The sequence below is a fragment of the Cyanobacterium sp. T60_A2020_053 genome (genome assembly GCA_015272165.1).
Taxonomy (GTDB): domain Bacteria; phylum Cyanobacteriota; class Cyanobacteriia; order Cyanobacteriales; family Cyanobacteriaceae; genus Cyanobacterium.
This window is the reverse complement of record JACYMF010000058.1, coordinates 57,672-115,342: the sequence shown is the minus strand read 5'-3', so window position 1 is coordinate 115,342 and position 57,671 is coordinate 57,672. Positions and strand designations below refer to the sequence as shown.

The 57,671-nt window shown below is 37.1% G+C and carries 42 protein-coding genes, 4 pseudogenes and 1 other annotated feature (1 of these 47 only partly in view); of the genes and pseudogenes, 33 read left to right on the top strand and 13 right to left on the bottom strand.

Translation table 11 applies throughout. The annotated features are described in order from the left end of the window. The 5 genes from IGQ45_08600 to IGQ45_08580 form a co-directional block, all read left to right on the top strand. Window positions 1–896: the 3' portion of a PBP1A family penicillin-binding protein gene (locus tag IGQ45_08600; GenBank protein MBF2057269.1), read on the top strand. The gene continues 1,324 nt to the left of window position 1, outside the view; the window shows 896 of its 2,220 coding nt (coding positions 1,325–2,220); its start codon lies beyond the left edge, outside the window; it ends in the stop codon at window positions 894–896. Between the two features lie 283 nt (window positions 897–1,179). Further along, window positions 1,180–2,787, top strand: coding sequence for an NAD(P)H-quinone oxidoreductase subunit 4 (locus tag IGQ45_08595; GenBank protein MBF2057268.1), 1,608 nt, complete (start codon window positions 1,180–1,182; stop codon window positions 2,785–2,787). Between the two features lie 295 nt (window positions 2,788–3,082). Further along, the gene (locus tag IGQ45_08590; GenBank protein MBF2057267.1) at window positions 3,083–3,880 is read left to right on the top strand and encodes an ATP-binding cassette domain-containing protein; all 798 of its coding nucleotides are present in this window, start codon (window positions 3,083–3,085) and stop codon (window positions 3,878–3,880) included. A gap of 11 nt (window positions 3,881–3,891) precedes the next feature. Further along, window positions 3,892–5,175, top strand: coding sequence for an MCE family protein (locus IGQ45_08585; protein MBF2057266.1), 1,284 nt, complete (start codon window positions 3,892–3,894; stop codon window positions 5,173–5,175). 349 nt (window positions 5,176–5,524) lie between these two features. Continuing rightward, entirely contained in the window at window positions 5,525–8,020 is a 2,496-nt protein-coding gene (locus IGQ45_08580; protein MBF2057265.1) for a glycogen/starch/alpha-glucan phosphorylase, read from the top strand. Between the two features lie 147 nt (window positions 8,021–8,167). On the opposite strand, the gene IGQ45_08575 is transcribed toward IGQ45_08580, so the two are convergent. Next, window positions 8,168–9,706, bottom strand: a complete 1,539-nt coding sequence (locus IGQ45_08575; GenBank protein ID MBF2057264.1) for an insulinase family protein — start codon at window positions 9,704–9,706, stop codon at window positions 8,168–8,170. Window positions 9,707–10,273: 567 nt separating this feature from the next. On the opposite strand from IGQ45_08575, the gene ftsH2 reads away from it, so the two are divergent. Next, on the top strand, window positions 10,274–12,160 hold the full coding sequence (gene ftsH2 / locus IGQ45_08570) for an ATP-dependent zinc metalloprotease FtsH2 (protein MBF2057263.1): 1,887 nt from the start codon (window positions 10,274–10,276) through the stop codon (window positions 12,158–12,160). A gap of 492 nt (window positions 12,161–12,652) precedes the next feature. On the opposite strand, the gene IGQ45_08565 is transcribed toward ftsH2, so the two are convergent. Both IGQ45_08565 and lpxB read right to left on the bottom strand, forming a co-directional pair. Beyond that, window positions 12,653–13,093 carry a hypothetical protein gene (locus IGQ45_08565; protein MBF2057262.1) on the bottom strand — a complete coding sequence of 147 codons (441 nt, stop codon included), beginning with the start codon at window positions 13,091–13,093 and terminating at the stop codon, window positions 12,653–12,655. Window positions 13,094–13,308: 215 nt separating this feature from the next. After that, window positions 13,309–14,484 carry a lipid-A-disaccharide synthase gene (gene lpxB, locus IGQ45_08560; protein ID MBF2057261.1) on the bottom strand — a complete coding sequence of 392 codons (1,176 nt, stop codon included), beginning with the start codon at window positions 14,482–14,484 and terminating at the stop codon, window positions 13,309–13,311. Between the two features lie 102 nt (window positions 14,485–14,586). Here lpxB and IGQ45_08555 point away from each other — a divergent pair, with 102 nt between their 5' ends. The 4 genes from IGQ45_08555 (at window position 14,587) to rfbB (ending at window position 19,387) form a co-directional block, all read left to right on the top strand. Next, the gene (locus IGQ45_08555; GenBank protein MBF2057260.1) at window positions 14,587–17,235 is read left to right on the top strand and encodes a chloride channel protein; all 2,649 of its coding nucleotides are present in this window, start codon (window positions 14,587–14,589) and stop codon (window positions 17,233–17,235) included. A gap of 319 nt (window positions 17,236–17,554) precedes the next feature. Further along, entirely contained in the window at window positions 17,555–17,944 is a 390-nt protein-coding gene (locus tag IGQ45_08550) for a DUF3110 domain-containing protein (protein MBF2057259.1), read from the top strand. Window positions 17,945–18,153: 209 nt separating this feature from the next. After that, window positions 18,154–18,366 (top strand): DUF2839 domain-containing protein, encoded by a 213-nt coding sequence (locus IGQ45_08545; protein MBF2057258.1) that lies wholly within the window; start codon window positions 18,154–18,156, stop codon window positions 18,364–18,366. Between the two features lies 1 nt (window position 18,367). Then, window positions 18,368–19,387 carry a dTDP-glucose 4,6-dehydratase gene (gene rfbB, locus IGQ45_08540; protein ID MBF2057257.1) on the top strand — a complete coding sequence of 340 codons (1,020 nt, stop codon included), beginning with the start codon at window positions 18,368–18,370 and terminating at the stop codon, window positions 19,385–19,387. 689 nt (window positions 19,388–20,076) lie between these two features. Here rfbB and IGQ45_08535 read toward each other — a convergent pair. After that, on the bottom strand, window positions 20,077–21,006 hold the full coding sequence (locus IGQ45_08535; GenBank protein MBF2057256.1) for a phytoene synthase: 930 nt from the start codon (window positions 21,004–21,006) through the stop codon (window positions 20,077–20,079). A 318-nt stretch (window positions 21,007–21,324) separates the two neighbouring features. Beyond that, window positions 21,325–22,737, bottom strand: coding sequence for a 15-cis-phytoene desaturase (pds, locus tag IGQ45_08530; protein ID MBF2057255.1), 1,413 nt, complete (start codon window positions 22,735–22,737; stop codon window positions 21,325–21,327). A gap of 382 nt (window positions 22,738–23,119) precedes the next feature. Beyond that, window positions 23,120–23,314: a sequence feature (ribosomal protein L10 leader region), on the top strand. A gap of 60 nt (window positions 23,315–23,374) precedes the next feature. Between pds and IGQ45_08525 the strand changes: the two genes are divergently transcribed. The 13 genes from IGQ45_08525 to IGQ45_08465 all read left to right on the top strand — a co-directional run bounded on the left by IGQ45_08525 (window position 23,375) and on the right by IGQ45_08465 (window position 39,399). Then, on the top strand, window positions 23,375–23,911 hold the full coding sequence (locus IGQ45_08525) for a 50S ribosomal protein L10 (protein ID MBF2057254.1): 537 nt from the start codon (window positions 23,375–23,377) through the stop codon (window positions 23,909–23,911). A gap of 53 nt (window positions 23,912–23,964) precedes the next feature. Beyond that, window positions 23,965–24,348: a 50S ribosomal protein L7/L12 gene (gene rplL / locus IGQ45_08520; protein ID MBF2057253.1), complete on the top strand. Its 384-nt coding sequence runs from the start codon at window positions 23,965–23,967 to the stop codon at window positions 24,346–24,348. A gap of 146 nt (window positions 24,349–24,494) precedes the next feature. After that, window positions 24,495–24,803 (top strand): hypothetical protein, encoded by a 309-nt coding sequence (locus IGQ45_08515; GenBank protein MBF2057252.1) that lies wholly within the window; start codon window positions 24,495–24,497, stop codon window positions 24,801–24,803. 2 nt (window positions 24,804–24,805) lie between these two features. Next, entirely contained in the window at window positions 24,806–25,201 is a 396-nt protein-coding gene (locus tag IGQ45_08510) for a hypothetical protein (GenBank protein MBF2057251.1), read from the top strand. Window positions 25,202–25,246: 45 nt separating this feature from the next. After that, on the top strand, window positions 25,247–26,704 hold the full coding sequence (locus IGQ45_08505) for an ATP-dependent DNA helicase RecQ (protein ID MBF2057250.1): 1,458 nt from the start codon (window positions 25,247–25,249) through the stop codon (window positions 26,702–26,704). A 10-nt stretch (window positions 26,705–26,714) separates the two neighbouring features. After that, window positions 26,715–30,113, top strand: coding sequence for an NgoFVII family restriction endonuclease (locus IGQ45_08500; GenBank protein ID MBF2057249.1), 3,399 nt, complete (start codon window positions 26,715–26,717; stop codon window positions 30,111–30,113). A gap of 164 nt (window positions 30,114–30,277) precedes the next feature. Beyond that, window positions 30,278–34,240, top strand: a complete 3,963-nt coding sequence (locus IGQ45_08495; protein MBF2057248.1) for an Eco57I restriction-modification methylase domain-containing protein — start codon at window positions 30,278–30,280, stop codon at window positions 34,238–34,240. A 150-nt stretch (window positions 34,241–34,390) separates the two neighbouring features. After that, a complete protein-coding gene (locus IGQ45_08490; protein ID MBF2057247.1) occupies window positions 34,391–34,609 on the top strand; it encodes a hypothetical protein in 219 nt (72 codons plus the stop codon). Between the two features lie 340 nt (window positions 34,610–34,949). Further along, window positions 34,950–35,300 (top strand): endonuclease domain-containing protein, encoded by a 351-nt coding sequence (locus IGQ45_08485; protein MBF2057246.1) that lies wholly within the window; start codon window positions 34,950–34,952, stop codon window positions 35,298–35,300. 404 nt (window positions 35,301–35,704) lie between these two features. Further along, window positions 35,705–37,492: a proline--tRNA ligase gene (proS, locus tag IGQ45_08480; protein ID MBF2057245.1), complete on the top strand. Its 1,788-nt coding sequence runs from the start codon at window positions 35,705–35,707 to the stop codon at window positions 37,490–37,492. Between the two features lie 117 nt (window positions 37,493–37,609). After that, window positions 37,610–37,798: a hypothetical protein gene (locus tag IGQ45_08475; GenBank protein MBF2057244.1), complete on the top strand. Its 189-nt coding sequence runs from the start codon at window positions 37,610–37,612 to the stop codon at window positions 37,796–37,798. After that, on the top strand, window positions 37,783–38,076 hold the full coding sequence (locus tag IGQ45_08470; protein ID MBF2057243.1) for a type II toxin-antitoxin system RelE/ParE family toxin: 294 nt from the start codon (window positions 37,783–37,785) through the stop codon (window positions 38,074–38,076). The genes IGQ45_08475 and IGQ45_08470 overlap by 16 nt, the downstream gene beginning before the upstream one ends. Before the next feature lie 126 nt (window positions 38,077–38,202). Then, window positions 38,203–39,399, top strand: a complete 1,197-nt coding sequence (locus IGQ45_08465) for a DNA double-strand break repair nuclease NurA (protein MBF2057242.1) — start codon at window positions 38,203–38,205, stop codon at window positions 39,397–39,399. Window positions 39,400–39,589: 190 nt separating this feature from the next. On the opposite strand, the gene IGQ45_08460 is transcribed toward IGQ45_08465, so the two are convergent. After that, complete coding sequence (locus IGQ45_08460) at window positions 39,590–40,327, bottom strand: phycocyanobilin:ferredoxin oxidoreductase (GenBank protein ID MBF2057241.1); 738 nt, start codon at window positions 40,325–40,327, stop codon at window positions 39,590–39,592. Window positions 40,328–40,399: 72 nt separating this feature from the next. Between IGQ45_08460 and tatA the strand changes: the two genes are divergently transcribed. The 4 genes from tatA to IGQ45_08440 all read left to right on the top strand — a co-directional run bounded on the left by tatA (window position 40,400) and on the right by IGQ45_08440 (window position 42,115). Continuing rightward, the gene (gene tatA / locus IGQ45_08455) at window positions 40,400–40,567 is read left to right on the top strand and encodes a twin-arginine translocase TatA/TatE family subunit (protein ID MBF2057240.1); all 168 of its coding nucleotides are present in this window, start codon (window positions 40,400–40,402) and stop codon (window positions 40,565–40,567) included. A gap of 2 nt (window positions 40,568–40,569) precedes the next feature. Further along, complete coding sequence (locus IGQ45_08450; protein ID MBF2057239.1) at window positions 40,570–40,791, top strand: hypothetical protein; 222 nt, start codon at window positions 40,570–40,572, stop codon at window positions 40,789–40,791. Window positions 40,792–40,800: 9 nt separating this feature from the next. Further along, window positions 40,801–41,343: a GIY-YIG nuclease family protein gene (locus IGQ45_08445; GenBank protein MBF2057238.1), complete on the top strand. Its 543-nt coding sequence runs from the start codon at window positions 40,801–40,803 to the stop codon at window positions 41,341–41,343. Window positions 41,344–41,581: 238 nt separating this feature from the next. Then, window positions 41,582–42,115 (top strand): late competence development ComFB family protein, encoded by a 534-nt coding sequence (locus IGQ45_08440; GenBank protein ID MBF2057237.1) that lies wholly within the window; start codon window positions 41,582–41,584, stop codon window positions 42,113–42,115. 237 nt (window positions 42,116–42,352) lie between these two features. Here IGQ45_08440 and IGQ45_08435 read toward each other — a convergent pair whose 3' ends face one another. After that, entirely contained in the window at window positions 42,353–43,186 is an 834-nt protein-coding gene (locus IGQ45_08435; protein ID MBF2057236.1) for a carbon dioxide-concentrating mechanism protein, read from the bottom strand. 270 nt (window positions 43,187–43,456) lie between these two features. Here IGQ45_08435 and IGQ45_08430 point away from each other — a divergent pair, with 270 nt between their 5' ends. Next, complete coding sequence (locus IGQ45_08430; GenBank protein MBF2057235.1) at window positions 43,457–44,473, top strand: permease; 1,017 nt, start codon at window positions 43,457–43,459, stop codon at window positions 44,471–44,473. 198 nt (window positions 44,474–44,671) lie between these two features. Here IGQ45_08430 and dnaJ read toward each other — a convergent pair whose 3' ends face one another. Further along, window positions 44,672–45,808 (bottom strand): molecular chaperone DnaJ, encoded by a 1,137-nt coding sequence (gene dnaJ, locus IGQ45_08425; GenBank protein MBF2057234.1) that lies wholly within the window; start codon window positions 45,806–45,808, stop codon window positions 44,672–44,674. Window positions 45,809–46,707: 899 nt separating this feature from the next. Here dnaJ and IGQ45_08420 point away from each other — a divergent pair. Further along, window positions 46,708–48,351: an AarF/ABC1/UbiB kinase family protein gene (locus IGQ45_08420; GenBank protein ID MBF2057233.1), complete on the top strand. Its 1,644-nt coding sequence runs from the start codon at window positions 46,708–46,710 to the stop codon at window positions 48,349–48,351. Between the two features lie 120 nt (window positions 48,352–48,471). Here the strand turns inward: IGQ45_08420 and IGQ45_08415 are convergent. After that, a pseudogene (locus IGQ45_08415) lies at window positions 48,472–48,933 on the bottom strand (IS982 family transposase). A gap of 240 nt (window positions 48,934–49,173) precedes the next feature. Between IGQ45_08415 and kdpA the strand changes: the two are divergent. Then, window positions 49,174–50,415 (top strand): annotated as a pseudogene (gene kdpA, locus IGQ45_08410) (potassium-transporting ATPase subunit A). Between the two features lie 9 nt (window positions 50,416–50,424). Here the strand turns inward: kdpA and IGQ45_08405 are convergent. After that, window positions 50,425–50,628, bottom strand: a pseudogene (locus IGQ45_08405) (type II toxin-antitoxin system HicA family toxin). Next, the gene (locus IGQ45_08400; protein MBF2057232.1) at window positions 50,625–50,822 is read right to left on the bottom strand and encodes a type II toxin-antitoxin system HicB family antitoxin; all 198 of its coding nucleotides are present in this window, start codon (window positions 50,820–50,822) and stop codon (window positions 50,625–50,627) included. Before IGQ45_08400 ends, IGQ45_08405 begins: the two are co-directional and overlap by 4 nt. A 134-nt stretch (window positions 50,823–50,956) precedes the next feature. Here IGQ45_08400 and IGQ45_08395 point away from each other — a divergent pair. Beyond that, window positions 50,957–51,845: pseudogene (locus IGQ45_08395) on the top strand (transposase). A gap of 141 nt (window positions 51,846–51,986) precedes the next feature. Here the strand turns inward: IGQ45_08395 and IGQ45_08390 are convergent. Then, a complete protein-coding gene (locus tag IGQ45_08390; protein MBF2057231.1) occupies window positions 51,987–53,378 on the bottom strand; it encodes an LCP family protein in 1,392 nt (463 codons plus the stop codon). Window positions 53,379–53,571: 193 nt separating this feature from the next. After that, window positions 53,572–54,345, bottom strand: a complete 774-nt coding sequence (gene gloB / locus IGQ45_08385; protein MBF2057230.1) for a hydroxyacylglutathione hydrolase — start codon at window positions 54,343–54,345, stop codon at window positions 53,572–53,574. Between the two features lie 100 nt (window positions 54,346–54,445). On the opposite strand from gloB, the gene IGQ45_08380 reads away from it, so the two are divergent. Both IGQ45_08380 and IGQ45_08375 read left to right on the top strand, forming a co-directional pair. Then, window positions 54,446–55,645, top strand: coding sequence for a glycosyltransferase family 4 protein (locus IGQ45_08380; GenBank protein ID MBF2057229.1), 1,200 nt, complete (start codon window positions 54,446–54,448; stop codon window positions 55,643–55,645). 90 nt (window positions 55,646–55,735) lie between these two features. Beyond that, the gene (locus IGQ45_08375; protein MBF2057228.1) at window positions 55,736–57,550 is read left to right on the top strand and encodes an ABC transporter ATP-binding protein; all 1,815 of its coding nucleotides are present in this window, start codon (window positions 55,736–55,738) and stop codon (window positions 57,548–57,550) included. The last annotated feature ends 121 nt before the right edge of the window (window positions 57,551–57,671 follow it).

The following is a 57,671-nucleotide window of genomic DNA, read 5'->3' as shown; positions in this document are numbered from 1 at the left end:
AAGCTCTCGCACAGTATATAACTAATAATGGCACAAACTATGGTTTTAGTCAAGGGGCGCTTTTGACCATGAAAAGTGACACGGGAGAAATTACTGCCATGGTAGGGGGAAAAGATTATCAAGAAAGCCAATTTAATCGCGCTACCCAAGCTCAAAGGCAACCAGCTTCTACTTTTAAGCTCTTTGTTTATAGTGCTGCTGTGGCGCAGGGTATTTCCCCTAACAAATCTTATCCTTGCGGTGGAGTGCGCTGGCAAGGGGTACAATTTTCCCCCTGTCGTCATTTTTCGAGTAATGTCAATATGTATCAAGGTATGGCATGGTCTGAAAACCCAGTCGCTGTAAGGGTTGCCCAAGATGTGGGTTTAAATCAGGTGGTGGACATGGCAAAAAAAATGGGCATTAAATCCCCTCTTAATGCTGTGCCGGGATTGGCTTTAGGGCAAAGTGAAAGTAATTTGCTAGAGATGACGGGCGCTTATGCTACCATTGCCAACGGTGGAAAATGGCAACGCCCCCACGCCATTAAGGTTATACGGGATGGGCGTGACTGCACGGATTTTCAAGATAATGCTACCTGTCGAGAGGTTTATCGTTTCAATCAAGATAATTCGGAAACTCGTCAAGTGCTTAATACCGCTCAAGCTCAAGTTATCCAAAAAATGTTACAAGATGTAGTAACAATGGGTACAGGGAAAAATGCTTATCTAGGCAAGGGAGAAGCGGGGAAAACTGGCACGAATACCGCCAATAAAGATTTATGGTTTATCGGTTATTTGCCTTCTCCTAGTCTGACGACGGGCATCTGGTTAGGTAACGATGATAATTCACCTACTAAGGGAGGGAGTGCGCTGAGTGCTTCTTTATGGGCGCAATATATGAAAGATGAATTATGAATTATGAATTATGAATTATGAATTATGAATTATTATCTCCTCTGCTTCCCTTTCACCCTCAAAACCTTTGCCCTTTAAACTTTGCCCTTTTTAAACCTTTGCCCTTTCAACTTTGCCCTTTTTAAACCTTTGCCCATTGCCCTTTTCCCTTCATTAGGCTGTGCTGAAAACAAAAATTAACATTATAAAATGTGAGATTAAAAAAAAATACTGTTAGATTGTTGATAGAAGTTATTTATACTAACGATAACCTTACAAAAATTAAGTATTTCTCAAGCTAAAAATGGATTTAACTAATTTTCCTTGGCTGACAACAATCATTCTTTTCCCCATTGTTGCTTCTCTTTTTGTTTTCATTATTCCCGATAAAGATGGTAAAACCGTGCGCTGGTATGCGTTAACGGTGGGTTTGATTGACTTTGTTCTTATCGTTTATACTTTCTATCAAGGCTATGATTTCAGTAATCCTAATCTACAATTAGTGGAAAGCTATACATGGATACCTGATATTGATCTTAAATGGTCGGTGGGCGCTGATGGCATCTCCATGCCGTTAATTTTACTAACTGGATTTATTACTACCCTTGCTATTATGGCGGCTTGGCCTGTTAGTTTTAAACCTAAGTTATTCTATTTTCTCATGTTGGCAATGTATGGCGGACAAATTGCTGTATTTGCGGTGCAGGATATGTTACTTTTCTTTCTCGTTTGGGAGTTAGAACTTGTGCCAGTGTATCTCATCCTGTCTATTTGGGGCGGTAAACGGCGTTTGTATGCGGCCACCAAATTTATCCTTTATACGGCTGGAGGCTCGTTATTCATCCTTGTAGGGGCTTTAACCATGGCTTTTTACGGGGATACGGTGACATTTGATATGACTGCCATTGCTCAAAAGGATTATGGTTTAAATTTACAATTACTGCTTTATGGCGGTTTTCTCATTGCCTACGGGGTGAAGTTACCGATTTTCCCTCTCCATACTTGGCTACCTGATGCCCATGGGGAAGCGACAGCGCCCGCCCATATGTTATTAGCTGGAATCCTTTTAAAAATGGGGGGATACGCGCTGATTAGGATGAATGCCGGGATGTTACCTGACGCCCACGCTTATTTTGCTCCTGTTTTGATTATTTTAGGGGTAGTTAATATCATTTATGCTGCCTTTACTTCTTTTGCACAACGTAATTTAAAACGCAAAATTGCTTATTCGTCTATTTCTCACATGGGTTTTGTGTTGATTGGTATTGCTTCTTTTACTGATACTGGTATGAGTGGCGCTATGTTACAAATGATTTCCCATGGTTTAATCGGGGCGAGTCTGTTTTTTATGGTGGGCGCTACTTACGATCGCACCCATACTCTTTTATTGGATGAAATGGGCGGAGTTGGTAAGCAGATGAAGAAAATTTTTGCCATGTGGACAACTTGTTCTATGGCTTCTTTGGCTTTACCCGGTATGAGTGGTTTTGTGGCAGAATTAATGATATTTATTGGTTTTGCCACCAGTGACGCTTATAGCACTACTTTTAAGGTGATTATGGTGTCTTTGGCTGCGGTAGGGGTGATTTTAACTCCTATTTATTTATTATCTATGCTAAGGGAGTTAATGTATGGACCTGAAAATAAGGAATTAGTATCTCATAGTAAACTGATTGATGCTGAACCAAGAGAGGTATTTATTATTGCTTGTTTGTTGATTCCTATTATCGGTATTGGTTTATATCCGAAAATTGTTACGCAGATTTATGATAGTACCACTAACCAGTTAACGGCTTTATTGCGTCAATCTGTTCCTAATTTAACTACGGAAATTGTTGAGGAGAAAAACATGGAAGTGATTGCTCTTCAAGCGCCCTCCATCCCTAGCCCTGCTTCATTATCAAATTTTTAGTTTGGGCAAAGTAATAAGTAATGAGTAATAAGTAATAAGTTTTGATTGTTTTTGATGAAAAAAGATTTTCTCAGATTTTTTAGATAACAGCTAAAATTTCAAGAAGTAAAAATTTTTTGATACTTATAGGCTGAGGATCATAGCTAATTACATTCTCTTACTTTGAAACAGCCCTGTTGTCATTAATGGAGTAAGGGGGGAAGGGAAAATGGGGAAATTACGAATTATGAAATAATAATTTCCTTTGCCCCTTGCCCTTTGCCCTTTGCCCTTTTAAATAATTATCCTAAATAAAATGGAAAATCAAACCAGCGCCCTCACCCCCATCATCGAGTTAAAAGGAATCAAAAAAGCCTTTGGTAATGACGTCATTTTAGATGGACTTGACCTAAATATTTATCGGGGAGATGCCATGGTAATTATTGGACCATCAGGCACAGGAAAATCAACTATATTAAGAATAATTGCTGGTTTATTACTTCCTGACGAGGGGGAAATCTATGTCAATGGCAAAAAAAGAGTCGGTTTAATTGATGACCATGGTGACTCCATGGCTATTAGTATGGTATTTCAACAGGCAGCATTATTTGACTCTCTCACCGTCAGAGAAAATGTCGGTTTTCTTCTTCATCAACACTCTCGTTTATCTTCTCAAAAAATCGGTGAAATTGTGGATCAAAGTTTAGAAATGGTTGGTTTACCCAATAAAGGAGACCTTTATCCGGCGGAACTTTCTGGAGGCATGAAAAAAAGAGTTAGTTTTGCGCGCGCCGTCACTTTTAATCCCGAAAATGACGCAGAAAGACCAGAAGTTATCCTTTATGATGAACCAACCGCCGGACTTGATCCCATTGCTTCCACTGTCATCGAAGACTTAGTAACTGATTTAAGGGTGGAGTGCGCCGCTTGTCAAACTTATGTCATGGTAACTCACCAAGAAAGTACCATCAGAAGAACTGGTCAGAAAATAATTTTTTTGTATAATGGTAAGGTTCAATGGGAAGGTCAAGTAAGCGATATTGACAATACCGATAACGAATTAGTCAGACAATTTTTCAGCGCCCGTCGGGAAGGGCCTATTCAAGTAGTTTAAAGAGGTTTAACATGGCACGTTCAAGATTAGCAAGAGAGGGAACTTTAGGATTATTTATTATTCTTGGCGGTGTGATTTTTGGCGGTTTAGTTTTCTTTTTAAGGGGCATGACTTTAGGACAAGATACCTACCAACTACGTCTGCAATTTGATAATGTGGGCGGTTTACGAGAAGGAGGCAGAGTATTATATCGAGGCATGGAAGTCGGTAAAATTACCGCCATTACACCAGATGTTAACGGTATTGAAGTCATAACCGACATCGATAGTACCTTAAAAATTCCCAAAGATTTATTAGTAGAAACTACCCAATCAGGGCTATTAGGGGAAATAATCATCACCATGTCACCTCAATCGCAACTCACTGACGGCGCGCGCCAAATTAATCCCCTTAGCCCAGAATGTAATGAACAAAACGAGATTATTTGCGATCAAGATGTGATTAAAGGACAGTTTAGCGGTGATTTAATCGCCAGCATGACCAAATTAACCGTATTATTGAGCGATCCTGTTTTTTTCGGGCAATTAAATCAAGCCGTAGTTAACACTGCTAAAGCAGGAGAAAATGTCGCCCTTCTCAGTAATGATTTATCAGCTTTTATAGCCTCCACTCGCAAAGACTTGGATAAACTCTCCACCGTTGCCGATAGTGTCATTGCTACTTCCGAATCTTTCGCCAATACCGCTAATGTCACCTCCGAGCAAATTAATCGCCTTGCGGATCAGTTTAGCACCACCGCCACAGAAATCAGCGCCCTCACCCGTAATACAAATGAACTGATAGAAAATAATAAATCAACTCTCAATGAAACTGTGGTGAGTCTCAGTGAAACCAGTAAAGAAGCCACACAGTTAATTAAAAATGCTAATAATGTGGTGGGAAAATTAGATCGTACACTAGATCAAGTTGACACGGTGGCAATGGCAGAAAATATTAATCAAGCCATCGCCAATTTAGAAACAATTACCAATAATTTAAACGCCGTTTCTCAAGAGTTGAATAACCCTACTAATTTAGTGGCTTTACAACAAACCCTCGACTCTGCTAGGGTAACATTTGCTAATACCGCTAAAATTACTTCAGATATAGATGACTTGACAGGAGATGCACAATTTAGGGACAACGTGCGCCGTTTAGTAGATGGTTTAAGTAGTTTAATCTCCTATACTGATATGTTAGAAAAACAAGTGGAGTTGGCCACAATTCTCCATGACGCCCAACAAATTACGGCAAAACAATCCACTTCTCCTCAAATTTTTCAATCCCAAAACTCTAACCATCAATTATTAAAATAAAAATGGCTCTATTACCTTGACGAATCTAAGCGCACATTTAAGTTTAATGGTGGAGGTAGGCAACGAGCAACAGGTAAGCGTTTAAGTCATAAGGCAAGGAGTTTAAACCCCTTGTTAATGGAATGGGTAAGTTAAATGCGTCTTAGCTTGTGATAAATTACTGGTTGTGAAAGGAAAAAAGGGAAAAACTCTCAATATCGTATGATAAAACATTTCCCTTGTTCATGGAGGCGAGAAACAAAAAATGTGGTTTATTGATCTGAAATGCACTGTAAAACAAAAAGAAAAAATTAACCATATACTAAAAAATCGTATAACCTAAGAGGTATAGAACAGATAAGAATTTCACATGGTAGAGCAAATAGTAACAAAACCCACCATCCAAGTAGAAGATGATCGCACAGGCATGAGCCCTGAAACCTTCAAAAGAGCGTTTTTAGATAATCTCTTTTACATTCAAGGTATCAACCAGAATAAAGCATCAAAATATGATTATTATGTCGCCCTCGCCTACACCATTAGAGACCGTATTTTACACCGTTTTCTGAAAACTAAGGAAACCTATCGAGAAAAAAACAGTAAATTAGTTTGTTATTTTTCCGCTGAATTTTTGATGGGTCGTCATTTGGGGAATAATCTTGTTAACTTGGACATTTATCAAGAAATTGAACAAGTTATCAGTGAATTAGATTTAGATTTAGAGGAATTATTAGAACAAGAACCTGATCCCGGTTTAGGAAACGGCGGTTTGGGGCGCTTGGCGGCCTGTTTCCTCGATTCCTTAGCTAGTTTAGAAATTCCTGCCATTGGTTACGGTATTCGCTACGAATTTGGGATTTTTTATCAGTTAATCCAAGATGGTTGGCAGGCGGAAATTCCTGATAACTGGTTGAGATTTGGCAATCCTTGGGAAATTCCTCGCCCTAATGAAACTATGCCTGTTAAATTAGGTGGTTATACCCAGCCCTATTGCGATTCTAAGGGTAATTGCCGGGTGTCTTGGATTCCTGATCGTACTGTCTTAGCAATTCCCCATGATACTCCTGTACCGGGTTTTAAAACTAATACGGTTAATCCTTTGCGTTTATGGAAGGCGGAAGCTAGTGAGGAGTTTAATTTTGAAGCCTTTAACGCTGGTAATTATGATCGGGCGGTAGAGGAAAAGATCAATTCTGAAACCATTTCTAAGGTGTTATACCCTAATGATAATACCCCGGCTGGTCGTGAGTTGAGATTGGCGCAACAATATTTCTTTGTGTCTGCTTCATTGCAGGATTTAGTAAAATTACACCTTAGTCGTAATGAGAGTTTGGCTAATTTCCATGAAAAAGTAGCGATTCAGCTTAATGACACTCACCCGGCTATTGCTGTGGCAGAGTTGATGCGTTTATTTGTGGATGAGTATGCCATGGATTGGGATAAGTCTTGGTATATTACCCAAAAAACTTTTGCTTATACTAACCATACTCTTTTACCTGAAGCGTTAGAAAAATGGTCAGTAAGTTTATTCAAACAGCTTTTACCCCGCCATTTGGAAATTATTTTTGAAATTAATTATCGTTTCCTCGAAGATGTGCGCACTTGGTATCCCGATCGAGAGGATTTATTAACTCAAGTGTCGATTATTGAGGAGGGCGCTGAACAAAAAGTGCGCATGGCTCATTTAGCCTGTGTGGGTAGTCATGCCATTAATGGGGTAGCGGCACTACATACGGAGTTGTTACAAAAAGAAACTTTGCGCGCTTTTGCCTTTTTGTGGCCCGAAAAGTTCTTTAATAAAACTAATGGGGTGACTCCTCGTCGCTGGATTTTGTTGAGTAATCCTGAGTTATCTAAATTGGTGACGGAAAAAGTGGGCGATGGTTGGTTAAAAGATTTAACCCAAATGCGCGGTTTAGAAAAATATATTGATGATGCTAAGTTTTGTCAACGGTGGCGCGCGATCAAGAAAGCTAATAAACAGAGGTTAGCTGAGTATATTTTCAAAAAAATGGGCATCGAGGTGGATGTCAATTCGATTTTTGATGTACAAGTTAAGCGGATTCATGAATATAAGCGCCAACATTTAGCGGTTTTAAATATCATCGCTCTTTATAATCGTATTAAAGAAAATCCAGATGTGGATATTGTGCCTCGTACGTTTATTTTTGGCGGTAAAGCGGCGCCCGGCTACTTCATGGCAAAATTGATCATTAAATTAATCAACAGTGTAGCAGATGTGGTTAATAAAGACCCTGATGTGCGCGGTCGTATTAAGGTGGTTTTCTTGCCTAATTTTAATGTTTCTTTGGGTCAAAAAATTTATCCGGCGGCTGATTTATCGGAACAAATTTCTACGGCGGGGAAGGAGGCTTCTGGTACTGGTAATATGAAATTTGCTATGAATGGTTCATTAACCATTGGTACTTTGGATGGTGCTAATATTGAAATCCGTGAGGAGGCGGGCGCTGAAAATTTCTTCTTGTTTGGTTTAACGGCGGAGGAAGTGGGTCAAACGAAGGCAAATGGCTATAATCCTATGGATTACTATAATAATAATCCTGAGTTAGCCCAAGTAATTAACCGTATTCGTGATGGTTATTTCAGTCATGGCAATCGGGATTTATTTAAGCCTATTGTGGATGATTTGTTGGGGAGTGATCAATATATGTTGATGGCTGATTTCTCGGCTTATGCGGATTGTCAAGATAAGGTGGCGGAGGCTTATCGTGATCAAGAAAAATGGACGAAAATGTCTATTTTAAACAGCGCCCGTATGGCGAAGTTTTCTAGCGATCGCACTATCCGAGAATACTGTAAGGAAATTTGGGAGGTGGACTCGGTTAATATTGAGTTAGAGGATTAATTTCCTAGGTGGAGGGCGCTTTTCACCTTGATACTTAAATCAAGCGCCCTCCACACCCCCGACAAAACTGGTTACTTCTTGCTTAAAATAACAGTTAACCAACTGTTACACTACGCTCTATTAATAATTACTAATCCTACTCAATTATCAATTTTCTCCACTGGTTATAAGTCTACCCACGGTTTTTTGACTATCCGTAAAAGTTTTTCTAGCTACTCTTTGAATGTCATCGGCAGTAATCCCATTAATCGCCTCTAAACGAGTGAAAATATTACGCCAATCTCCAGTTTTGGCTTGATATTGTGCTAGTAAATTTGCCATTCCTGCATTAGAGTCAAGAGAGCGCAATAAGTTAGCTGTTGCTTGAGTTTTAACTCTCATTAGTTCTTCTTCCATTACTAAATCGTTTTTTAGTTTTTCTATTTCTTGATCTAGAGCTTTTTCCAACTCGGCGGAGGATTTATTGGGAGCTAAGACAGCATAAAATACCATTAAGTTAGAATATTTATCACCGGGAAATCCAGTAAAACCAGAAGCACTTAGGGCTACTTTTTGGTTTTCGACCAAGGATTGATATAAGCGGGAAGTGCGCCCGTCACTCAAGATAGAGCCAATCATGTCATAGACTAAATAGTCTGGGTCATTGAGATTAGGGATATGATACCCTTCAAAGTATAGAGGTTGAGAAGGATATTTTACTTCTACTGTTCTTGTTTTTGTTTGTATTGGTTCATTAATACTAAGCAAGTCTGGTTTAACGGTTTTAGGAAAACGCCCAAAATACTCTTGAGCAAAAGTTTTTACTTGGTTAGGTGTCACATCTCCCACGATAGCAATGGTGATGTTACTACCGCCGTAATAACGATTAAAAAAGTCGGTAACGTCTGATATGGTTAGATTTTCAATGTCTGATCGATACCCAATTACTGGGCGACGGTAAGGATGAGAAACAAAGGCAGTGTCTAAAAATTGTTCTACCATTTTACCGATAGCAGAATTATCGGTGCGTAGTTTTCTCTCTTCTAAAATTACTTGTTTTTCTTCATAAAATTCTCGAAAAACTGGGTCTAAAAATCGATTGGATTCTAAATACATCCATAATTCTAATTTATTACTAGGAAAGTTGTAAAAATAGGCAGTATAGTCAGCAGAAGTAGCAGCATTTAAACCTACTCCTCCTTCAATTTCTACAATTTGTCCAAATTCATTTTGTTTAACGTATTTTCTGGCTTCTTGATTTAATTTTTGAAATTTAGTTTCTAGTTCATTTAACTTGATTGAGTTATTATTTTTTTTAGCTATTTTTATTTGTTGAAAAAGCTGATCTAATTCTGCTAATATGGGTTTTTCTGCTTGATAATTAATGGTACCAATTTCTGATGTACCTTTAAACGCTAAATGTTCGAGGAAGTGCGCTACTCCTGTTTTCCCTTCTGGTTCATCAACTCCACCTACATCTGCATAGGTTACGAAGGAGGTGACGGGCGCTTGATGATTTTCTAAAATAATAAATTTCAAGCCATTATCAAGGGTAAACTCACTAACTTTATTCTTAAATTGTTCTAGGTAAGGAGTAATAGAAATTTCTGAGTTAAAGTTATCTGTTTTTGCTTGTAAATTGAAAGGAAATACTTGCCAAATAAAAGTTATTAATAGCAGGAATGAGAAAAATTTTTTAATCTTCATATAATAAATTTTAAAACCAAAAAAGTTGAGTATAGGACAAAAAAAGAAAAGCAATATAAAGTAATATCAAATCCGAGTTATCAATTACAATTAAATGAATTAGATTTATTGCATAGAAATAGTTAAAAAAGTAACTTTAGCTAATCATCTTAACTTACAAGAACTCTACCAAAAGTATCAAAGTTGAAATAATGCTATTTCTCCTAGTTATTATCATATATTTTGACTTCCGTTACAAATTTCATCATCAGCAGATGTCTGATCAAGACTAAAAATAGTCTCTCAAAATTAATTTAGAAATGATTTACTGATAGTTTAGTTTTTTCTTTCAATGGTAAAACTATTAATTTTTTCTGTCGATACATTTAGAAATCTCCGTAATAACAACTTCTTCTTTAGAAAATTTCAGATCAAGATGAACAAGTGCGGTTTTCCCTCTTGACCATTCAAATGAGAATTATGTTAAGTTTAGTTAAGAATAAATTGTTAAAATCGTTAATAATTAGATAACAAACCTAGAAAGTAGATTAAAAACTTTCTAAAACATATAAAGAGGATTTAGAGAAAATGAAAACACCCTGGCGCACGATATTACTCTGGGCGATTCCCTTCTTAATAGTAGGGTTCTTTTTGTGGCAAGGTAGTTTTGCTACCACCAATATGAGTGATACAGCCAATAATACCGCAAGTACCCGAATGACCTACGGCAGATTTTTGGAATATATCGATAAGGGTCGAGTTAGTAGCGTTGATCTCTATGAGGGAGGGCGTACCGCTATTGTGGAAGCTATCGATCCCGAATTACGTCAAGTACAACGTTTAAGAGTTGATTTACCCGGCACTTCCCCCGAATTAATCACCAAATTAAGAGAGTCTGGTATTAGTTTCGATACTCACCCCATGCGTAATGAAGGGGCAGTATGGGGCATTTTGGGTAATTTAGTTTTCCCTGTGTTGTTAATTGCTTCTTTATTTTTCCTTTTCCGCCGTTCTAGCAATATGCCGGGCGGACCTGGACAAGCGATGAATTTCGGTAAATCAAAAGCGCGCTTTCAAATGGATGCTAAAACTGGTGTTAAATTTGATGATGTTGCTGGTATTGATGAAGCCAAAGAGGAATTACAAGAAGTGGTAACTTTCCTCAAACAGCCTGAAAAATTCACGGCGGTGGGCGCCCGTATCCCCAAGGGTGTCTTATTGGTAGGACCTCCCGGAACTGGTAAAACTTTACTAGCTAAAGCTATCGCTGGGGAAGCTGGTGTACCTTTCTTTAGTATTTCTGGTTCAGAATTTGTAGAAATGTTTGTGGGTGTGGGCGCTTCACGGGTGCGTGATTTGTTCAAAAAAGCCAAAGAAAATGCGCCTTGTTTGATCTTTATTGATGAGATTGACGCTGTTGGTCGTCAGAGGGGCGCTGGTATCGGTGGCGGTAACGATGAAAGAGAGCAGACTTTAAACCAATTACTCACGGAAATGGATGGTTTTGAAGGCAATACTGGTATTATCGTCATTGCTGCTACTAACCGCGCGGATGTATTAGATTCTGCTTTAATGCGTCCGGGTCGTTTTGACCGTCAAGTGATGGTTGATCCCCCTGATTTCAAGGGCAGATTAGGGGTTTTAGATGTTCACGCGCGCAATAAAAAGTTAGCGCCCGAAGTATCTATCGAAACCATTGCCCGGCGCACTCCCGGTTTCAGTGGTGCTGATTTAGCTAATTTACTCAATGAAGCAGCCATTTTAACCGCTCGTCGTCGCAAGTCGGAAATTACCATGAGTGAAATCGATGCGGCGGTAGATCGTGTTATCGCTGGTATGGAAGGCACTCCTTTAGTAGATAGCAAAAGTAAGCGTTTAATTGCTTATCACGAAGTCGGTCATGCTATTGTGGGTACTTTATTAAAAGATCATGATCCTGTGCAAAAAGTTACTCTTATCCCCAGAGGACAAGCTCAAGGTTTAACTTGGTTTACTCCTAATGAAGAACAGGGTTTGACTACCAAAGCTCAATTAATGGCGCGCATCGCCGGTGCTATGGGTGGTCGTGCGGCTGAAGAAGAAATCTTTGGCGATGATGAAGTGACCACGGGCGCTGGGGGTGACTTACAGCAAGTGACGGGCATGGCACGTCAAATGGTAACTCGTTTTGGCATGAGTGATATGGGGCTTCTTTCTTTGGAAGGGCAAGGGGGAGAAGTATTTTTAGGCGGTGGTTTTATGAACCGAGCGGAATATTCTGAGGAAAGTGCTTCTCGCATTGATGCTCAAATTCGCATGATTGCTGAACATGGTCATCAAATGGCACGTCAAATCATCCGAGATAATCGGGAAGTCATTGATCGTTTAGTTGATCTTTTGATTGAAAAAGAAACCATTGATGGTGATGAATTTCGTCAGATTGTAGCTGAATATACGGAAGTACCTGAAAAGGAACAGTTTGTGCCTCAGCTATAAGCTAGAAGGTGTTACCCTCACCCCAACCCCTCTCCCAACCGCAGGGGATTTTCAAAGTCAGGATCAAAATTGATTTGTTTTTGACAAGAAGACAATATAAGGATGATCCCCCCCAACCCCCCTTAAAAAGGGGGGAGATTCAGGGAGACAGGAGGATTTTTTACTATTAATTGATTTATTAGTAGTTAAAAACCTCTGAATTTCAGATTATTGGCTAGTTTGAGAAACTAACATTTTTGAGAATGAAAACGCCCTGCTCCCATAGGAGAGGGGCTTTTTGTTTTTTAATACCTCAGTTCGATGCAAGAATGCCTGATAAGGGCAGGTTTCAGGTGTAATTTTCAGACGATGATATGATTCGAGCAAAAAATTGAACCGAAAAAATCAATTAAGATATATTTTTTGTCAATTCTTTCCCCTAATACCTAACACCTGATACCTGACACCTTTACAGCACCGAAAATTTTATCTCGAACTCAGGTTTTAATGGTATTAAAATGAGGGATAAACAGTGCTAGAAAAACCTGTGGCTTTAAATTGCTTGAGTTTCAAGGGAGTAGGTTGATTAGATGGCACACTAATTCTTAACTCAAATTCATGTAAACCCGGTTCTACTTCTTTCAGCGCCCCTAACCGAGTGCGATTTTGTAGGGCTGGTTCATTATTAGCATCATAAATCCGACCAAAAACATCGGCATCATAAAGGGTTTTACCTGAAGTGTTATTGGTTTTGCCTGTGACGAGGTAACAAGTAGCTGGAAGGGCGCTACCGCCACTGGTGACGCTTCCTTCACCCACTCCAGCAGGACAATCTTTATAATCCACATCCACAATTTTTATTTGAATCAAGGCTTCGGCGGAGGGCGCTGTTATGATACTTCCCAATAAACAGAAAATGCTCACCATGACAATAATCGCCAATTTTTTCAACATAAATATTTTTCCCATAATTCGTTACTTTGATTATATAGCCTCAGTTCGATGCAGGAATGCCTAATAAGGATAGGCTTCAGGTTGGAGGTTTCAGGTGTAATTTTTAGATGATGATATAATTCGAGCCAAAAATTGAACTGAAAAAATCAATTAAGATATGTTTTTTGTCAATTTTTTCACCTAATATCTAACACCTGATTGCCCATTATCAATTGTCAATTTTTCATTAGTATTTTAAAAATTTCTTCCCCTGCTTTTTCGCTACCGGAAGTAATACCTTGATCTAAAACTTCTTGCATTTCTTGATATTTTTGAGCCATTTTTAGTTGTCTTTTTTCATTAAGTAAAAAATCTAATGATTCTCTAACAATATTCTCAACATTAGCTTTTTCTTGTAGTAACTCTGGCACAATTTCTTCTTCTAAAATTAAATTAACAGGAGAGATGAAGGGCGCTGAGAAATTAAAAAATTTTCTACCTACCCAAATAGTGAAAGGTTGTACTTTATAGATTACCACTTGAGGAATTTTTAATAGTCCTAATTCTAAATTAACTGTGCCTGATTTAGTAATAGCTAAATCTAAAATAGGAAATAAATCAAGGGTATCCCCTTCAAAAAGATTAATTTCGATACCATAAGATTTGATCATTTCTTGGATTAAATTTTTATATTTAGGGAGAGAAATCGGTAAATAAAAACGAGCATTAGGGACTTTTTCTTTTATTTTTACTGCCGATTCTAGCATTACGGGGAAAAGATATTTTAATTCTTGTTGACGAGAAGCCGGAAGTAAACCGATGTTATAATGTTTATCGTCTGCGGTGATACCTAATTTAGCTTTAGCTGTAGCGGTGGAGGGTGCTTTTTTCATGCGTGGAATAAGGGGATGCCCTACATAAGTGCTATTTACGCCCTTACTTTGATAAAATTTTGCTTCTGCTGGAAAAATAGCCAATACTTGATCGGTAACACTAACTAATTGTTTAACATTTTGTTCAATGGGTGTCCAAACCCAATACTGAGGTGCAATATACCAAATAACGGGAATATGAGGAAAATTCTGCTTCATGAAGGTGGCTATACCCAGATTTGGTCCTAAATAGTCAATTAAAACTACCGCATCAGGAGGATCATTTTTTAAAAATTGTTTGGCTTTCTGTTGTACTTGCCATGTAGGTATAATAAAAGGTATCGATTCTAGTAAACCTACTGAGCCGATAGCGGTGGTATCGCCGATTAAAAGCGCCCCTCCCCGTGCCATTTTTTCTCCCCCTAGCGCACTTATCCTCAGAGTTAAACCTTGACTTTTACTTTGACTATAGAGAGATTCTACGAGCATACCACCTTGTAAATCCCCTGATACTTCCCCCGTACTAATAAAAATGTGCATAATTAATGAATTATGAATTATGAATTATGAATTTTCGCCCTATCTGCCTTTGTCCCTTTCTTTTGTAACACCCCAACACCATAATATCTAATAGATGTAACAGTGGAAACCTATAAAGCGCTCGAAATTTGGCAAAAATCAGTAACTTGGCTTAAATCTCGCCATTTTGGGCAAAATTCCATTTCAACTCGTTACGCTTTGGTGGAAGCCGCTTTGATTGGAGTCTTCTCTGCTTCCTCCGCTTTACTCCTCAAACAGGGCGTCGGTTGGTTAGGGGGTATTCGTGTTAGTTTAGCTAATCAATGGGGCGCCCTCCTCGTTTTACCATTATTCGGCTTAGGTTTCGGTATCATCACGGGTTTACTCTTGGAATATGTTTCCCCTACTTCCGGCGGTGGTGGCATTCCCCAAGTTAAAGCCTCCTTGGCACGTCATCCGATTCCTTTATCATTAAAAGTCGCCGTTGTCAAGATTATTGGCACAATTCTAATGTTAGGGGCTGGACTAACCCTAGGAAGAAGAAGCCCCACTGTGCATATTGGTGCGGCTTTGGCCGCTGAATTAACCCGTTATGTACCCACATCTCCTGAGCATAGAAGGCAAATGATTGCCGCAGGGGCGGCGGCTGGATTGGCAGCTGGATTTAATACCCCCATTGCAGGGGTGTTATTCGTGGTGGAAGAGTTGATGCGGGATGTTTCTAATCTTACCCTTGAAACCGCTATTGTGGCTTCTTTTACGGGCGCTGTGGTGTCTTTAATTTTACAGTCTCCAGATTTACGTTTACCTTCTAGTTTGTTGGCGTTGGAAAATCTACAATTTTCCCCCTCTGATATTCCCTTGTATTTAATTCTCGGTATTTTAGGGGGGGTGTTAGGGGCGCTGTTTAATCGTGGTGTCTTAAAAAGTGTCCGTTTTAATCAAAGTCTCAAATTACCTTTAGCGGTGAAAATCGGTTTAACCGCTTTATTTTGTGGCACAATTATCGCTTTATTACCGCCTTTTTTTCGAGATAATGCTGGTTTGAGGGAATTTTTGGTGCGCGGGGAATTGTCTTGGCAACAAACAGCTTTAGCTTTAGTAGCTCATTTTAGTTTAACCATTATCATGGCAGGGACAAGGGCGCCGGGGGGATTATTCGCTCCAGCTTTAATTATGGGGTCTTCCCTCGGTTATTTGGTGGGGGATATGGCACAATATTTTACGGGCATTGATGCGAGCACTACTTTTGCTTTAGCAGGGATGGGCGCTGTATTTACGGGTGTAGTACGAGTGCCTGTTACTGCTATTGTCATGATTTTTGAGTTAAATGCTAATTTTAATTTGGTTTTACCGTTAATGATTACTTGTGCGGTGGCTTATATTAGTGCGGAAACCATCCAAAAAGGCTCGATGGATCAGCTATTATTGCAAAATATGGGTTTTGATACGGATGAATATAATACCAATCCTGCCCAGTCAAAAGGTTTTTTAGAACAATTAACGGCTTCTGGAGTAATGCAAACTCAAGTAGAAAGTGTTTCTCCTGATTTACCAGTGGTGGAGTTATTAGAGTTGATGTCTTTATCTTCCCATCGAGGTTTTCCAGTGGTGCAAGATAATCGAGTGGTGGGAATTGTGACACAGTCAGATTTAGCAACGGTTTGTAATCCTTCCTCTTCTCTGTTGACGAGGGAAATTATGACGACTAATCCCATTACCGTAGCGGAAAATACTTCTTTAAGTAATGTTTTATATTTTCTTAATCGTTATCAATTATCAAGGTTGCCTGTGACAGAGGAAGGGCGCTTGGTGGGGATTATTACTCGTACTGATATTATTAGAGTAGAGGTGGATGAGTTAAAGGCTGATATAGCCATTAAGCCTCAAGTTTTTTATACAGTATATCAAAGTCGTTCTCCTAGTACGGGCAAGGGAACAATTTTAGTGCCGGTTTCTTTAGAAGATGATTACCAAAGTTTAGCAAAAATTGCCATTGCTATTGCCTTACATTATGATTATGAAATTGAATTTATTAAAGTTATTAAGATTGCTAAACATTTAGCACCCCATAATACTTATGTGGAAACAAAAACCGCTCGGAATATGATGATGAGTTTAGAAAAAATGGGAACTAACTCTAATGTGCAAACTCATACTAAAATAGTTATTAGTCATCATCGTACTGGATTTTTATTAGATGTTATTAAGCGAAAAAAAATTAGTATTTTAATGATGGGTTGGGGAAAAAATTCCGCTTCTCAAGAGTTTATTTTTTCTCATTTAGTGGATAATTTGATTACTCAAGCACCTTGTGAATTAATTTTAGTAAAACTTGGCAAAAAATCTACTTATCCTCATAATTTAATAGCCAGGGGTAGTTGTTTAGTACCAATGGCTGGAGGTCCTAATGCGAGGGAGGGGTTAAAATTATTACCGGCTTTTCTCAATCTCTATCATCGTGGTAATTTGCCTCCTGTGTGGTTAACAAAGGTATATCATCCTGATTGCAAAGATATTGACTTGACTGATTTACAGTTGGGAGTGCAACAGTTACAGTGCGAAGTGGATACGGTGGTAAAACTTCTTTCTGTAAGTTTTGATTCGGTGGTGAATGGTATTGAATGGGTAGCAAAAAATCAGAATGCTGAATTAGTGGTGATGGGCGCTTCGAGAGAAACTCTTTTACAACAGGCTTTTCATGGTAATATTCCTGATGCTATCGCTTCTCATCTTGATACCACAGTGATTTTAATTCGTTTGCCATCTTAATAGTTAGGTGGTGCTGAAAAAGTATTTTGGTGAGGGGAGGTGTCAGGTTTCGGGTGTCGCGGTGAAATGCTTATAGATAAAAGAGTTAAGCCAAATAGTTATTTTTCATAAATGGCTCATTTGTATCAATAATTTTTGATGGAAAAGAAGGAAATACAGTATTTTTCCATTCCAATCAAAAATTCTAAATTCTACATTCTACATTCTACATTCCCTTCACGACAACACTTTTCAGCAAAGCCTAATTATTTATTCACTGCAGGGGTTATTTTTTAGTACAATAAAACTGATTTTAACTATAAATTGTGAGAGTCAAAAAATGCGTGTTTATGTGCTGTTGTATAATGCAGGGACTGACAATGAGGGAATCCATACCCTACAAATGAAGGATCAAGATTTTGTGTTAATGTTTGAATCAGAAGATGATGCCACTCGTTACGCATTACTTTTAGAAGCCCAAGATTTTCCAGTGCCTTCGGTGGAAAGTATTGATAGGGAAGAAATAGAAGAGTTTTGTCAAACGGCAAGTTATCATACTAAGTATGTTAGCGAGGGGATGTTAGAAGTTCCACCTGAACATAATGTAGAACAAACGGACTGGGATATAAATGGGAAACCACAAGCGCCCCTCACCAGTGAATCATCACCAGCAGATATGTCGGCATTTGAATTGGAACGTATTCGCCGTCAATTAGAAAATTTACTTTAACGAAGGTGTCAAAAAGGCAAAGGGCAAAGGTAAATTTTACAGCGCATTTCAAATGAATAAACCACGTTTTTTGTGTCTCGCCTCGATGCGCAAAGACGCAAAGATAATATTTGTAATAATCCAAAGTGTGGTTTAAGGAAATGAAAACTGCTGTAAGATAGCTTGAACTAAGGTAAAATACAATTGAATTTAGTAATATTAAAAAGAAAATGGGAGAATCAAAACGTAGAAAAGCACAATTAGGGGAAGAATACGGCAAAGAAGAAAGATTTATCTCTTGGCTACCTCTGACCAAAACTCAAGCCTCTGAGGCTTATCAATTAACCACGAGAGGGGCTTGGATTGGCATAGTCGCACTATTTATCACTTGGTTAATTGTGCGGTTTTTTGGTCCAGCTTTCGGTTGGTGGCAAGTATATTAAAATGAGGAATATTCTGATTACGGGGGGCGCTGGTTTTATTGGCTCTAATTTCGTCAATTACTGGGCGCAAAACTTTCCTGAAGATCGTATTGTAGTGCTAGACGCGCTAACCTACGCTGGAAATTTAGCCAACCTCAAAGGAGTGATAAATCAAGAAAATTTTTGTTTTGTACAGGGTAATATCTGTCAGCGCCCGTTAGTAGATAAAATTCTTCGGGAAGAAGCCATTACTCATATTGCCCATTTTGCGGCTGAATCCCATGTGGATCGCTCAATTTTAAGTCCTGCCGACTTCATCAATACCAATGTTATGGGTACATTTACCCTCTTAGAAAGTTTCCGCCATCATTGGTTAGCCCAAAATCAACCATCCCATTATCGTTTTCTTCATGTCTCCACCGATGAGGTTTACGGTAGTTTAAGGGAAAATGATCCTCCTTTTACAGAAACCACTGCCTACGCTCCCAATAGTCCTTATTCCGCCTCAAAAGCCGGTAGTGATCACCTCGTCAGAGCATATTATTACACCTACAATTTACCCACTTTAATTACTAATTGCTCTAATAATTACGGTTTTTTTCACTATCCTGAAAAACTGATTCCCCTCATTTGTACCAATATTCTTTTAGGGAAACCTCTACCTATCTATGGTGATGGGCAAAATGTGCGAGATTGGTTATTCGTTTTGGACCATTGTCGGGCGCTGGAAGCTGTCATTAATAAGGGAAAAATAGGCGAAACTTATAATATTGGTGGTCATAATGAAATTAAAAACATTGATTTAGTAAAATTAATTTGCTCAATTATGGACGAAATCGCTCCTGATTTACCCGTTAAACCCAGTAGTAAATTAATCACCTTCGTAACAGATAGAGCTGGTCATGATCGCCGTTATGCCATCGATAATAGTAAAATAACCAGAGAATTAGCATGGCAACCCCAATATACTCTGGAAACAGGCTTAAAAATTACTTTGCAGTGGTATTTAGACCATAAAGACTGGTGGCAACCACTTAAATAAGAGTTGACAAGAAGGTGGTGTCGTGAAGGGAATGTAGAATTTAGAATTTAGAATTTAGAATTTTTGATTGGGATGGAAAAATACAGTATTTTTAGAGAAAAAAGGCTATTTTTGGAACTTTTTTAAGATTCTATTGTACTTAGGGTCTGCTGAATAAATCAGAAAGCTATTAAAATCAAAGGTTTAGAGACACTATATTTACAAAAAAGTGCGCATTTTTGGCAATTTTGACTTAAAAACTGAGCATTTCAAATCTAATTATTCACAATACACTTGTGTTTTCGTTAAAAATATAACGCTTCAAAACCTTTATTTTTCATTCTTTAACCTGACACCTGATGCCTGATACCTATCCTCATCGAAAGACTTTTTCAGCAACACCTACTTAAAATCTTTGTTTAATATCAAGTCCGTTTGATCAGCCGAAGGCTGCCGCTGCGCGATCACTTACAAATTAGTAATATCAATATCTTAGTTCAATTTATTGAACAAAAAACTGTTGGTTCCGTGTAATTCATTACACGGTGGGTAAAGTGCGAAGAGAAAATCTATTTGTAACAGATTATCCGAACTTGATATTAGATTGATTATTGTTGGGTTACGCTTTGGCTAACCCAACCTACAAATTTATTAACTAGGATTTTTGCAGGGTGAAACAGGCATCTTGCCCGTATTTCTGGAGAGGTCTATTATAAAACCTGCGCCCTCAACCATGCCACAGGAAGATAAAACATCTTATTCGGAGTAGGCACAAACGCGCGTCGATTGAAAACATCATAATTATTCTTCTCAATTACATCAAGGATACCTTGATATAACATAAGGGCAGACCACACAGGCCAGCGCCCGTCAGCGTTTAAAGAGCGTATCCCCCTTTCCGCATCTTGGTAATACTGTTTAGCTCGATCAATCTCAAACTTCATCAGATTACGCCAACGATCATCAATAACCTTATTAAATAAATCTTCCTCAGTATAATCAAAACGAGCAAGGTCTTCGAGGGGTAAATAAATGCGATCACGATCAATATCTTCCCCCACATCACGCAAAATATTGGTCAACTGATTAGCAATACCCAAAGCCACTGCCTCAGTCTCAGGAATTTTTACCATCTGATCCGCCCAAGGAACTTGACTATAAGGAGTATCAACCCCCAAAACGGCTGAAGACATTATCCCCACTGTACCAGCTACCCGATAACAGTAGAGATTTAACTCCTCAAAAGTTTGGTAACGATTACGATATAAGTCCATTCTTTGTCCGGCTATCATGTCCCGATAGGGTTGAATATCCATAGGAAAACGTTGCAGAGTGTCCACCAGTGCCACGTCTGGATCATCCATCGCTTGACCTGCGAACACTGACTCTAGCTGTTTTTCCCACCAGTCAAGGGTTTCAGGTGTTGTTAACTTAGCTTGAGGACCATCTACTAATTCATCGGTGCGACGACACCAGACGTAAATCGCCCAGATAGCTTTTCTTTTCTCCTTCGGCATCAATAATGTACCAAGATAGAAGGTTTTAGAATATTTTGCCGTGATTTGGCGACAATACTCATAGGATTCCTCGACAGAGATTAGGGGGTGTTTTGGTTGTAATGTTTTAGGCAGTTGCAGCATTCATTCCTGCTGAAATAGTTACTAAATTGACGTTTAAATTTAAAAATAATGACAATTTTTTAGTATTGTCTCACTTTCTGACCCATTTTGATTATTTTATTTAATTAGGGGTTACGCACTGATTCAAATGTTAAGTTAAGGGAGGTTTCAGGTAGCAGGTATTAGGTTTCAGGTTTAAAACCCTTCCCTAAATAGACTCTTGTACAAAAAAAAGATCAATAAACATAAGTTTCTTGTCAATTCTTTAACCTAACACCTAACACCCGACACCCGACACCAACAATGAAATATCTAATTAATTTTACTTACTCACTTAAATTAGCTAACCAAACTTGGTTCAGCCGTAGCGCCCTTCACCGCAGAAAAAGCCGTATCATGAACCGCATGGGCGGTTAATTTCCCTGATAAAACAGCGCCCTCCATACTACCAAGATATTCCTGCATAGTATAACTACCAGAAAGGAAGAAATTAGCCACAGGAGTAGCTTGACTGGGGCGAAAAGCCTGTCTGCCGGGAATTGCTTTATAAACTGAGCGGGGAGTTTTGAGAACTTTTGCTTTCCTTACCTTCGCCACATGGGGAATTTGCTCAGGAAAAAGTTTAGCCAACTCATCCATGGTTGCTTCGATAATTGCCTCATCAGATTTATTGATCCATTCCTGCGCTGGTGCTAAAACTAGCTCTAACATAGAACGATCTGGATCATAATATTCCTTTGTAGTCACGCTCATATCAGCATAAACGCTTAAAATAGGAGAGCGTGAGAATAATAATTGATCCACCTCAGTTAATTTAGTATCAAACCAAATTTGCACGTTAATTACTGGCACACCTTCCAAACCTTCCAATTTTTGAAAGAAAGGATCATTTTGCCATGCTTTTGGAGTTAATAACTTCATGGCATCCACTGACATAGCCGACACATAAGCATCTGCTTCGATAATTCTTTCTGGATTACCTTGAATACCTCTAATAATAAAATGTTTTACTGTACCATCATCATTTAAAACAATTTCTTTTAAAGGTGAATTGAGATGAACTTCTCCCCCCTCAGCGGTGACATAATCAGCAATGGGTTGACATAATCTTTCGGGGGGCGCGCCATCGAGAAAAGCAATTTTTGAGCCGTAGCGCTCTTGTAAGAATTTATTTAACGCCGTTAAGATGATGGTAGCGGAAACATCTTCAGGATTGATAAAAGTTAAGGCTTTGGAGGCGGCAATAAAAATATCGGTATTGACTTCCTCATCGATACCTTGACGGCGTAACCATTCAATGAGGCTATATTTATCCATATCCTCGACATATTGTTGTCCTCTGATGATAGCCGGAAATAAGCCGATGGCAAAACGGATTTTTTGTCCCCAAGTTAGCATATCGTTATTACGCAAAATTGAGGCAATGACGTTGAAGGGCGCTGGAATATCAGGCACATCAAAACGGGAAAGAGTACCGGGTTTTTCGGGTTGGTTAAAGATTAGAGTGTGTTGTTTCCACTGCAAACGGTCTAAAATATTTAACTCGCCCATGAGTTGTAACATATTAGGGTAAGCGCCGAAAAAAGCGTGTAAACCTGTTTCTAGCCAGTCGCCATCCTCATCTTGCCAAGCACCCACCAAACCGCCCAGCACGTCACGACTTTCTAATAAAATAGGTTGATGTCCTAAATCCGTTAAATATTTGGCGCAAGATAACCCTGCTAACCCTCCTCCTGCTATTGCTACTCGCATCTTTTTTTTTCTTCTACTAACTTGTTTCTTTATTTCATTTTAGTAGTATTTATTCACATTTCGTAATATTTTTTTAATTTTTACTTAATTATCACCTGAGTTCAAGATAAAATTTTTGATGTTGTAAAGGTGTCAGGTATCGGGTGTTAGGTATTAGGTGAAAGAATTGACAAAAAAAAATATCTTAGTTGATTTTTTCAGTTCAATTTTTTGCTTGAATTATATCATCGTCTGATAGTTACACCTGAAACCTGCAACCTGCAACCTACCCTTATGAGGCATTCTTGCATCGAACTGAGGTAATTATCAATTGTCCATTGCTTTTTCATATTTGACAAAATACAGAAAATTAGCTAAGATAGTAAGCTGTTTAAGTCAAAATATATTAAATTGGCTCAAGCCGAAGACAGCAGGAGCGTAAGCGCTTAAAAATTCCTGCCTAGGTTGATGCAGATAATTATGATAAGTGAACCGACATCAGAAAACGGTGAAGGGCGCTGGATTATATAAAAATTTTATCTCTAAATCATCAACCAAGAACCCGGCTAGAAATAGTTAGGGTTTTTTGTTTTTTAAACGTTGTCGAGAGTTTTATCTAACTCAGACAACCAATGTAAACACCCCGGAGGTGAGAACAATATCTAAATCCCTTGAAAGCAAACAAAAAGAGGTAGCTTCCATCAAGGAGTTACTATCCGAATCTCAGTTAGCGTTAGTCATCGACCATCAAGGGCTTAGTGTTGCGGAAATTAGCGATTTGCGTAATCGTCTGCGTGAAAACGGCAGTATTTGTAAGGTGACGAAAAACACTCTTATGAGTAAAGCTGTAGAAGGCGACGCAAATTGGGAACCCATCAACGAATTTTTGAGAGGTTCTTCCGCCTTCATTTTAACCAATGCTGAGAATATCGGCAGTGCGGTGAAAGCCTTTCAGGCATTCCAAAAAGATCGCAAAAAAAGCGATTGTCGTGGCGGTGTCATGGAAGGAAAAGCCCTTACTAAAGATGAAGTCAAAGCCCTTGCCGATTTACCCACCAAAGAGCAACTTATCGCTCAAATTGCTGGTTCTATCAATGCTATTACCGCCAAAATTGCGCGTAGCATCAATGAAGTGCCTAGTGGTTTGGCGCGCGCCGTGGATGCTGTAAAGTCTCAACAAGAAGACGCAGCCTAGATTTAACGTTTTTGCCTTGTCTAGTTATTTACCATAGGAGATCGATTTTAATTATGTCTGATAAAGTAAACAGTATTGTTGAAGAATTAAAAACTCTTACCCTTTTAGAAGCGTCTGAGTTAGTTAAACAAATTGAAGAAGTATTCGGCGTAAGTGCAGCAGCGCCCGTCGGCGGTATGATGATGGCGGCTGCCCCTGCGGCTGCGGCTGAAGAAGTAGAGGAGCAAACTGAATTTGATGTTATCCTCGAAAGTTTCGGTGATTCTAAAATGAATGTACTTAAAGTAGTTCGTGGTATCACTGGCTTAGGCTTAAAAGAAAGCAAAGAGTTAGTAGAATCTGCACCTAAAGCAGTTAAAGAAGCTACTAGCAAAGAAGATGCCGAAGCTATCAAGAAACAATTAGAAGAGGCGGGTGCTAAGGCTTCCATCAAATAATTTTTTTCTTCTGTCTCAATGTTAACCCCTTTCCTATGTGGAGAGGGGTTTTTTATTAGTTTAGTTAATTCAGTTTTATCTACGTTTTAAACCCTTGACTTTGATAACATAGAATAAAAAGTTTAAACATATTATGTAATAAAAATATGAATACGCAATTAGTTAATTCTCTCACTCAAATTATTTTATCTCTTTCGGAAGATGAAAAACAGTTATTAGATAAACAAATAAACTTAGTAAATAAAAACATCCATGAATTTAATACTATTCAAAAAAAAATTATAGATATAGAAACTCAATTAAAAGTTTATGAAAGTAAATATAAAATGTCATCTAATAGTTTTTATAAACAGTTTCGTCAAGGAAAATTAGGCGATGATATAGATTTTTTTGAATGGAGTGTTTTTTACGAAATGTTTTTGTCAGCATCGGAAGAACTTAAAAAAGGTAAATAATGATAACTTTAGAAAATTATCTTGATTTAGTTAAGAATAAACTAGATACAAGTACAATAATCAAATCCTTTAGTATCATTGATGAAAGAATTTTATTTACAAGGGGTTATTTTCGAGCAAGAATTACTTTAATGAATGAAGATTTTTTAGAAATAGCAGAATCTTGTACGATAATTAATGATCGATTAGTAACACTCAGTTATCGTTATCAATGGATGAATAAAACTAAACAAATATTAAGAAAACGCTGGGATAATGTTGAACATTTCCCCGATTTGCCAAACTTTCCTCATCATGTCCACATTGAAGATGAGTCAATGGTAGAACCAAGTGAATCCAGAAGTATTTTACAGATTATTAACTTAATTGAACACGAAATAAAATCAAGAGAAGTATAGTATTTTTAACCTATTGAAATTATTATATAAATACCAAAATATTTTATTAATATTGTGAATGACCTGATTCAGTTAAGAGAAAAGTTAACAGAAATTTGGGGTTATGATGATTTTCGACATCCCCAAGGGGAAGTTATCCAAAGTATTTTACAAGGAAAAGATAGTTTAACGGTAATGCCTACGGGTGGGGGAAAATCTCTCTGTTTTCAATTACCAGCATTGTTACAAAAAGGTTTAACTCTGGTAATTTCTCCCCTCGTGGCGCTGATGGAAAATCAAGTGCAGGAATTATGGCAAAAAAATCTCCCTGCGGATATTCTTCATAGTGAAATACCCAGCGCCCGTCGCCGTGTTACCATCAATAAAATACAAAATAATCACCTAAGATTACTTTATTTATCCCCAGAAACTCTCCTCAGCGCGCCTCTGTGGCAACTCATCACCCGTGAGAATGTCATCATCAACGGTATTATTATCGATGAAGCTCATTGTTTAATTCAGTGGGGTAATACCTTTCGACCAGTATATACCAGATTGGGCGGAGTGCGCTGGAATTTAGGCAAAAATCCCCTACCTCCCCTCGCCTGTTTTACCGCTACCGCCGACACTTTCACCCGTCAACAAATCATCGAAACGCTACAACTACAGCAACCACAACAATTTTTAGTTAATCCCTACAAATCTAACTTACAACTAGAAATTAAACAGATTTGGACACCTAAAAGCAGAAAAAATCAGGTAATTCAATTATTAGACAAAAATAAAAATAAAAGCGGTTTAATTTATTTAAGAACCAGAAAAGAAGCAGAAAATTTGTCTGACTTTTTGATAAACTTAGGATATAAAAATAATGCTTATCATGCCGGTTTACCTAGTATCAAACGAAGACAAATAGAACAAGATTGGTTAGCCGAAAAAACTCAATTTGTCGTTTCAACTAATGCCTTTGGCATGGGTATAAATAAGGCTAATTTACGCTGGATTTTACATTATCAAACCCCTTTATTATTATCAGAATATATCCAAGAAATCGGGAGAGGAGGACGAGATGGCAAAATAACTCAAGCCATTAGTTTAATTAGCGAAAAAACAGGATTTTTTGACCCTACCGATAAACAAAGACAACAATATTTTTTGACACAAACATTACGGCAATATCAACAAGCAGAAAAATTTATTAAAAAATTACCACCACAAGAAAATATTAATAATTTACTTAAAATTACTAATAATCAAGACTATCAAATTTATTTAGCAATTTTAGCTAGTAGTAAACAACTGCAATGGCAAGACCCATTTAATTATAAATTGACAGTAAATAATGCTACTAATGCCATCAAATCCATGATCGAGAGAGAGCAAAAATTAGCTCAAAATATGCAAGAGTATTTACACACAAAAAAATGTCGTTGGTATTTTCTCTTGAATTCTTTTGGTTTTGATACTCCCATAAATTTTCGTTGTGGAAAATGTGATAATTGTAGTAGAACTAAGCCAAATTAAAGTAAATTTTATGCCTAGAATATTCGACAATATCGATCAGCAACTACTGGAAAACTTAGACTATAGTATCAATTCAGCTCATAGCGCTGATTTTTGTGTAGGCTATTTCAATTTAAGAGGATGGCGACTAATTGCTAATAAAATAGATAATTTTCTGGGAGGAGAAAATAATAATTGTCGAGTTTTAATTGGGATGCAAAAATTACCAGCAATGGAACTTTATCAACAATTAAAAATTCTCAACACAAAATCAGACGGCTTTTCTCAAGGACAAACTAACGACTTAAAAAGAATCGTTGCCCGTGAGTTTCGGGAACAATTAATGATGGGTATTCCCACCACCGCCGATGAAAAAGGTTTACAACAACTACGACAACAACTCCTCAGCAATAAAGTTCAAGTTAAACTTCACCTACGTTATCCCCTTCACGCCAAACTTTATTTACTCTACAAAAATGACCGAGATCAACCCATCATTGGTTATTTAGGTAGTAGTAATCTCACCTTATCAGGATTAAAAAATCAAGGAGAATTAAATATTGATGTTTTAGATCATGATGCAACACAAAAACTACAAAACTGGTTTGAAGGGCGCTGGAATGATCGATTTTGTGTGGATATTAGCCAAGAATTAGCCGACATTATCGATGAAAGTTGGGCAACAGAAAAATTAATTCCCCCTTACTACATCTATCTCAAAATGGCTTATCATCTTTCTCAAGAAGCCAGAGACGGTTTAAATCAATACACCATTCCCCCTGAGTTTAACCTATTTGATTTTCAAGAAGCCTCCGTCAAAATTGCCTGTCATCATGTTAATCGGCGAGGTGGTGTCATTATTGGTGATGTGGTAGGCTTGGGAAAAACCATCGTTGGAACTGCCATAGCTCGTGTTTTAGAAGAAGATTTCGGTTTTAGTACCCTAATTATCTGTCCTAAAAACCTCGTTGAGATGTGGAAAAACTATCGGGATACCTATGGTTTAAAAGCAAAAATACTACCCTTTAGTATGGTAGAAAAAAAATTAGAGAATATTCCAGCTAGATTTAGATTAGTCCTTATCGATGAAAGTCACAATCTACGGAATCGGGAAGGAAAAAGATATGCTTGTATCAAAGATTATATTCAACAAAGTGGCAGTCGTTGCATTTTATTAACCGCTACTCCTTACAATAAAAGTTATTTTGATTTATCCGCACAATTAAGATTATTTATTGGGGAAGATGAAGATTTGGGTATCAGACCAGAAGAATTATTAAGAAAGACTAATTTTGCCATCCAACATCCCGATATTAGTCCTCGCACTTTAAAAGCCTTTGAAAAAAGCGAATTTCCAGAAGATTGGCAACAATTAATGAGTAAATATATGGTGCGTAGAACACGCAGTTTTATCCGAGATAATTATGCACAATTAGATAAGGAAAAAAATCAAAAATATTTACAATTTGCTGATGGTAGCCCTTTTTATTTTCCAGATCGTATTCCTAAAACTGCCACTTTTCGACTAGAAGAAAACGATCCTTATCATCAACTTTATTCTCTCCAAGTAGTCGATATTATTAGTAACCTCAATTTACCTCGTTATGCTTTAGGTAGTTATCAATTAGGTAATATCAAACAATCATCCTTGACAAAGAAAGAGAAAGATTTACTCGATAGTTTGGCGCGCGCCGGGAAAAATTTAATTGGTTTTTGTCGTACCAATTTATTCAAAAGATTAGAAAGCAGTGGTTATGCTTTTATTGAGTCCATCGAGAGACATATTTTAAGAAATTATATTTATCTTTATGCCCTTGAATCAGACTTAGATATTCCTATCGGTTCTCAGGATGTGGACTTATTTTATAAGGCTTTAAATGATCAAGATACCGATGCTATTTTAAGCAATAACTTAGATATTGAAAATCAAAATAATGAAGACAATAAACAAGATATAGAAAGTTTTGAACAAAAAGAAACACAAGAATTTATTTATTGGCAAAAAGCCGAAAAAATTTATCAAACATACAGTAAAAAATACCCCAAAAGATTTAAGTGGATTAGACCAAGTTTATTTAACGAAGACTTAGAAAAAGAGTTAAGAGAAGATGCCCATAATCTTTTGAAAATACTCAAAAATACCCCAGAATGGACTATTAAAAATGACCAAAAACTATTAGCCCTATACAAATTAATCACTGAAACCCATCCTGATGAAAAAATATTAATCTTCTCTCAATTTGCTGATACTGTTAATCATTTAGGGGAGAAATTACAAGAATTAGGTTTAAGCAATTTTGCTTGTGCCACAGGTAAATCGGACAATCCTACTAACCTTGCCCAAAGATTTAGCCCCAAAAGTAACAACAAGATTTTTTCTTCAGAACAAGAGTTAAGAGTTTTAATTGCAACAGATGTACTATCAGAAGGGCAAAACCTCCAAGATTGTCGCATTATCGTTAACTATGACTTGCCTTGGGCGATTATTCGCTTAATTCAAAGGGCTGGAAGAGTTGATCGCATTGGGCAAAAAGCTCAAGAAATACTCTGTTATTCTTTTTTACCAGCTGAAGGAGTAGAAGAAATAATTAATCTTCGAGGTAGATTAATTCATCGTTTAAACGAAAATGCCGGAGTTGTCGGCACTGATGAAATATTTTTTGAAGGGGAAAATGATAATATTGTTTTGGATTTATACCATGAAAAAGCCGGTATTCTCGATGACATAGAAGATAACGAAGTGGATTTAGTCTCAGAAGCGCTCAGTATTTGGGAATCAGCGAAAGAAAAATATCCCCATATTGCCCAAAAAATTGAACAATTACCTAATGTGATTTATTCTACTCGTCATCATCTCACACAAGAAATTAATCCTCATGGTATTTTGGTATATATGCGTACTAGCGATGGTGTTGATGCCTTAGCTTATGTTGATGAAAATGGTAACAGCGTTACCCAGTCTCAGAATCGCATTTTACGCCTTGCCCGTTGTGAATTGGAAACAAAAGCTATTTCTCGTCATCCCCATCATTTTGATTTAGTCGAAAAAGGTATAAAAATTATCACTAAACAACAGCAGAAAATATCAGGAAATGGAAAACTAGGAAGTCCAAAAAGCGCTAAAGCGAGGACTTATAATCGTCTGATGGATTATATAGAAAAAATAAAAAAAACGCCTCTTTTCGCCCAAGGCAAAGAATGGGAAAACTTAGTTGAGGCAGTGGAAAACATCTATAATTACCCTCTCAAAGAAAGCGCCCTCCGCCGTTTAAATCATCAATTAAAAAGTGGTATTAAGGATGAACAATTAGCCAATATGGTAGTATATCTTTGGGAAAATTCTGCCTTATGTGTTACCCACGAAGATAAAGAGATGATAGACAATCAAATTATTTGTTCTTTGGGATTAATGAACAGGCTATTCACATAATAAGTTAATGTAGGGACGTTGCATGCAACGTCCCTACTGAAATGTGAAAAACTAAATCAGGTCACAAATATACAATTAATTTTGCGTGAGAACTTATAACTGATTCCTGATTGCTATAATTCAAAATTACTGGTATTTTAAAATTTAGTAAATCATAAATAACCATGAAAATCAACCGTCAAAAAGTTACTCAATATCTTGAGAAATTTAACTTTAAATCTCTTTTCATCGAAGAATTAGGATGGGATTATCCTCAAGATAAAACTGATAAATATATTACTGTTGAAAACGAAGTATTCACTTTAACTCCTCTTGCCTATAAACGAAATTTTTATGTTTTCTTATGCTTACTAGAAAATCAATCAATTCCTCTCTCTGCCACCCTCAAAAAAATAGATAAAGAAATTACTAAATATTCCTACGAACACTTTATTATTTATGCTTCACAGTTAGACAAACATCAAAAATGGCAATGGGTAAAAAGAGAAAATAATCAACCTTTAGTTAATCGCACCATTGAATATTCTAGCCAGAAAAAAGAGGCTTTGTTACAAGTTTTAGACACTATCTATGTCACTTTAGATGAAGAAGAAAAACTTAATTTACTTGATGTTAAAGCCAAAGCTAAAAAAGCCTTTGATGTCGATAAAATTACTAAAAAGTTTTATGATAAATTTAAAAAACAACATGGTCAATTTTTAAGTTTTATTGAAGGAATAACCACCGATTTTGACAAGCAATGGTATGCCTCTTTGATGCTTAACCGCTTAATGTTTGTCTATTTCATCCAGAAAAAAGGTTTTTTAAATAGCGATTCAGATTATCTCAGGAATAAATTAAATGAAATCAAAAATAATCCCTCCCTACCCCTCCTTAATAAGAGGGGAGTAAATGCTGAAAAAGTCCCCATTAATAAGGAGGATTTAGGGGTGGCAAATATTGAAAATGATCCCCCCCTACCCCCCCTTGATAAGGGGGGAGGAAATGCGGAAAAAGTCCCCCTTGATAAGGAGGATTTAGGGGTGGCAAATATTGAAAATGATCCCCCCCTACCCCCCCTTGATAAGGGGGGAGGAAATGCGGAAAAAGTCCCCCTTAATAAGGGGGATTTAGGGGGATCGTTTTACTCATTTTATCGTTACTTTTTATTAAAATTATTTCATGAAGGATTAGGCAACGAAAAGCGCCCTCCGCACCTGACAGAATTATTAGGAAAAATACCATATTTAAACGGAGGATTATTTGAAATTCACCCCTTAGAAAATAAATATTATGATATTCAAATAAAAGACGAAGCATTTGAGAAAATATTTGACTTTTTCGATCAATATAACTGGTATTTAGATGATAGACCATTAAAAGCAGATAACGAAATTAATCCCGATGTTTTAGGTTATATTTTCGAGAAATATATCAATCAAAAACAGATGGGCGCTTATTACACCAAAGAAGACATCACCGAATATATTAGTAAAAATTGCATTATTCCCTACCTATTCGATGCAGTATTAACAGAATTAAATCTAAAAATAGAAAAAGTCCCTCTTAATAAGGCAGATTTAAAGGGATCAAATCTGGAAAACGATCCCCCCCTACCCCCCCTTGATAAGGGGGGAGGAAATGCGGAAAAAGTCCCCCTTAATAAGGGGGATTTAGGGGGATCACGAAGTGGCGCTGCGCGATCAAATACGGAAAACAATCCCCCCCAGCCCCCCTTGAAAAAGGGGGGAGGAAATGGGAAAAAAGTCTCTATTTTTACGCATTATTTAGGGGGATTGTTACTACAAGAAAACCCCGATAGATACATTTATGAAGCAGTTAAAAAAGGTGTCAATTTACCATTACCTGATGATATTGCCAAAGGAATAAATGACGTTTCGGCGAGAGAAAATTGGAATCAATCAGCGCCCGAAAATTATAGTTTACCTACAGAAATTTGGCGCGAAGTTATCGCCCGAAGAAACCGTTATTTTGAAGTTAAAGAGAAATTAATTAACGGCGAAATCAACTCTATCAATGATTTAATTACCTATAATCTTGATATTCGCCAATTCGCTCAAGATGCTATTACTAATTTTAATTCGCCCTTAACTCTCCAGATTTTCTATGAAAAATTAACTACTATTTCTATTTTAGACCCAACCTGTGGTAGTGGCGCTTTTTTATTCTCTGCTTTAAATATTCTTTACCCTCTTTATGATGTTTCTTTAGAAAAAATGCAGGAATTTACTGAGAAAAAAATTCCCATTAATAAGGAAAATTTAGGTGGGGCAAATATTGAAAACGATCCCCCCCAGCCCCCCTTGAAAAAGGGGGGAGCAAATACAAAAAAAGTCCCCCTTAGTAAGGGGGATTTAGGAGGATCACGAAGTGGCGCTGCGCGATCAAATACTGAAAATGATCCCCCCCTACCCCCCCTTGAGAAGGGGGGAATAAATGCTGAAAAAGTCCTCCTTAATAAAGGAGATTTAGGGAGATCAAAAAAAGAGTTTCAAGGCATTTTAGCTAATGTGAGAAGTCACCCTAATCGTAGTTATTTTATTCTAAAAAATATCATCCTTAATAATCTTTACGGGGTGGATATTATGGAGGAAGCAACGGAAGTTTGTAAGTTGCGATTATTTCTTAAATTAGCTTCCAAAATTATTCCTAATCCTTCTGCTCAAAATTACGGCATTGAGCCTTTACCTGACATTGATTTTAATATTCGAAGTGGTAATAGTTTAGTGGGTTTTGCTACTTATGATGAGGTGAAAAAGGCTATTTCTGGCACTGAACAAAAAAAGCTCGATTTATTCGATAATATGTCAGTTATCAACGACAAGGCTAAGGCAGTAAGTGAAGTTTATCAATATTTCCGCACTATTCAAACTCAGGGGGAGGGCGCTGGTTTTGCTGAAACTAAGCAAAAGTTACAAGTTAGTTTAGCTAGTTTAAATGAGGAGTTAAATCAATATTTAGCGCACGAATATGGCATCGATACTAAAAAGAAAAAGGATTATCAAAATTGGTTAGCTTCTCATCAGCCTTTCCATTGGTTTACGGAGTTTTATTCAATTATTAATAATGGCGGTTTTGATGTCATTATTGGTAATCCGCCTTATGTGGAATATAGCAAGGTAAAAAAGGATTATCAAATCAAAGGTTATGAAACTGAAAAATGCGGTAATATTTATGCACCTGTACTAGAAAGAGGAACAATTTTAACAAAAAAATCTAGTTTTATTGGTTGGATTGTACCCATTTCTTCTATTTGTACTGAAAGAACAAAATCTCTACAAAACTGTATTAAATCATATAATTTAATATATGCTTCTTCATTTGATATTTTTCCTTCTCGTTTATTTGAAGGTGCAGCGCAAAGATTAACAATTTTATTATTAAATAATAAACATTTAAATAATAAGAAATTTTATTTGACAAAATATTATCGTTGGCGACAAGAAGAAAGAGATAATCTAATAGATATTCTTAGTTATCAAAATAATGATAAATATATTCACACAGGCTGGATTGCTAGAATTACTGAAACTACTACTTTATCTATCATTGACAAAATATATAGTAATGATAAAAATCTAAAAAAATATATTCTAACAACATCTAAAAATCCTATTTATATACATAGAATAGTTAATAATTTTATTAAAGCAATTAGTTTTGAACCGTATTTTAAAAAAGCTGATGGAACTATTACTCATTCTGATGACTTTAAAATATTAAATTGTCAAGATAAATACATAAAAATGTTAATTTGTTTGCTTAACTCTAGCTTATTTTACTTTTATTGGCGTTTACATGGTGATGGTTTTCATTGTGGTTTTAAAGATATTGAAAAATTTACTTGTAATTTAAATGATATGTCAGAAGATATAAAATTACAGTTGAATGATTTATCGGATAAATTAAATCAAGATTTTAAAAAAAATTCGCAAATAAAAATTAGAAAACAAGTTAATACAGGTGAAATTGAATTACAAACCTTTTTTATTTCTAAATCAAAACCAATAATAGATGAAATAGATAAAATATTAGCGCAACATTATGGCTTTAGTGACGAGGAATTAGACTTTATCATTAACTATGATATAAAGTATCGCATGGGTAAAGAATTAGACTCAGATTAAACCCTTTAATGCAGAATATAGGTAGAAATCGGGTTTTTTATAAAGTTAAGTTTTTAGTTTTAAACCCTATCAAAAACTCGATTTCTCTCCCGGCGATTTTAAACAAAATTAAATAATGCTATGATGTTCTAATAAGAAAGGAGAAAAGCAATGGAAACAATCATAATTGAAGTAGATAAGCAAGTAGCTCAACTTTATCAAAAAGCAAATATTAATCAACAAAAAGACGCTACTAAAATTTGTAGTTTTATTCTGAAAGAAATTTTGCAACCATCTAACTTTGAAGAAATTGTTAGTCAAATTCGCCAAGAAGCACAAGTCAATGGTTTAATACCTGAAATATTAACAGAATTATTAAAAGATGACTAAATTAAGCATTATTTTAGATACAAATGTTTTAATTAGAAATATAGAAATTATTACAATTAATAAATTTTTAATGAGATTTAATAATTAGATAAAATAATTACACAACATTATGGGGGATTTATGGGGATCAAATTATGAAAAAGTCCCCCTTGATAAGGGGGATTTAGGGGGATCAAATTATGAAAAAGTCCCCCTTGATAAGGGGGATTTAGGGGGATCAAATTATGAAAAAGTCCCCCTTGATAAGGGGGATTTAGGGGGATCAAATTATGAAAAAGTCCCCCTTGATAAGGGGGGAATAAAAGGGGAGTAAACCAACTTATTTAACGGAAGTTACGAAATGAGCTACTTACCATATAATAAAAATCTTGTTAATAGGGCAAAAGAATTAAGAAAAAATATGACCAAAGCAGAGAAAAAACTTTGGTATGATTATTTAAGAAATTTTAAATTTAGAATACATAGACAACGCCCTATTGATAACTTTATTGTTGATTTTTATTGTCCTGAATTAAAATTAGTAATAGAAGTTGATGGAGAAAGTCATTATCAAGAAAATGCACCAGAATATGACTTGCAAAGAACTCAAATATTAGAAGGATATGGTTTAAAAGTAATTAGATTTAATAATGAAGAAGTTTTACATAATTTAGAAGGAATTGTCAGGATAATTGAGGGAATGATTCCGTAGTTATAGTTTCAGATCCCCCTAAATCCCCCTTATCAAGGGGGACTTTCCGTCCAATTCCCCCCTTATCAAGCAGGGCGTTTTCATTCCCAAAAATGTTAGTTTCTCAAACTAGCCAATAATCTGAAATTCAGAGGTTTTTAACTACTAATAAATCAATTAATAGTAAAAAATCCTCCTGTCTCCCTGTCAACCTGTCTTCTTGTCAAAAACAAATCAATTTTGATCCTGACTTTGAAAACACCCTGCTTATCAAGGGGGGGTAGGGGGGGATCTCCCTTTTTTCCGTAATCTCCCCCCTTATTGGGGTATCTCCCTTAAATTTTTTACTTGGTCAAACCTGAAACCAGCGCCCTCCCCCTGATATAATCAGGGCTTATTGAGGATTTAAAGAGGAAAAAATAAATATGCGTTTATCTCAGATGTTATGGGTAACTTTACGGGAAACTCCAGCAGAAGCAGAAATCCCTAGCCATCAATTACTATTGCGCGCCGGTTTTATACGTCGTATCGGTAGCGGTATTTATGCTTATCTACCGTTAATGTGGCGCGTCTTGCAAAAAGTATCCCAAATCGTCCGAGAAGAAATGAACGCTACAGGGGCGCTAGAATGCCTTTTACCTCAAATCCAACCGGCTGATTTATGGCAGGAATCCGGGCGCTGGGATACCTACACCAAAGCGGAAGGCATCATGTTTTCCCTCGTTGATCGCCAAAAACGAGAGTTGGGATTAGGACCAACTCACGAGGAAGTTATCACCGCCGTAGCTAGGGATATGATCAAATCTTATCGTCAGCTACCAATACATTTGTACCAAATTCAAACTAAATTTAGAGACGAAATTAGACCCCGTTTTGGTTTGATGCGCGGTCGAGAATTTATCATGAAAGATGGTTATTCTTTCCACACTAGCGTAGAAAGTCTCAAGGAAACCTATAAGGATATGGATCAAGCCTACCGCAATATTTTAACCCGTTGTGGCTTGAGTTTTCGGGCTGTAGAAGCGGATTCGGGCGCTATAGGTGGTTCTGGTTCGCAAGAATTTATGGTGTTAGCAGATGCTGGAGAGGATGATATTCTCTACACGGAAGATGGCAAATATTCCGCTAATGTGGAAAAAGCGGTTTCTTTACCCTCCGATGTGATACCTTCTCCTTTCAGTAGTTTTGAAAAACGAGAAACTCCCCATACGGCAACCATTGCTAAAGTTTCAGATTTTTTACAATGTTCAGCGACTATTATTGTTAAAAATGTTTTGTATCAAGCGGTTTATGATTCAGGGAAAACCGTCTTAGTTTTAGTTAATATTAGAGGGGATCAAGATGTTAACGAAGTCAAATTACAAAATGAATTGGTCAAATTAGCTTCTAATTATGATGCTAAAACTGTGATTAGTTTAACTGTACCAGACCCCGATGCTCAAGCCAAATGGGCTGGTCAACCCTTACCATTAGGCTATATTGCCCCAGATTTAGCGGATAGTTACATAGCGCCCTCCCTCCATGTTGAGCCTAGTTTTTTGAGAATGGCTGATCAAACGGTGGTAAATTTAACTAATTTTGTCACCGGTAGTAACGAATGTGGTTATCATACGGTGGGCGCTAATTGGGGTGAAAATTTCCCTTTACCAAAATTAATTGTTGATGTGCGCAAAGCTCAAACGGGAGACAGAGCAATACATGATCCTACACAGCTACTACAAACAGCGAGAGGTATTGAAGTAGGGCATATTTTCCAATTAGGCACGAAATATTCTGAGGCCATGGGCGCTACCTATACCAGTGAGGAAGGCAAGGAAGAGCCTTTTGTCATGGGCTGTTATGGTATTGGGGTATCACGGTTAGCACAGGCTGCCGTAGAGCAATTCTATGATAAGGATGGTATTATTTGGCCCGTTGCCATTGCGCCCTATCATGCCATCATTGTTGTGCCAAATATCACTGATGCTAATCAAATGCAGGTAGCTGAAAAACTACATCAGGAGATGAATGAAGCTGGTATCGAGACTTTACTTGATGATCGGGATGAGCGCGCTGGGGTAAAATTTAAGGATGCTGATTTAATTGGTATTCCTTATCGTATCGTCACTGGGCGCTCTCTCAAGGATGGTAAAGTGGAATTGGTGGTGCGCGCTAGTAAAGCTAGTGAAGATGTTTTAATTGAAGATGTAGTAAAAACTATTAAAAATTTTTAAACATTGCATTTAGTAGAGACGTTGTATGTAACGTCTCTATTGAAATATCAAAAACTGAATTGAATTAAAAATAAATAAAAATAATATTATTCAGCATTAAGTTTTGTAGCTAGAATTATGAGTTCTCAAAAAGAAAAAGTAAAATCGATGTTGAGAAAATTAAGTGATGATTGCACCATTGAGGATATACAATATCATTTGTATGTTTTAGGCAAAATTCATCAAGGCTTACAAATGGCTCAATGCGAGGGGGTTTTGCGACAGGTGGAAGTAGAGGGGTTGCTAAATAAATGGCTTATCGAGTAGTTTGGTCTTTAAAAGCGGTGGAAGATGTGGAAGCTATTGCAGCCTACATTGCGAGGGATTCCCCTTCCTATGCGGCGGCGGTAGTACAAAAAATTCTCGGTATTACTCAAAATTTGGCTTCTGGTAACGGTGAAGGGCGCCCGATTCCAGAGTTTGATGATTGTCATACTATGGAGGAGTTTGCCTATAGTTATCGCCTCATTTATCGCTGTGATGATGATCTTTATACCATTTTGGCAGTGATTCACGGTAAAAAATTACTCTATCTCACGGATTAAAGGCAAAGGGCAAAGGAAATTATTATTTCATAATTCATAATTCATAATTCATAATTCATAATTCATAATTCATAATTCATAATTAATTATCTCTCCCTTTCTCCCTTTCTCTTTCTTGGAAATTTAATGTTAGATTTAGCAAAATTAGCGCAACAAATGCCCCAAGTAGGGCAGGAAATGCAGAAAGAGGCTCATTTCAGCAGTCAACGGTTACTCCTTGCTGAAGAATTTTTGAAAAAATTAGAGACTCGACAAGAGGAATTTATGGAGGTTTACGGGCGCTTTCGTGATCGGTTGATTTTTTCCCCTGCTACTCCCATTGAACCAATATCAAAAGTAATTGATATACCCAGCGCCCCTCCCCGTCATACAGTATTTTCCAGTGATGGCTCACAAATTGCCCCGTCACATCATGAAATTGCCTATTGTTACTTGATCAATATCGGTAGAATCATGCTTCATTATGGGCAAAATTTACATCCGTTATTAGATAGTATTCCCGAAATTTACTATAAATCTGCCGATTTAAACCGTTATCGCCAGTGGGGAGTGCGCACGGAAGAATGGATGGGTTATCAGCGCACGGTGGCGGAGGGGGAAGCATTGGCAAATATGGCTTGTACTTGGGTTAATCCGCCGGGCGCCCATTTTGATACCCCTAATTTGGCAATGAGTGATGGTTCTTTGGTATATTGGTTTTTAGAAAATTTACCTCACGAAGCGAGAGAGGAAATATTAACGCCCATTATCAACGCTTGGGAAAAACTACGAGAAAGTAAAATTCCTTGGGTGGGTTATCTGAGTGCTTCGCGCGCTATGGATGCCAATAGTTTTCTGCGCTTAGTAGCTTGTCCCTATGAGCAACCGGATTGCTATACTTATTGTGATAATGACATGGAAAAATATCCTTGTCAAAAGTTCCAACCGTTACGAGATGCTACTTTATGGGCAACATTATTACAACCGGGGCAACGTAGCGCCCTTTTCCGTAGCAATTCCCGTATTTTAGAGCTTTATCCTGATGATTTACGTCCCTATTTTTGTTATCTTCATGGCGGAGTGGAAATCGCTAGGGTAGAGTTTCCCCAATGGGTAGCCCAAGATGATGAAATATTGCGGAGGGCGCTGGGTATTACCCTTGCTCAAATTGAAAAAGGTTTTGGCTATCCTGTCGCCCTTGCTGAAGCCCATAATTTAGCAGTGGTGAAAGGTGGCGATCGCAGTCGTTTTTTCGCTCTTTTGGAGCGACAGATGTTAAAGTCAGGATTGCGTAACGTTGGCACATCTTACAAAGAAGCCCGAAAAAGAGGCAGTATTGCCTAGGGGATAGATTCTATCTTCGGACTTTACCCACCGTGTAATGAATTACACGGAACCAATAGTTTTTCGTTCAATAAATTGAACTAAGATATTCGTATTACTAATTTGTAAGCCTTAAAACCTTTGCCCCTTGCCCTTTTAACTTTGCCCTTTTAAAACCTTTGCCCTTTGCCCATTGCCCTTTTCCCTTCACCTAATTAGGAATATCAAATAAGACTTGAGTCATATAAATTTCTGCCCATTCCTCGCCAAAAGCCTTCTCCAAAATACGGCGCGTTTTATCATTCAACTGCTGTTGACGACAATAATTTTTTTGCCCTGCTAAATATATTTGTCCTTCTTCTGCTGATAAAAGTTGAGATTCTAAAGCAATATGACAATGTATAGTTAAAAAATTGGTGACTCGATTAATAAAATTTTGCTCTTCTTCATCACCGTGGGGGCGGATAAATAAACAGTAAGGGGAGAAAATGTCACCCCAAGGGGGTAATTCTCGTTTTTCACTGAAACCATCATCAGAAAGCGCCCCTAACCGTTGTTGATAGTCTTCTGAGAGGGTGCGGAGGGCGCTGGTGGGAGATAAATCCACAATGGCGGCACTAATACCCCTTTTACCGCCCACAATATCACAACCAAACATGGGTAAACCATAGCCAAAACGAGGAAACATCACACAGTGTAAAATATCTAAATTTTCTCCCACCTTTGCCAACTCAAGGTGCATTTTGCGAAATTCACGGCTTTGATAGCAACAATTTTGAATGGTTAACCTTTCTCCTTCTAACTTCCCTTCCACATAACCTAAATTCTCTGGCAACTGATAATCGCTCAGGGTGAGGTGCGCTGACCAAGTTTGTACTATACTATCAGCTAACTGATTAATTAAAGGATGTAATCTTTCTTTTAAACTAGAATTAAAAATATCGCTCATTGTGATCATCATTTTTCGTTATCATGCAGTTATCAGTGTACATTTAAACGTTAATTATCGGAAATAAACATTATGTTTGGCTTAGGTATTCCCGAAATTGTTATTATTTTAGTGGTAGTCATTCTTATTTTTGGACCCAAAAAACTACCCGAATTAGGCAACGCATTAGGTAAGAGTTTGAGAGGTTTTAAAGAAGAAATTAATCCACCATCAGAAGAAGAAGAACAGGATTTTAAATAATTATGGATAAAGATACAAAATTTGCTTTTTTAGTGATTGGTTTACCATTTTTAGGCTTAATTTATTGCCTAATAATTCTTGCTTGTATGCTCACATTACCCATTGCTCAAAATCATCCTGTTATGACAGGAATAGGGTTTGGAATTATTCCTTTTGGTATTGCTGTTTATTTTTGGACTACTGCCTCCGCCAAGGCTTATAAAAAATCCCCTAAAACTAAATAAAATATAATTATGTCCGTTGAGATAGATCAAATTAAGTTGGTAGAATTAGTATTTAATTCCTATTTAGGTCAAGATGGTTCAATAAATAAAACTTTAGATAATAAAATTGCTATTTATTCCATTTATAATGAAGAAAAAAAATTACAATACATAGGCTATTCTCGTAATCTATTACTAAGTTTAAAACAACATTTAGTCAGACAGCCTCAGGAATGCTACTGGTATAAATATTACGAAATCCAGCGCCCTTCGCGCTCAATTTTAGAGGATATAAAAAACCAATGGTTAACTGAAAATGGTGACATTCCCGTGGGTAATGGCGAAAAAGAAAGTCAATGGAATCAACCTATTGATGCTAAATTAACCATGACAGAGGAAGACAAACAAATCTATCAAAATAGTGATGAGTTAGGTAAGATTAAGGTTCTAAAAAAAATATCTCGCCGAGTGGAAGAAGAAATTAAACAACAACTAAATCAGCGACAAATTAATTTTGAAGTTCGCTTTAATCCTAAATTAAAAGAACAAGGTTTATTAGATTTAAAATCTTAGAAAATAATTTTTTTCATTGTCCCTATTACATTGAAAGAAAAATGACTATACTCACTTATCCCATTAATATTTGTTCATGACTTCGTTTTTGTAGCAAAACCTAATAACATAAACTAACTTAGCAAAGTTGCAGAACAGAGAGTCTCTTGATTGGATCAAGAAATTATTAATTATTTCCATCACTCAAAGTGAGGTTAAAATAAAAGAGGTATTTTGCATAAATAATTGAGTGGTGGCGATGAAAATTACAGAGATTGTTGATCAAGCATTGGAAAGTGGCTATTTAACCCCGACGATGGAAGGGGAAGTGGGTAGAATGTGTGAGCAGTCAGCAGAGTTATCCAATGAAGAATATTTATCTTTGGACAAATTGATGGGTGCTTTATTAACAGGAGAAGTGGTAGCTATGCCAAGAAAACAATTTATCAATGTCATGGAAGAATTAGTGGTAAGTGAGGTTATCTCTAGGGTGGCAGAAATTGAAACTACCAGTAATCGTTTATTGGATGTGGGTGATATATCTGCTTATGCACTCAATCGTTTACCACCACTTTATGCAACTACGGAGGAGGGCGCTTCTTTTCAGCGCACAAAGGCATTGGATGAATTGAATAAACTTATTACCACACAAGTAGAACAAGCGATCTCATTATATTTAGAGCGCCCAGAATTTCACCCCGAAAGACAAGCACTGAGTAAAGGTTCTCAATCCCATAATGTATTTGAGCAAGTTACAAAATTATTACAATCTCAAGCACCTCATTATGAGTAAAAATCAAGGGGCTTAAGCCCCTTGCCTTTAAGTCTGTAATGCTTATCTTCTTGTTATAAATCAACAATCATTGATAAAAATTAGGAATTTTTAAGAAGCTATGATTATGCTAAAACCTTTGATTTATAAACCTTTTTACTATCCACTAACCACCCCCCTCACGACTCCACTTTTTCAGCAACCCCTAATTAGCTTTGTCAAAACTAGATTGAAATTTGGAAAGATTTCATCTATGAATTAGTCTTCTTCTTGAGGCTCAATAATTTCTAAGGGTATGGATTTACGGGGAGGGAGTCGATTTTCTAATTCTGCTTTTAACTCTACTTTTTGCCCACGATTAAGATTAACAGGAACTTTTTCCAATTCAGGTAATGCAACAAATTTTTTGCGAGGAATAGAGCGTTTCTGTTGAGCAAAATTCGGTAGAGGTTGTTGTTTTTCTTTCTCCTCTAACCAGTAATTAGCAACAGGCAAAGTATGTTCTAAATCTTCTAATAAACGAGGAATAATCATTACGGCGTTTAATTCGCCGATGCGTTGGGCTTCTGCCATTCCAGCCTCAATGGCTACGGCTACATTTGCCACTGTGCCTCGAATGATGGCGGTACAAAGTCCATCGCCTATGGTTTCATAGGATGCTAATTGTACATCAGCCGATTTCATCATGGCATCAGCAGCGCCCACCATCGCAGGGAAGCCCCTTGTTTCAATTAAACCGATAGACCGATTACTGAGACGACTATAACCCCTTTCCTGTTGAGCTAACTCCACCAATTTACTGCCGATGGGAAAAATCGCCTCCAGATTAGGCATGGGACGAGCTATGACTAATTTAGTATGTAGTTGTCCGATTTGTTCTGCCATTCTAGCGCCCTCCTCCACAGCGAGGCGCACGTCAGCGATATTTCCCCTCACAATGGCGGTGCAATACCCTGAGCCAATTTTTTCATAACCCACTAAAATCACTTCAGCAGATTTGAGCATCATATCTGCTGTGCCTACTATGGCGGGAAAACTGAGGGTTGAAACTAAGCCAAGGGCGCTATCGGGGCTAACGTGTTTTTTTCTCATGTACAGTGGTTGAGAAATTTTTAAATTATCTCTGAGGGTATTTACAATTATTCCTCTTCCATCATACATTATTCTTTCTTTACTTCAAGATTAATTTAACGGTGGAGATAATTAATTATGAATTGTAAATTATGAATTATGGACTATGAAATAATAATTTTCATTATCAATTATTAATTATCCATTGTCCATTATTATTTGTTATCTTGTTTATCGGTACGATTATCAATCAAGGGTCATTAAGACCATTGAAAGAATAAAAATAAATTAATGGATCAGTTATACAGCGCCCTCACCCTATTTTTAAGTTTGTTGGTGGAAGCAATGCCATTTCTACTGTTAGGAGTATTGCTTTCTAGTAGTTTAATAATTTTTGTAGATGAAAGAAAACTTATCTCTTTAATGCCATCAAACCCAATTCTAGGCTCTATTGTGGGCAGTTTATTCGGTTTTTGCTTTCCCGTCTGTGAATGCGGTAATATTCCCGTCGCGCGCCGATTTTTACTACAAGGATTGCCCACTTCCGTTGCAGTTTCCTTTTTATTAGCAGCGCCCACCATCAATCCAGTGGTATTATGGTCAACTTATGTAGCATTTCGAGGACAACCCATCATCTTTTGGTTAAGAATCCTTTTTTCTCTGACCATTGCTATTTCCATGGGTTGCCTTTTTAGCCTCCAAAAAGATTTTCGCCCCCTCTTAAAACCATCCTTAGCCAAACGCATCACGGTTTTATTAAATCCACCACCACCATCTCCCAGCACCTCAGAATATAGCCTATTAAACTCAGGTAGTTTTATTTTAAATCAGTCAGGGCAAATGGTAAAAATGGATGAAAATTTGCTTAAATCTGAGGAAAAAAAAGCAAAATCGCCCTTTACATCCGAAAAATTAAACTTGTTTATTGATAACGTCACCCAAGAATTAAGAGATTTAGGAGGAGTATTGGTGTTAGGTAGTGCTATCGCTGCCTCAGTGCAAGTTTTTATACCAAGAGAAATTATCTTAAATATTGGACAAGATACCATTACTTCCATTGTTGCCATGATGATTCTAGCGGCGGTGGTGTCTATTTGCTCTACTGTGGACTCATTTTTTGTCTTGTCATTTGCGTCCACTTTTACCACAGCCTCCCTAGTGGCTTTTTTGGTATTTGGTCCTATGATTGACATTAAAGCCATGGGTTTAATGTTATCAATTTTTAAACCCAGAATGATTCTATATTTAATGATATTAATTGCTCAATTAACCTTCATTTTTACCCTGTCTTACAGTTACTTTTTTTAAAGTATAAAACTAGAGAATAACAAAATTTTTTATCTTTACTTTAGCTGTTTTAAAAAACTTTGTATAGGTCATAAAGTGATTTTATTCGTAGGGTGGGCAATGCCCACCATTCAAAACCTTGATTTTTCATTCTTTAACCTGATACCTGACACCTGATGCCTGAGACCTATCCTCATCAAAAGACTTTTTCAGGAAACCCTATTTATTACTATGAAAAATACTATCAATAAAACGCTCGAAACCACCTTTTGAAGTATGATCTCCTTTGATTTTGGCTAATTTTTCTAACAATTCTCGTTCCTCTCCACTAATTTTAGTAGGTATCTCCACATGAACTGTTAACAAATGATCACCTCGACTCACAGAATTACCCAGTTTTGGTACACCCTTACTACGCAATGTTAGCACTGTATCTGGTTGTAAACCAGCATTAATAGCTAACTCTTCATCACCATCAATAGTAGCAACTTTCAAACGACAACCAAGAATAGCTTGTAAATAGCTGATGCTGATTTCCGAGTGAATATTATTACCATCACGTCTAAACTGAGAATCTTTTTCTACAGCGAGATAAACGTACAAATCACCAGCTGGACCACCTTTTAGACCAGCATCACCTTCTCCACTCACCCTTAAACGAGTGCCATTATCAACTCCGGCAGGGATGGTAATTTTTAGTTTCTTGTTTTGTTGTTTGCGTCCTTGCCCTCCGCAAGATTCGCATTTTTCTTCAATAATTTGTCCTTCACCATTACAAGTAGGGCAAACGGTGACTTGAGCAAAACTACCGAAGGGAGTACGAGTAGCGCGCCTCACCTGCCCAGCACCATTACAAGTGGGACAAGTTTTCACGCCACTACCTTTTTTAGCGCCTGTGCCGTCACAAACCTCACAGGTTTCAAGGTGGGGAATTTTGATTTCTTTTTCGCCACCGAATACTGCTTCACGGAATTTGAGAGTTAAATCAAGACGGAGATCATCCCCCCGCACTGGACCACGACGACGACTAGAAGTAGCGCCCCCCGTACTAAAACCACCGCCAAAGAAAGTTTCAAATATATCACTAAAACCGCCCATATCACTAGGATCAAAGCCAGAAGCACCAGCGCCTCCACCACTTACCCCAGCTTCGCCAAAACGATCATAACGAGCTTTGGTTTCTGGTTCGGACAGCACTTCATAGGCTCGATTTATTTCCTTAAATTTTTCTTCTGCACCCGATTCCTTATTCACGTCGGGGTGATATTTCCGCGCCTGTTGACGATAGGCTCTTTTGATTTCTTCTTTGGTTGCATCACGGGAGACTCCGAGGGTTTGGTAATAATCGCCTGACATATCGGTTTTAATTCTACGTTTGTTGATCTATTTTTTTTACACTGTTAATTAACATTCTACTAGATTACCTTAATATTATGTTACTTAATTGATTATCAAAAGTAGCGTGAAGAAAGCAAAGGACAAAAATTGGTAAATTTTCGTTAAACTGTTGGCATTAATCGTTAAAAATTCTATGATTTTTTCATCAAATTTAACCCTATTTTTCACTTTTAACGATGAATAAGGTCAAAGAGCAAAAGGCAGGGGGTAAAGATAAATTTAGACATAGCTTGAACTAACCCTCATTTGTTACTTTTCCATTAAGTATCTTTAGTAAATATAGTTTCAGCTATTTTTAAATTCTGACAATTTATATTACTTAAAAAAATCGGGAAATGATTTGTTAATCAAAGTTCTGTGTTCTAAGAATGGATAGAAAGTACATGGACACTGTACTTTCAAAACCAAAGAAGGGTTAATTTTAAACAAACAACCTTCCACAATAGTCAAATACCATATCAATGTTAAAGGAAACAATTCCCCATTTAACAGAGATTCGATATACTGAAGCAAAAGAATGAGTAGCGGTTATGGAGGTATTCCAACCAAAATAAGCAACTTACTCAGGAAACAAAAAGGACGGTATCCTCACTGTGGACAAATTTTCACATCTGAGGATGTTATGGAAATCGACCATATAATTAAGAGCTTAGGAGGGTCTAATAAATACGACAATCTACAGCTTTTTAATCCTTAATGCCATGATGTTCAAACCAAAACAGACGGAAGTTTGGAAAGGTGACAACATTTATGACAAAGGACCCGTATGAGGTGAAAGTCTCATATACAGTTTTAAATGGGAGGGGAGTAAAGCGATTCACTTCTCAACCCCTAATAGTAGAAGAACCACTAAAATAATGACCAGTTCAATCACAAAAGGCAAAAGTAGTTCTCGACAAAGAGAAATTATCGAAATCGTTTTAGGTAACGGTTGGGATTATATGCGAGGAATTTTGACTGGGGGAAAGTCAGATAAACCTCAATTACCTCCACCAGAGGTACTGAAACGCATTTTAGTGCAGTTAGGTCCATTTTATGTTAAATTTGGTCAGTTACTAAGCACTAGACCTGATCTATTGCCACCTCGATATATTGAGGCTCTAACCGCATTACAGGCAGAAGTACCACCAGTAACATGGGGAGAGGTAGAAAGAACCCTTCAAGACCAATATAATCGACCTTTAGAACAGATTTTTGCTCACTTAGATCGAGAACCCTTAGCGGCTGGTTCTATTGCTCAAGTACATCGTGGTAAATTAATAAGCGGAGAGGATGTAGCGATCAAAGTTCAGCGCCCGAATATAGAACGCATTGTTAATCAAGATATTAGTATCATCAAAGGTATTGCCGATTTGGTGGCGTTGAGTGATTTTGGCAATGATTATGATGTGGTTAGTTTAGCGGAAGAGTTTACTAATGCGGTGTTGGCAGAGTTAGATTTTAGGAAAGAAGCTACTTTTACAGAAAAGTTAAGATTTAATCTGAATCAGAGTAAATGGTTTGATCCTCAAAAAATCGCTGTCCCTAAAATTTATTGGGATTATACCACTGAAAAAATTTTGGTAATGGAGTGGTTACAGGGTAAGCCAATTCTCAAGGCAAAAATGCCAGAAGATAGTAAATTAATTGCTGATTTAAGCACTTTATTATTTCGAGCTTTTTTTCAACAAATTTATGTAGATGGTTTTTTTCATGCTGATCCTCATCCGGGTAATATTTTTTACTTGGATGACGGGCGCTTGGGTTTGATTGATTGTGGTATGATAGGGCGTTTAGACCCTCGTACTCAACAGTTATTAACAGAAATGTTGTTGGCAGTAGTGGATATTGATGCTCAGAAGTGCGCCCAGTTAACTTTAGAATTATCAGAAAATAATTCTAGTAAAACTAATATTGCTCGTTTGGAAAATGACTATAATATTATGTTGAGAAAGTACTATAATATGAGTCTTTCTCAAATTAATTTTAGTGAGGTTTTTTATGAGATTTTAGAGGTAAGTAGAAATAATAAAATTAAGCTACCCGGTAATATGGGTTTATACGCTAAAAGTTTAGCCAATTTAGAAGGAGTTGCTCGTCAATTTAATCCCGATATTAACCTTTTAAATGAAATAAAACCTTTAACGATGGATTTATTGCGCCGTCAACTGGTGGGGGATACTCCTTTACAAACGGCTTTTCGTACAGTTTTAGATTTAAAATCTATTGGTTTACGTTCTCCTCGTCAACTAGATGTTATTCTTGATCGCTTAAGTTCGGAAACTTTACAGTTCAATCTACAAATCAGAGAATTAGATAATTTACGGCGTAGTTTGGATGATTCAGCTAACCGTTTATCTTTTAGTATTGTGGTAGGGGCGCTGATTATGGGTGCTGCGATTATTTCGACGGGCGCTTCCACGGCACAATTAATGTTATTAAGTAATATTTTATTTGCGGCGGCAAGTTTATTGGGTTTATGGCTAATTGTTAGTATTTTACGATCCGGGCGCTTGAAATAGAGCGTCCTGAAAAAGTACAATCGTGAGGGGGGTGGATAGTGCATAGTGGGAAGTGACCAGAAAATACGGTATTTTCTCTAAAACCTCAGTTCGATATAACAGTAAAATCGAAAACATTGTGGAATAAGCAATTAATCCACCAATTACATTGACTAAAAAATTAATGGGACTTCTGTGTCGTGAATGAACTATTTGGGATATATTTTGTAACTGGTCATTCACTGTTTCAATTAAAGAGCGTTTTCTCAACATCAACTTTTCCCATGGTTCTAATAATTTATTATTCATATTTTTTTTGAATGGCGTAATTAACTTAATATTTTGCTGATATAGCTCTTGAAATAAATCTTGAGAAATATAGCCTTTATCTCCAAATAATCTCCCCCATAAATTCTTGGTTAAATAAGGAACTGTTTTTCTATCGTCCACATTTCCTTGGGTGATTTTAAATGCTAAGATTTCACCCATTTCGTTAATAATTAAGTGAAGTTTAAAGCCGAAATATCAGTCAATAGAGCTTTTTCCCCAATGGGCTAAGTTTTGAAAAACTTTATTTCTTTTCGCTCTTTTCTTATGGCAAATATTGACTAATAAAATTGCACCTGTATAAAGATAGCCAAAGACATAGGCGGGGGGAGTAGTAAATTCAAGGGTAATTACGATAATAAATACAGAGATAATGAGAAGGTTTTTTTTCTCGCAAAGGCGCAAAGACGCAAAGGATTTTAAGGTTTGTTGCATGAGGAAAAGAAAAGGGTTTGTTTAGACAAGTGTTTAGAAAAGATAAACGCAAAGTTATACGTTTGTTTAGAGACTTTAGGTACAGGGTTAGCGGTGGCGATCGCATTTATTCGGGGTTTAACAGGGCAAAGATTAGGTAATTTTTATGTGGATTTAACCTTATCTATTACTCGCATTTTATTACCTATTTCTATTCTAGGGGCGATCGTACTCATAATCTCAGGAGTACCAGAAACCTTATCTCCTCCTGTAACGGTAACAACGTTGGAGGGCGCTAATCAAGTAATTGCGATCGGACCGGTTGCTCATTTTGAGATCATTAAACAATTAGGGGAAAATGGTGGCGGTTTTTTTGGTATTAACTCAGCGCACCCCTACGAAAATCCTAATCCTTTCTCTAATCTAGTGGCGATTTTGGCAATGATGAGTATTCCCACTTCCTTAATTTATACTTATGGAATATTTGCCAATAGTAAACGTCAAGCATGGTTAATATTTTGGATGGTATTTAGTATTTTTACCGTCTTGACTGTCATAACTGCCGTAGGAGAATATTACGGTAATCCTTTAGTTAATAACCTTTTAGGAGAAACCCAACCCAACTTAGAAGGAAAAGAAGTCAGATTTGGTTGGAGTCAAACCGCCTTATGGGCTGTTATGACAACGGCTACTGTGTGCGGTGCTGCAAATGGAATGCACGATTCCCTAATGCCTACGGGGGGATTTAGTACCATGTTTAATCTATTTTTACAGATAATTTGGGGAGGACAGGGTACAGGTACAGCCTATCTATTCATTTACCTGATTTTAACCGTATTTTTAACAGGATTAATGGTAGGAAGGACACCCGAATTTTTAGGGCGAAAAATCGAAAAACCAGAGATAGTATTAGCCAGTGTGATTTTATTAGTGCATCCTATCGCTATTTTAATCCCCAGTGCCATAACCTTAGCTTTTCCTGAAACTTTAGCAGGAATTAGTAACCCAGATTTTCATGGCATTTCACAAGTAGTATTCGAGTATGGGTCGGCGGGCGCTAATAATGGTTCAGGTTTTGAAGGATTAGGAGATAATACTTTATGGTGGAATATCAGTACAACCTTTAGTTTAATTTTAGGTAGATATGTGCCAATTATTGCCCTCTTATTACTAGCCGATAATATGTCACGGAAACAACCAGTACCTTTAACATCTGGTACTTTACGGACAGATACGGTGTTATTTACCAGTATAACAGCAGGGGTAATTTTGATATTAGGTGCATTGACATTTTTTCCTGTGTTAGCTTTAGGTCCGATCGCAGAAGGGTTTAACTTATTGTGAATTTTAGAATCAAAGTAAATCATTTTCTGTTAAGTTCGCATCTTTCATGATACTTTTAAGAGTTCCAATCGGTAAATCTTTATTACTATGAATAGGCACAATCAGAGAATCTTATCCTTTTTCAAATTTAAAATGACTACCTCTAGTTTTAACTAATATCCAGCCTTTCTTTTCTAAAATTTTAGCAAGTTTTTTCCCAGAAATAGATTTTATAAGGCTAATTCAATTAGTTGATAATTTTCGGGTATTTCTTCTTCAATAGAATCGTCTAAATAAAGTTCGATCGCTTCTTTCACCATTTCTAACAAATGTTCATAACTTTCTCCCCAAGTATGACAACCTTTGAGAGAAGGTACACTTGCACACCAAACATCATCTTCTTGCCACACTAAAACTTTAATTTTCATAACTATTGAATCCTAGTCATACATTCTTATTCTGTCATGAATAAACTACCACGTTCACAACGAAAACATACACCCAAAGCCAAAAATCAAGGGTAAGCGTTCAGGGGGAGACGAAAATATGGTAGTTTAGAGACATGGAAAAAGAGCAACTACTGAAAATAAATTTTTACACGATGGGAGAATGGGATTTGACTCCCGAAGGAGTGAAAAATTTTGTGGTGCATCAAAAACAAAGAATTGAACAACTAGAAAAAGAACTGGAAGAATCAAAACAAAGACAAGAAAATCTGGCAGAAAAAGTTAATAATAACTCCAATGATTCGAGCATTCCACCATCCACTGAAATTATTAAACCAGAAAAGAAACAAAAATTAAACAGTAAAAAAAGAAAAAGAGGTGGACAAAAAGGGCATATTGGCAAGAATAGATAATTATACCCTGAATCAGAATGTAAAAGTGTTGAAAACCACCTACCTGAAACCTGTAAATGTTGTGGAGAAAAACTTTCAGGTAGAGACGACCATCCTTATCGCCATCAAATAGTGGAAATACCACCCATGGCACTAGAAATAGTCGAACATCGCTGACATCAATTAGAGTGTGACCATTGTGGCACGAAAACAAGAGCTAATTTTCCCGAAAACGTCTGTGAAAGTGGCTATGGTGCTACAGTGGTAGCTTTAGTCTCTTTGATGAGTGGGGTATATCGTCATTCTTATCGTATGATTGTGAATGGAATGCAGGACTTTTTTGGGATTATTGAAGGTGGAAAATGCTTTGTGGCTATTTGTAGATGTAGAAAATTTAGAACCGACGAATAATGGCGCCGAGAGAGCAATTCGTCCAGCGGTGCTGTGGAAAAAGACGAGTTTTGGTTCACAAAGCGAGAATGGTAGTATCTTCGTGGCAAGAATGCTGACGGTAGTAAGTAGTTTACGTTCTCAAAATCGTCATGTTTTGGAATTTATCCGAGAAACTATTGAGGCAAATAGACAAGGAAATTCGACCCCATCTTTAATCCCAAGAGATAGCATTCCTTGTCCATCTTCAGATTCCTTCACTTCGGGTAAGATTGACACAGATGATGAGTCAATCTCTTTGGTTGCATAACCCTCTGAACGTTTACAACAAATCTACTTTGATACTACCTTGAAACCACTCTGCTTATTCTGGGGAATATTGCCAATCAGCGCCCACCTGAATAGTTACATCTGTACTAATAACTCCAGTGCCTTCCACCAATACTTCACCGATACCCAAATCAGCACGAATTCGTGCCGCTGTAGAAGCATCGCCATTTTGAGCAATAATTCTAGTTTTTGCTAAGGGTTGATTTTGAGGAATAGAACTTACAAACACTCGCCTATAACCGGCTTCAGCTAAAGCGGTTGTTAAACTTTGAGCTTTTTCTGTGTCATCAGGATTCGTTTGAATAGCAATACGCACTTGACTAGGGTTAAATTCTTGCTCTGTCACCTCGTAGTAATCTGGAGTAGCATTAAAATGCTCCACGGCAATTTTATTAATACTTCTAGGATGAGGTAGCCAATAACTTAACTCACCTTCTTCTGGTTGATTAAACTCTCCAGGTAACATCACCATTTTAAAATTAGAGCGACTTTTTTGCCCAGCAAATGCAGAAAGGGCAATAATTTCATTGGTACTTAAATTTGTATCTAAGTGAGAACGAATCACCCCCAAAATTTCGGGCATTCTGAGGATGGTGCGAGGATTTAAAGCCTGTTCAACGAGCGCCCGTAGCACCGCTTGTTGTCGTTGCACTCTACCCACATCCCCTAAAGCATCATAACGAAAACGTAGTAATTGTAACGCCTTATCACCATCGAGATGTTGTTGACCTTCTTTTAGATTAATATACAACCTTTGACTGTCATCACTATACTTCATATCTTTGGGGACATAAAAATCTACGCCACCCAAGGCATCAATTAATTTTTCTACCCCTTGCACATTGATACGGATGTAGCGATCAATTTCCACCCCATCTAACATATTACTCACTGATTCCGCCGCCAAAGCCGGACCACCATGGGCATTAGCTTCATTAATTTTGGTAATTCCCACATCAGGCACAAAAGTTTTAGTATCCCTAGGAATGGATAAAACCACCACATCATTTTTTTGAGGATCAAACCTTAGTAATAATATACTATCGGATAAGCCATCAAAAGAATTGACTAAGGCATGGTAGCCTAAATTATCTTTGGGATGATCGGCAATATCGGAGGTTAACACTTTAACCCCCAAGACTAAAATATTAACAGGGCGACTGAGATTCGGTATATTTAAACTACTGAAGGTAACGGCATCTTCTTGGTTAAATACAGCTTCTTCCTTGGCGGATAATCTGACTTGAGAAAAGGGAGTTTGAGTAAGTGATAGAGCCATCAGCGCCCCTAACACAGTGGAAACCGAAGCAATGGCACTTAAACCAAAACCCATTAATAGCCAATTTACTTTTTTGGGCGTTTTGGGCTGTTGCGGTTTGGGGCGCATTTTTTTCGTGGGATGGTAGTTGAGTTTGCTTACTGACATATTATGGTGTTAGGTGGTAGGGGAAGCAGGGGGGGAGAGAAGGGAGAGAAGGGAGAGAAGGGAGAGAAGGGAGAGAAGGGAGAGAAGGGGGAGAAGGGGAAGCAGAGGGAGAAAGGGAAGCAGAGGGAATAATTACTGGTTACTTATTTAACCTTTGCCCTTTTAACTTTGCCCTTTTCAAACCTTTGCCCTTTTAAAAGTTGTCTTTCATGCCCCGTAAGCGCCCGAAAACTCGACTAGGTTCAGTAAAACCCATAGCAGACTGAATTTCTGGGCTATCCCATCGTAAAAAAGGATTAGTCATTTTTTCATTGCCCAACCAAGCGGGGATAGTAGATTTATTTTCTTGACGTGCTATCTTAACCTCTTGATAGCGATCCTGCAAGTGTAAATTGTTACTTTCAATGGTTATAGCAAAATTTAAGTTACTGAGGGTGTATTCATGGGCGCACCATACCCTAGTTTGATCGGGTAAACTGCGTATTTTTCCCAAAGAGTCCACCATTTGGGCTGGTGTGCCTTCAAACAAGCGCCCACAACCCCCCGAAAACAATGTATCTCCGCAAAATAGTTCCCCAGCCTCTGACGCTTCGACGGGGGGAAAATAATAGGCGATGTGCGCTTTGGTATGGCCGGGTACAAAAAAAACTTCTCCTTTGCGCCCGACAAATTCTACGGTATCTCCTTCTTGCAAAAATACTTGTTGATGGGGTATTCTACCCCTATCCTCCTCGCCACCATATACCACTGCATTAGGAAAAGCCTTGATTAATTCTTTATTACCGCCCACATGATCGCCATGGTGATGGGTGTTAAAAATTGCCACTAATTGACCATTTAATTCTTTGATACAGTTTAACACCGGTTCAGCTTCGGCTGGATCAACTACTGCCACTTGATTCGTATTAGAATCATGAATTATGAAGATATAGTTATCGGATAATACTGGTATTCTGATAATATTCATGGTATAAATGGCGAGTGTAATTAACAAAACTTAACTTGCCATTATATATCAGTCTTTCATTCAATGGATTATTGATCATAAATAATGCCATCTGTAACTTGTGAATACCAACAAAAATAATTCTGATTTAAAAATTTCCATTATCGTCAGTGACTTATCCAGTAAAGGTTCTGGGCGCTGGGGCGGTGGCGTGCGCCCATTTTTGATCGCTGAAGCATTAACCAGATTAGGCTATCAAGTAAGAATTTTTGGCTTAGGTTTTGACAGCGAAACTCCTCGTTTTTCCACGAAAATTCCCATTACTTATATTCCTTGTGACTATTACTCCAATCTTTTTGGAGCTAGTAAAGAGTTACTAAGTTGTATTGATGGGGATATTATTTATGCTGTTAAGTTGAAAGTGAGTAGTTTTGGCATCGGTATTATTAAAAAACTTTTGGCGCGCAAACCGTTAATTTTAGACATTGATGACTGGGAAATGAGTTGGTATGGGGGAGATGACTGGCGCTTAGGTTTAAATCCCCTAAAATTCATGAAGGAAGTTATTAAAGGAGATGGTAAACTAAGAAATCCTGACCATCCATTCTACTTGAGACGGTTAGAAAAATTTACCAGTTATGCCGATGCCATTACTACCCATAATCTCTTTTTACAAAAACGTTTCGGGGGCATTTATATTCCCCAAGGGAAGGATTTACAGTTATTTAACCCAGCTAATTATAATCAAAAAACCGTTAAAGAAAAATACGGTTTACAAGATTATCGGGTGTTGATGTTTCCCGGCGCCCCTCGCCCCTACAAAGGTGTTGAGGATGTGTTGAGGGCGCTGGATATACTCAATGAAGAAGATTTACGCCTTGTCATTGTAGGCGGTAGCCCCTATGATGATTATGATCAATATTTACAAGAAAAATGGGCAAAATGGTTAATTTATCTGCCTCCGCAACCCTTCGAGATGATGCCCGAAATGGTGACGGGCGCTGATATTATGGTGATACCCCAACGGGATACCCTTGAAACTATTGCTCAATTTCCGTTAAAATTGACCGATGCCATGACTATGGCTAAACCGATTCTAGCCACTAAAGTAGGTGATATTCCTGAATTATTGCAGGATACAGGATATTTAGTTGAACCTGAATCACCCTCAGCTATAGCTGAAACTATCCAGAATATTTTTAACGATTATGCCACAGCCTTGAATAAAGGATTACAAGCTAGAGAACGCTATTTTATGTATTTTAGCTTAGAGCAAATGGAATTTATGTTACAACAAGTGATCGATTCCGTCATAACTTAAAGTAAGTTTGTAGTTAGGGCTTTAGCCCAAATCACACTGGATTAATATACTTTTATCTTTAAGGCTTTAGCCCTTATTTAATCATTTTTCATGAATCATAACAAATTACTACTCAAATATGCGCTTCAATTTCGTTGGCTAATTCTCGCAAGTTTATTGTTTGGTTTTTCGGGCGCTTTTTTTAATAGTATTGGTGTTACTCTGATTATCCCTATAGTTTTAAGTATATTAGACCCTACTTTACTGGATACCAAAAATTTTCCTCCCATTTTAAGTAAACCTTTTAGTTTTTTTGATACATTTGAAGGTAATACAAAAATAGCTTTAATGCTAGGGATAATTATTTGTATTATTGTGTTTAAAAACATTAATAATATCTTAAATCTTTTATTTAGCTCATGGTTAAGTAAAAGTTTATCTAACCGTTTAAAATACGACTTATTAGACTTGTTAATGTCAGTGGACTTAGACTTTTTTCAAAGAACAAAAGTTGGCACATTAATTAGTAATTTAGAAACAGAATCATCTCGCACTGCTGCGTCAGTTAATACCGCCATTAAAATGGTTACTATTTCTTTTAATTTATTCACTTTTACAGTGATACTTTTCACTATTTCGTGGCAATTAACATTAATTACGGGTTTTTTATTATTTTTACTGAGCTTAAGTAATCAATTTTTTGTAGAAAGGTCAAAAGAATTAGGTAGAAAACAAAGACAAATTGCTCGTACTTATTCTCAAAAATTAATCGAAATATTAACAGGAATTAGATTAGTTAAATCCATGAGCAAAGAAAAGGAAGAGTATTATAATTTAACCAATTTAATGAATCAAAAACAACAGGCAGATTTAGCAGTTGAATACAATAGTATGCTTATTTCTCCATTGAATGAAATAGGAGGGATATTGATTATCTTAGCCATTGTAATTATTGGAAAAGTTAGCCTTGGCGAAAATGCTAATACTTTAGTACCAGTATTGTTAACTTATTTAATAGTGTTATTTCGTGCCGTGCCGTTGGTCGCTCAAATCGATAATCAACGTAACGCTTTTGCCAATCAATCTAGTAGTGTTGAGGTGGTTAATGAATTTTTAAATCGTCAAGATAAACCCTTTTTACCACAAGGTAATATTGCTTTTTCTTCCCTTCAAAAAGAATTTTATTTTGACCATGTCACCTTTACATATCCGGGGCATGATAAAGTAGTTTTAGATAATATTCAATTATCAATTCCTCAAGGAAAAGTAACAGCTTTAGTAGGCTCATCTGGTTCGGGAAAATCAACTTTAGGGGATTTATTTGTTAGATTTTATGATCCCACCCAAGGAAAAATTTTAATTGATAATATTGATTATAAAAAATATGAGTTAAAAACTATTAGAGCAAAAATGGCAGTAGTAAGTCAAGACACTTTTTTGTTTAATAATAGTGTCCGTTACAATGTTTCTTATGGTTTAGAAAATATTGATGATAATCAATTAATTAATGCATTAAAACAAGCCAATGCTTATGATTTTGTGATGGAATTACCTCAACAATTAGAAACAGAAATAGGAGATAGAGGTGTATTATTATCAGGAGGGCAAAAACAACGTATCGCCATCGCTAGAGCATTATTACGTAATCCTGAGTTATTGTTGCTAGATGAAGCCACCAGCGCCCTCGACACCGTTTCTGAAAAAGTCGTGCAGGAAGCCCTAGATAACTTGTGTCAAAATCGCACTACGGTAGTTATTGCCCATCGTCTTTCTACCATCCAAAATGCTGATCAAATTGTGGCATTAGAAAAAGGTAAAATTCAAGAAGTCGGTACTCATGAAGAATTACTAGCACAAAATGGTTATTATGCCAAACTTTATGCTATGCAATTTAAAAATACTCCTTCTATTCCCCAGCCAAATTAAAAATTCAGTAACAACTATATTTTTATGTCTCGCAAAGGCGCAAAGGCACAAAGGTAGTTTAAGAGAGTAAAACTAATGTTAACGTAAAGTTTCTTAATTTTTGCTTAGAGAATGATCTTTA

Excerpts from the sequence above, each read along its gene's own strand:
- gloB (MBF2057230.1), bottom strand. The coding sequence starts at position 54,345 with ATGAATATTATCAGAATACCAGTATTATCCGATAACTATATCTTCATA.
- IGQ45_08485 (MBF2057246.1), top strand. The coding sequence starts at position 34,950 with ATGAGCTACTTACCATATAATAAAAATCTTGTTAATAGGGCAAAAGAA.
- rfbB (MBF2057257.1), top strand. The coding sequence starts at position 18,368 with ATGAGGAATATTCTGATTACGGGGGGCGCTGGTTTTATTGGCTCTAAT.
- ftsH2 (MBF2057263.1), top strand. The coding sequence starts at position 10,274 with ATGAAAACACCCTGGCGCACGATATTACTCTGGGCGATTCCCTTCTTA.
- IGQ45_08390 (MBF2057231.1), bottom strand. The coding sequence starts at position 53,378 with ATGTCAGTAAGCAAACTCAACTACCATCCCACGAAAAAAATGCGCCCC.
- IGQ45_08440 (MBF2057237.1), top strand. The coding sequence starts at position 41,582 with ATGAAAATTACAGAGATTGTTGATCAAGCATTGGAAAGTGGCTATTTA.
- IGQ45_08580 (MBF2057265.1), top strand. The coding sequence starts at position 5,525 with ATGGTAGAGCAAATAGTAACAAAACCCACCATCCAAGTAGAAGATGAT.
- IGQ45_08565 (MBF2057262.1), bottom strand. The coding sequence starts at position 13,093 with ATGTTGAAAAAATTGGCGATTATTGTCATGGTGAGCATTTTCTGTTTA.
- IGQ45_08575 (MBF2057264.1), bottom strand. The coding sequence starts at position 9,706 with ATGAAGATTAAAAAATTTTTCTCATTCCTGCTATTAATAACTTTTATT.
- IGQ45_08465 (MBF2057242.1), top strand. The coding sequence starts at position 38,203 with ATGTTAGATTTAGCAAAATTAGCGCAACAAATGCCCCAAGTAGGGCAG.
- IGQ45_08475 (MBF2057244.1), top strand. The coding sequence starts at position 37,610 with ATGAGTTCTCAAAAAGAAAAAGTAAAATCGATGTTGAGAAAATTAAGT.
- IGQ45_08420 (MBF2057233.1), top strand. The coding sequence starts at position 46,708 with ATGACCAGTTCAATCACAAAAGGCAAAAGTAGTTCTCGACAAAGAGAA.
- IGQ45_08445 (MBF2057238.1), top strand. The coding sequence starts at position 40,801 with ATGTCCGTTGAGATAGATCAAATTAAGTTGGTAGAATTAGTATTTAAT.
- IGQ45_08470 (MBF2057243.1), top strand. The coding sequence starts at position 37,783 with ATGGCTTATCGAGTAGTTTGGTCTTTAAAAGCGGTGGAAGATGTGGAA.
- rplL (MBF2057253.1), top strand. The coding sequence starts at position 23,965 with ATGTCTGATAAAGTAAACAGTATTGTTGAAGAATTAAAAACTCTTACC.
- IGQ45_08585 (MBF2057266.1), top strand. The coding sequence starts at position 3,892 with ATGGCACGTTCAAGATTAGCAAGAGAGGGAACTTTAGGATTATTTATT.
- IGQ45_08400 (MBF2057232.1), bottom strand. The coding sequence starts at position 50,822 with ATGAAAATTAAAGTTTTAGTGTGGCAAGAAGATGATGTTTGGTGTGCA.
- IGQ45_08545 (MBF2057258.1), top strand. The coding sequence starts at position 18,154 with ATGGGAGAATCAAAACGTAGAAAAGCACAATTAGGGGAAGAATACGGC.
- IGQ45_08495 (MBF2057248.1), top strand. The coding sequence starts at position 30,278 with ATGAAAATCAACCGTCAAAAAGTTACTCAATATCTTGAGAAATTTAAC.
- lpxB (MBF2057261.1), bottom strand. The coding sequence starts at position 14,484 with ATGCACATTTTTATTAGTACGGGGGAAGTATCAGGGGATTTACAAGGT.
- IGQ45_08535 (MBF2057256.1), bottom strand. The coding sequence starts at position 21,006 with ATGCTGCAACTGCCTAAAACATTACAACCAAAACACCCCCTAATCTCT.
- IGQ45_08490 (MBF2057247.1), top strand. The coding sequence starts at position 34,391 with ATGGAAACAATCATAATTGAAGTAGATAAGCAAGTAGCTCAACTTTAT.
- dnaJ (MBF2057234.1), bottom strand. The coding sequence starts at position 45,808 with ATGTCAGGCGATTATTACCAAACCCTCGGAGTCTCCCGTGATGCAACC.
- IGQ45_08375 (MBF2057228.1), top strand. The coding sequence starts at position 55,736 with ATGAATCATAACAAATTACTACTCAAATATGCGCTTCAATTTCGTTGG.
- IGQ45_08435 (MBF2057236.1), bottom strand. The coding sequence starts at position 43,186 with ATGAGAAAAAAACACGTTAGCCCCGATAGCGCCCTTGGCTTAGTTTCA.
- IGQ45_08590 (MBF2057267.1), top strand. The coding sequence starts at position 3,083 with ATGGAAAATCAAACCAGCGCCCTCACCCCCATCATCGAGTTAAAAGGA.
- IGQ45_08450 (MBF2057239.1), top strand. The coding sequence starts at position 40,570 with ATGGATAAAGATACAAAATTTGCTTTTTTAGTGATTGGTTTACCATTT.
- IGQ45_08460 (MBF2057241.1), bottom strand. The coding sequence starts at position 40,327 with ATGAGCGATATTTTTAATTCTAGTTTAAAAGAAAGATTACATCCTTTA.
- tatA (MBF2057240.1), top strand. The coding sequence starts at position 40,400 with ATGTTTGGCTTAGGTATTCCCGAAATTGTTATTATTTTAGTGGTAGTC.
- IGQ45_08430 (MBF2057235.1), top strand. The coding sequence starts at position 43,457 with ATGGATCAGTTATACAGCGCCCTCACCCTATTTTTAAGTTTGTTGGTG.
- proS (MBF2057245.1), top strand. The coding sequence starts at position 35,705 with ATGCGTTTATCTCAGATGTTATGGGTAACTTTACGGGAAACTCCAGCA.
- IGQ45_08595 (MBF2057268.1), top strand. The coding sequence starts at position 1,180 with ATGGATTTAACTAATTTTCCTTGGCTGACAACAATCATTCTTTTCCCC.
- IGQ45_08550 (MBF2057259.1), top strand. The coding sequence starts at position 17,555 with ATGCGTGTTTATGTGCTGTTGTATAATGCAGGGACTGACAATGAGGGA.
- pds (MBF2057255.1), bottom strand. The coding sequence starts at position 22,737 with ATGCGAGTAGCAATAGCAGGAGGAGGGTTAGCAGGGTTATCTTGCGCC.
- IGQ45_08515 (MBF2057252.1), top strand. The coding sequence starts at position 24,495 with ATGAATACGCAATTAGTTAATTCTCTCACTCAAATTATTTTATCTCTT.
- IGQ45_08500 (MBF2057249.1), top strand. The coding sequence starts at position 26,715 with ATGCCTAGAATATTCGACAATATCGATCAGCAACTACTGGAAAACTTA.